Annotated in this window: 53 protein-coding genes, 1 tRNA gene and 2 pseudogenes; 38 read left to right on the forward strand and 18 right to left on the reverse strand. The window is 62.9% G+C overall.

The window, feature by feature from the left end; translation table 11 throughout:
• The 12 genes and pseudogenes from BN1136_RS19535 to galE form a co-directional block, all read left to right on the forward strand.
• Nucleotides 1-359 (forward strand): annotated as a pseudogene (locus tag BN1136_RS19535) (SDR family NAD(P)-dependent oxidoreductase); the annotation flags it as partial.
• A complete protein-coding gene (locus BN1136_RS00500; protein WP_043807899.1) occupies nucleotides 352-1,590 on the forward strand; it encodes an NAD(P)/FAD-dependent oxidoreductase in 1,239 nt (412 codons plus the stop codon). The pseudogene BN1136_RS19535 and the gene BN1136_RS00500, both read left to right, overlap by 8 nt.
• Nucleotides 1,587-2,363, forward strand: a complete 777-nt coding sequence (locus tag BN1136_RS00505) for a DUF1365 domain-containing protein (protein ID WP_043758538.1) — start codon at nucleotides 1,587-1,589, stop codon at nucleotides 2,361-2,363. Before BN1136_RS00500 ends, BN1136_RS00505 begins: the two co-directional genes overlap by 4 nt.
• On the forward strand, nucleotides 2,363-3,619 hold the full coding sequence (locus tag BN1136_RS00510; protein ID WP_043758540.1) for an SAM-dependent methyltransferase: 1,257 nt from the start codon (nucleotides 2,363-2,365) through the stop codon (nucleotides 3,617-3,619). Before BN1136_RS00505 ends, BN1136_RS00510 begins: the two co-directional genes overlap by 1 nt.
• A 2-nt stretch (nucleotides 3,620-3,621) precedes the next feature.
• On the forward strand, nucleotides 3,622-4,101 hold the full coding sequence (locus BN1136_RS00515) for a DUF2878 domain-containing protein (RefSeq protein ID WP_043758543.1): 480 nt from the start codon (nucleotides 3,622-3,624) through the stop codon (nucleotides 4,099-4,101).
• Nucleotides 4,098-4,316, forward strand: a complete 219-nt coding sequence (locus tag BN1136_RS00520) for a TIGR02450 family Trp-rich protein (protein ID WP_043758546.1) — start codon at nucleotides 4,098-4,100, stop codon at nucleotides 4,314-4,316. The genes BN1136_RS00515 and BN1136_RS00520 overlap by 4 nt, the downstream gene beginning before the upstream one ends.
• A complete protein-coding gene (locus BN1136_RS00525; protein ID WP_043758548.1) occupies nucleotides 4,273-4,836 on the forward strand; it encodes a chalcone isomerase family protein in 564 nt (187 codons plus the stop codon). Before BN1136_RS00520 ends, BN1136_RS00525 begins: the two co-directional genes overlap by 44 nt.
• Before the next feature lie 11 nt (nucleotides 4,837-4,847).
• Nucleotides 4,848-5,390 carry a DUF3833 domain-containing protein gene (locus BN1136_RS00530; protein ID WP_167332217.1) on the forward strand — a complete coding sequence of 181 codons (543 nt, stop codon included), beginning with the start codon at nucleotides 4,848-4,850 and terminating at the stop codon, nucleotides 5,388-5,390.
• A 130-nt stretch (nucleotides 5,391-5,520) separates the two neighbouring features.
• On the forward strand, nucleotides 5,521-5,988 hold the full coding sequence (locus tag BN1136_RS00535) for a Dps family protein (RefSeq protein ID WP_043758554.1): 468 nt from the start codon (nucleotides 5,521-5,523) through the stop codon (nucleotides 5,986-5,988).
• A gap of 229 nt (nucleotides 5,989-6,217) precedes the next feature.
• Nucleotides 6,218-7,867 (forward strand): hydroxylamine reductase, encoded by a 1,650-nt coding sequence (gene hcp, locus BN1136_RS00540; protein WP_043758595.1) that lies wholly within the window; start codon nucleotides 6,218-6,220, stop codon nucleotides 7,865-7,867.
• 101 nt (nucleotides 7,868-7,968) lie between these two features.
• A complete protein-coding gene (locus tag BN1136_RS00545; RefSeq protein ID WP_043758557.1) occupies nucleotides 7,969-8,976 on the forward strand; it encodes an FAD-binding oxidoreductase in 1,008 nt (335 codons plus the stop codon).
• 83 nt (nucleotides 8,977-9,059) lie between these two features.
• The gene (gene galE, locus BN1136_RS00550; protein ID WP_043758560.1) at nucleotides 9,060-10,073 is read left to right on the forward strand and encodes a UDP-glucose 4-epimerase GalE; all 1,014 of its coding nucleotides are present in this window, start codon (nucleotides 9,060-9,062) and stop codon (nucleotides 10,071-10,073) included.
• A gap of 99 nt (nucleotides 10,074-10,172) precedes the next feature.
• Here galE and BN1136_RS00555 read toward each other — a convergent pair whose 3' ends face one another.
• Entirely contained in the window at nucleotides 10,173-10,922 is a 750-nt protein-coding gene (locus tag BN1136_RS00555; protein ID WP_043758563.1) for a DsbA family protein, read from the reverse strand.
• Between the two features lie 200 nt (nucleotides 10,923-11,122).
• On the opposite strand from BN1136_RS00555, the gene BN1136_RS00560 reads away from it, so the two are divergent.
• Nucleotides 11,123-11,210: transfer RNA gene (locus tag BN1136_RS00560), tRNA-Ser, on the forward strand.
• Between the two features lie 231 nt (nucleotides 11,211-11,441).
• Here BN1136_RS00560 and BN1136_RS00565 read toward each other — a convergent pair.
• Together BN1136_RS00565 and BN1136_RS00570 are read right to left on the reverse strand one after the other, a co-directional pair.
• Nucleotides 11,442-14,570 (reverse strand): multidrug efflux RND transporter permease subunit, encoded by a 3,129-nt coding sequence (locus tag BN1136_RS00565; protein ID WP_043807900.1) that lies wholly within the window; start codon nucleotides 14,568-14,570, stop codon nucleotides 11,442-11,444.
• Nucleotides 14,571-14,584: 14 nt separating this feature from the next.
• Nucleotides 14,585-15,742 (reverse strand): efflux RND transporter periplasmic adaptor subunit, encoded by a 1,158-nt coding sequence (locus BN1136_RS00570; protein ID WP_043758567.1) that lies wholly within the window; start codon nucleotides 15,740-15,742, stop codon nucleotides 14,585-14,587.
• A 155-nt stretch (nucleotides 15,743-15,897) separates the two neighbouring features.
• Here BN1136_RS00570 and BN1136_RS00575 point away from each other — a divergent pair, with 155 nt between their 5' ends.
• From BN1136_RS00575 to arsB, 9 genes are all read left to right on the forward strand, one after another.
• Nucleotides 15,898-16,626, forward strand: coding sequence for a response regulator (locus tag BN1136_RS00575; protein ID WP_043758571.1), 729 nt, complete (start codon nucleotides 15,898-15,900; stop codon nucleotides 16,624-16,626).
• Nucleotides 16,623-17,702: an ATP-binding protein gene (locus BN1136_RS00580; RefSeq protein WP_043758574.1), complete on the forward strand. Its 1,080-nt coding sequence runs from the start codon at nucleotides 16,623-16,625 to the stop codon at nucleotides 17,700-17,702. The genes BN1136_RS00575 and BN1136_RS00580 overlap by 4 nt, the downstream gene beginning before the upstream one ends.
• Nucleotides 17,703-18,195: 493 nt before the next feature.
• Nucleotides 18,196-18,564: an ArsR/SmtB family transcription factor gene (locus BN1136_RS00590; RefSeq protein WP_043758581.1), complete on the forward strand. Its 369-nt coding sequence runs from the start codon at nucleotides 18,196-18,198 to the stop codon at nucleotides 18,562-18,564.
• A 4-nt stretch (nucleotides 18,565-18,568) separates the two neighbouring features.
• Entirely contained in the window at nucleotides 18,569-18,940 is a 372-nt protein-coding gene (gene arsD / locus BN1136_RS00595; RefSeq protein ID WP_043807902.1) for an arsenite efflux transporter metallochaperone ArsD, read from the forward strand.
• Between the two features lie 61 nt (nucleotides 18,941-19,001).
• Nucleotides 19,002-20,810 (forward strand): arsenical pump-driving ATPase, encoded by a 1,809-nt coding sequence (gene arsA / locus BN1136_RS00600; protein ID WP_081843629.1) that lies wholly within the window; start codon nucleotides 19,002-19,004, stop codon nucleotides 20,808-20,810.
• An 85-nt stretch (nucleotides 20,811-20,895) separates the two neighbouring features.
• Nucleotides 20,896-21,393: a phosphatase domain-containing protein gene (locus BN1136_RS00605; RefSeq protein ID WP_231557816.1), complete on the forward strand. Its 498-nt coding sequence runs from the start codon at nucleotides 20,896-20,898 to the stop codon at nucleotides 21,391-21,393.
• A 10-nt stretch (nucleotides 21,394-21,403) separates the two neighbouring features.
• Nucleotides 21,404-22,420 (forward strand): ArsJ-associated glyceraldehyde-3-phosphate dehydrogenase, encoded by a 1,017-nt coding sequence (locus BN1136_RS00610; RefSeq protein ID WP_043758605.1) that lies wholly within the window; start codon nucleotides 21,404-21,406, stop codon nucleotides 22,418-22,420.
• A gap of 7 nt (nucleotides 22,421-22,427) precedes the next feature.
• Nucleotides 22,428-23,669, forward strand: a complete 1,242-nt coding sequence (gene arsJ / locus BN1136_RS00615; protein WP_043758607.1) for an organoarsenical effux MFS transporter ArsJ — start codon at nucleotides 22,428-22,430, stop codon at nucleotides 23,667-23,669.
• Nucleotides 23,666-24,727 carry an ACR3 family arsenite efflux transporter gene (arsB, locus tag BN1136_RS00620; RefSeq protein WP_043758609.1) on the forward strand — a complete coding sequence of 354 codons (1,062 nt, stop codon included), beginning with the start codon at nucleotides 23,666-23,668 and terminating at the stop codon, nucleotides 24,725-24,727. Before arsJ ends, arsB begins: the two co-directional genes overlap by 4 nt.
• A gap of 76 nt (nucleotides 24,728-24,803) precedes the next feature.
• On the opposite strand, the gene BN1136_RS00625 is transcribed toward arsB, so the two are convergent.
• Complete coding sequence (locus tag BN1136_RS00625; protein WP_043758611.1) at nucleotides 24,804-25,379, reverse strand: DJ-1 family glyoxalase III; 576 nt, start codon at nucleotides 25,377-25,379, stop codon at nucleotides 24,804-24,806.
• A 35-nt stretch (nucleotides 25,380-25,414) separates the two neighbouring features.
• A complete protein-coding gene (locus tag BN1136_RS00630; protein WP_043758613.1) occupies nucleotides 25,415-26,362 on the reverse strand; it encodes a ketopantoate reductase family protein in 948 nt (315 codons plus the stop codon).
• A 213-nt stretch (nucleotides 26,363-26,575) separates the two neighbouring features.
• Here BN1136_RS00630 and BN1136_RS00635 point away from each other — a divergent pair, with 213 nt between their 5' ends.
• Entirely contained in the window at nucleotides 26,576-27,058 is a 483-nt protein-coding gene (locus tag BN1136_RS00635; RefSeq protein ID WP_010673357.1) for a YajQ family cyclic di-GMP-binding protein, read from the forward strand.
• A 102-nt stretch (nucleotides 27,059-27,160) separates the two neighbouring features.
• Here the strand turns inward: BN1136_RS00635 and BN1136_RS00640 are convergent, their stop codons facing one another.
• The 6 genes from BN1136_RS00640 to BN1136_RS00665 all read right to left on the reverse strand — a co-directional run bounded on the left by BN1136_RS00640 (nucleotide 27,161) and on the right by BN1136_RS00665 (nucleotide 32,350).
• Nucleotides 27,161-27,967, reverse strand: a complete 807-nt coding sequence (locus tag BN1136_RS00640) for a nucleoside-specific channel-forming Tsx family protein (RefSeq protein WP_043758617.1) — start codon at nucleotides 27,965-27,967, stop codon at nucleotides 27,161-27,163.
• Between the two features lie 156 nt (nucleotides 27,968-28,123).
• Entirely contained in the window at nucleotides 28,124-29,527 is a 1,404-nt protein-coding gene (locus BN1136_RS00645) for an AmpG family muropeptide MFS transporter (protein WP_043758619.1), read from the reverse strand.
• 84 nt (nucleotides 29,528-29,611) lie between these two features.
• A complete protein-coding gene (locus tag BN1136_RS00650) occupies nucleotides 29,612-29,941 on the reverse strand; it encodes a hypothetical protein (protein ID WP_043758621.1) in 330 nt (109 codons plus the stop codon).
• 112 nt (nucleotides 29,942-30,053) lie between these two features.
• Complete coding sequence (locus BN1136_RS00655; protein WP_043758624.1) at nucleotides 30,054-30,605, reverse strand: peptidylprolyl isomerase; 552 nt, start codon at nucleotides 30,603-30,605, stop codon at nucleotides 30,054-30,056.
• A 14-nt stretch (nucleotides 30,606-30,619) separates the two neighbouring features.
• Nucleotides 30,620-31,192 carry a YajG family lipoprotein gene (locus tag BN1136_RS00660; RefSeq protein WP_043758626.1) on the reverse strand — a complete coding sequence of 191 codons (573 nt, stop codon included), beginning with the start codon at nucleotides 31,190-31,192 and terminating at the stop codon, nucleotides 30,620-30,622.
• Between the two features lie 24 nt (nucleotides 31,193-31,216).
• Nucleotides 31,217-32,350 carry a methyltransferase gene (locus BN1136_RS00665; RefSeq protein ID WP_043758627.1) on the reverse strand — a complete coding sequence of 378 codons (1,134 nt, stop codon included), beginning with the start codon at nucleotides 32,348-32,350 and terminating at the stop codon, nucleotides 31,217-31,219.
• Between the two features lie 208 nt (nucleotides 32,351-32,558).
• Here BN1136_RS00665 and BN1136_RS00670 point away from each other — a divergent pair, with 208 nt between their 5' ends.
• The 9 genes from BN1136_RS00670 (at nucleotide 32,559) to nqrM (ending at nucleotide 40,396) form a co-directional block, all read left to right on the forward strand.
• The gene (locus BN1136_RS00670; protein ID WP_043758663.1) at nucleotides 32,559-32,867 is read left to right on the forward strand and encodes a BolA family protein; all 309 of its coding nucleotides are present in this window, start codon (nucleotides 32,559-32,561) and stop codon (nucleotides 32,865-32,867) included.
• 431 nt (nucleotides 32,868-33,298) lie between these two features.
• The gene (locus BN1136_RS00675; protein ID WP_043758629.1) at nucleotides 33,299-34,642 is read left to right on the forward strand and encodes a Na(+)-translocating NADH-quinone reductase subunit A; all 1,344 of its coding nucleotides are present in this window, start codon (nucleotides 33,299-33,301) and stop codon (nucleotides 34,640-34,642) included.
• 3 nt (nucleotides 34,643-34,645) lie between these two features.
• The gene (locus BN1136_RS00680; protein ID WP_043758631.1) at nucleotides 34,646-35,875 is read left to right on the forward strand and encodes an NADH:ubiquinone reductase (Na(+)-transporting) subunit B; all 1,230 of its coding nucleotides are present in this window, start codon (nucleotides 34,646-34,648) and stop codon (nucleotides 35,873-35,875) included.
• Complete coding sequence (locus BN1136_RS00685; RefSeq protein WP_043758633.1) at nucleotides 35,865-36,653, forward strand: Na(+)-translocating NADH-quinone reductase subunit C; 789 nt, start codon at nucleotides 35,865-35,867, stop codon at nucleotides 36,651-36,653. The genes BN1136_RS00680 and BN1136_RS00685 overlap by 11 nt, the downstream gene beginning before the upstream one ends.
• Nucleotides 36,646-37,278 (forward strand): NADH:ubiquinone reductase (Na(+)-transporting) subunit D, encoded by a 633-nt coding sequence (locus BN1136_RS00690; RefSeq protein ID WP_005303545.1) that lies wholly within the window; start codon nucleotides 36,646-36,648, stop codon nucleotides 37,276-37,278. The genes BN1136_RS00685 and BN1136_RS00690 overlap by 8 nt, the downstream gene beginning before the upstream one ends.
• 3 nt (nucleotides 37,279-37,281) lie before the next feature.
• Nucleotides 37,282-37,878, forward strand: a complete 597-nt coding sequence (gene nqrE / locus BN1136_RS00695; RefSeq protein WP_005303538.1) for an NADH:ubiquinone reductase (Na(+)-transporting) subunit E — start codon at nucleotides 37,282-37,284, stop codon at nucleotides 37,876-37,878.
• A gap of 17 nt (nucleotides 37,879-37,895) precedes the next feature.
• Complete coding sequence (gene nqrF, locus BN1136_RS00700) at nucleotides 37,896-39,119, forward strand: NADH:ubiquinone reductase (Na(+)-transporting) subunit F (RefSeq protein ID WP_005330715.1); 1,224 nt, start codon at nucleotides 37,896-37,898, stop codon at nucleotides 39,117-39,119.
• A 3-nt stretch (nucleotides 39,120-39,122) separates the two neighbouring features.
• Nucleotides 39,123-40,160, forward strand: coding sequence for an FAD:protein FMN transferase (locus BN1136_RS00705; RefSeq protein ID WP_043758640.1), 1,038 nt, complete (start codon nucleotides 39,123-39,125; stop codon nucleotides 40,158-40,160).
• 11 nt (nucleotides 40,161-40,171) lie between these two features.
• Entirely contained in the window at nucleotides 40,172-40,396 is a 225-nt protein-coding gene (gene nqrM, locus BN1136_RS00710; RefSeq protein ID WP_043758642.1) for a (Na+)-NQR maturation NqrM, read from the forward strand.
• A 74-nt stretch (nucleotides 40,397-40,470) separates the two neighbouring features.
• Here nqrM and BN1136_RS00715 read toward each other — a convergent pair whose 3' ends face one another.
• On the reverse strand, nucleotides 40,471-40,683 hold the full coding sequence (locus BN1136_RS00715) for a hypothetical protein (RefSeq protein WP_043758644.1): 213 nt from the start codon (nucleotides 40,681-40,683) through the stop codon (nucleotides 40,471-40,473).
• A 190-nt stretch (nucleotides 40,684-40,873) separates the two neighbouring features.
• Between BN1136_RS00715 and dinB the strand changes: the two genes are divergently transcribed.
• The 6 genes from dinB to rlmM all read left to right on the forward strand — a co-directional run bounded on the left by dinB (nucleotide 40,874) and on the right by rlmM (nucleotide 47,515).
• On the forward strand, nucleotides 40,874-41,926 hold the full coding sequence (gene dinB, locus BN1136_RS00720) for a DNA polymerase IV (protein WP_043758646.1): 1,053 nt from the start codon (nucleotides 40,874-40,876) through the stop codon (nucleotides 41,924-41,926).
• 67 nt (nucleotides 41,927-41,993) lie between these two features.
• Nucleotides 41,994-44,129 (forward strand): methyl-accepting chemotaxis protein, encoded by a 2,136-nt coding sequence (locus BN1136_RS00725; RefSeq protein ID WP_043807904.1) that lies wholly within the window; start codon nucleotides 41,994-41,996, stop codon nucleotides 44,127-44,129.
• Nucleotides 44,130-44,411: 282 nt separating this feature from the next.
• Nucleotides 44,412-45,332: a transcriptional regulator GcvA gene (locus BN1136_RS00730; RefSeq protein ID WP_029313926.1), complete on the forward strand. Its 921-nt coding sequence runs from the start codon at nucleotides 44,412-44,414 to the stop codon at nucleotides 45,330-45,332.
• 30 nt (nucleotides 45,333-45,362) lie between these two features.
• Nucleotides 45,363-45,998: an alpha/beta fold hydrolase gene (locus BN1136_RS00735; protein WP_043758653.1), complete on the forward strand. Its 636-nt coding sequence runs from the start codon at nucleotides 45,363-45,365 to the stop codon at nucleotides 45,996-45,998.
• A gap of 43 nt (nucleotides 45,999-46,041) precedes the next feature.
• Nucleotides 46,042-46,428 (forward strand): DUF423 domain-containing protein, encoded by a 387-nt coding sequence (locus BN1136_RS00740; RefSeq protein ID WP_043758655.1) that lies wholly within the window; start codon nucleotides 46,042-46,044, stop codon nucleotides 46,426-46,428.
• On the forward strand, nucleotides 46,421-47,515 hold the full coding sequence (gene rlmM / locus BN1136_RS00745; RefSeq protein ID WP_043807905.1) for a 23S rRNA (cytidine(2498)-2'-O)-methyltransferase RlmM: 1,095 nt from the start codon (nucleotides 46,421-46,423) through the stop codon (nucleotides 47,513-47,515). The genes BN1136_RS00740 and rlmM overlap by 8 nt, the downstream gene beginning before the upstream one ends.
• Nucleotides 47,516-47,581: 66 nt before the next feature.
• Here rlmM and BN1136_RS00750 read toward each other — a convergent pair whose 3' ends face one another.
• The 6 genes and pseudogenes from BN1136_RS00750 to BN1136_RS00775 form a co-directional block, all read right to left on the reverse strand.
• Nucleotides 47,582-48,025 carry a hypothetical protein gene (locus BN1136_RS00750; protein ID WP_043807907.1) on the reverse strand — a complete coding sequence of 148 codons (444 nt, stop codon included), beginning with the start codon at nucleotides 48,023-48,025 and terminating at the stop codon, nucleotides 47,582-47,584.
• Between the two features lie 119 nt (nucleotides 48,026-48,144).
• Complete coding sequence (locus BN1136_RS00755) at nucleotides 48,145-49,152, reverse strand: isocitrate dehydrogenase (protein ID WP_043758670.1); 1,008 nt, start codon at nucleotides 49,150-49,152, stop codon at nucleotides 48,145-48,147.
• A gap of 143 nt (nucleotides 49,153-49,295) precedes the next feature.
• Nucleotides 49,296-50,105, reverse strand: coding sequence for a flap endonuclease Xni (gene xni, locus BN1136_RS00760; RefSeq protein WP_043758671.1), 810 nt, complete (start codon nucleotides 50,103-50,105; stop codon nucleotides 49,296-49,298).
• Nucleotides 50,106-50,229: 124 nt separating this feature from the next.
• The gene (gene ppnN, locus BN1136_RS00765) at nucleotides 50,230-51,585 is read right to left on the reverse strand and encodes a nucleotide 5'-monophosphate nucleosidase PpnN (RefSeq protein ID WP_043758673.1); all 1,356 of its coding nucleotides are present in this window, start codon (nucleotides 51,583-51,585) and stop codon (nucleotides 50,230-50,232) included.
• 156 nt (nucleotides 51,586-51,741) lie between these two features.
• Nucleotides 51,742-53,343, reverse strand: coding sequence for a GGDEF domain-containing protein (locus tag BN1136_RS00770; protein ID WP_043807909.1), 1,602 nt, complete (start codon nucleotides 53,341-53,343; stop codon nucleotides 51,742-51,744).
• 85 nt (nucleotides 53,344-53,428) lie between these two features.
• Nucleotides 53,429-53,846 (reverse strand): annotated as a pseudogene (locus tag BN1136_RS00775) (hypothetical protein); the annotation flags it as partial.

Raw genomic sequence — 53,846 nt, forward strand, 5'->3', positions numbered from 1 at the left:
GCGCCCTGTTCGCCCGGGTCATCGAAACCAACCTCATCGCCACCGGCAACGCCCTGGCCGTCTTTTTGCCGCGGTTGGGGCAGGGGGCACGCCTGGCCATCGTCAGCTCTTCGGTGAGCTGGCTGCCCCTGCCAAGGGCGGAAGCCTATGGTGCCTCCAAGGCCGCCCTCGACTATCTGGCGGATACCTTGCGCCTGGATCTGGCCAGCAAGGGCATAGGGGTGACCCTGATCCGCCCGGGCTTCGTGCAGACGCCGCTCACCGACAAGAATGATTTTCCCATGCCCTGTCTGGTGACGGTGGAAGAGGCTTCCCGCACCATCATGGCGGGGCTGGCAGGGGGGCGCCACCATATCCACTNNTATTTCCGGTCTCACCGCCGGTTTTCTGCTCCACAAGCTGCACGATGTCACCCTGTTCGAGGCAGCAGCGACCCTGGGAGGCCACACCGCCACCGTCGAGGTGGAGCAGGGTGGGAGAGGTTACGCCATCGACACCGGCTTCATCGTCTTCAACGACCGCACCTACCCCAACTTCCTCAAATTGCTGGCACGGATCGGGGTGGGGCGCCAACCCGCCGAGATGAGCTTTTCGGTCAATAGCCCCGAGGGACTGGAGTACAACGGCCACAACCTGGACACCCTGTTTGCCCAGCGCAGCAACCTGCTGAGTCCGCGTTTCTATCGCTTCGTCGCCGAGATCCTGCGCTTCAACCGGGAGGCGCGGGCCTGGCTGGCCGATGGGCCGCATCAGGGGGCTGGCCTCGCGCTGACCCTGGGGGACTTTCTGCAGGCGGGGGAGTTCAGCGACTACTTCGCCCGTCACTACATCCTGCCCATGGGGGCGGCCATCTGGTCGTCCACCCTGGCGGACATGCGCGCCTTCCCCTTGAGTTTCTTCCTGCGCTTTTTCGCCAACCACGGCTTGCTCGAGGTGGCGAACCGGCCCCAGTGGTATGTGATCCCCGGCGGTTCGCGGGAATACATAGGCCCGCTCACGGCCGGTTGGCAGTCACAGATCCGCCTCGCCTGTCCGGTGCAGGGGATCCGGCGCCAGACGGACGGGGTGCTGCTCCAGAGCAGCCATGGGGAGGAGCGGTTTGACGAGGTGATCCTCGCCTGCCACAGCGATCAGGCGCTGATCCTGCTGACGGATGCGAGCGACGGTGAGAGGGCCATTCTCGGCGCCATGCCCTATCAGGCCAACGATGTCTGGCTGCACACCGATGCCTCCTGCCTGCCGGTGCGCCGCAAGGCGTGGGCGAGCTGGAATTACCGGCTCGGCGAGGATGACGGGGCGCGGCCCCTGGTGAGCTACAACATGAACATCCTGCAGGGGGTGAGTTCGCCAGAGCCCTTCTGCGTCAGCCTCAATCCCCATGGGTGGGTGGACGAGCGCAAGGTGCTGCGCCGTTTCGTCTATCATCATCCGGTATTCAATCAGGCCTCCATCACCGCCCAGCAGCAACGGGGGGAGATCTGCGGCCGACAGCACACCCACTTCTGCGGTGCTTACTGGTACAACGGGTTTCACGAGGACGGGGTGCGCAGCGCCCTGGACGTGGCCAGACGCTTCGGGGCCGAGCTATGAGCGGCGCCGCAGTCTTGACGCAAGGGGGCGAGGAAATGGGGGAGGGGGTCAGCGCCATCTGGCAGGGCTCGGTGCGCCATCGCCGCTTCGCCCCCAGGGCTCACGCTTTTTCATACAGCCTCTTCATGCTGGGGCTGGATCTGGACGAACTGCCCGGGCTTGAGCAGGGTCGCTGGTTTGCCGTGGAACGGACGGGGCTGCTTTCGTTTCGCCGCGAGGACTACCTGAGAGGCAGCGAGGGGCCCCTCAAGCAGGCGGTCTGGGACAAGGTGGCCGAACTGGGTGGCGAGGCCGAGCCCGGGGGGCGGGTGCTGCTGCTTGGCAACGTGCGCTGCCTCGGGTTTTATTTCAGCCCGGTCAACTTCTACTTCTGCGATCGGGCGGGAGAGACCCGCTACCTGCTGGCGGAGGTGTCCAATACCCCCTGGAACCAGCGTCACTACTACCTGCTGGATCTGGCGGCACTCGTCCCCCACGACAAGGATTTTCACGTTTCCCCCTTCATGGGGCTGGCCATGCGCTACCACTGGCGCATCCGGCCGCCGAAGGAGGAGGCATTGATCCATATCGAGAGTCACCCCGTATCCGGTGAGGCGAAGCTGTTTGACGCCACCCTGGCCCTGCGCCGGGCACCGCTGTCGCGCCAGGGGCTGGCGGCGCTGCTGGCCCGCTGGCCCTGGATGACCATGAAGGTGCTGCTCGGGATCTACTGGCAGGCCCTGCGTCTTTTCATCAAACGAACGCCCATTTTCACCCATCCGGAGAGCCGCTAATGGAACTTGTGCAATCAACCCTCTCTGCCTCTTTCATCGACAAGGTGGCCAGGCAATTGCTGCTCAGGCTGCTTGGGCGCCTCGAACATGGCCAATTGCTGCTGCGCGATGGCGGCGAGCGTCAGAGCTTCGGCGCAGTAGGCAGCGATCTGCACGCCGAGGTGGTGGTGCAGGATCCCGCGTTTTATCGTCGCCTGCTGCTGGGAGGCAGCATCGCCGCCGGGGAAACCTGGGTGGAGGGGCTCTGGACCAGCCCGGATCCGGTCGCGCTGGTGCGGCTGCTGGCCCGCAACCTGGCGCTGCTCGACAACCTGGAGCGGCGCCTCGGCTGGCTCAGCTTCCCCTTCAACAAGGTGCGTCACTGGCTTAACCGCAATACCCTGACCGGGTCGAGATCCAACATCGCCGCCCACTACGATCTCGGCAACGCCCTCTATCAGGGCTTTCTCGACAGCCACATGCAGTATTCGAGCGCCATCTACCCGAGTGCCGATGCCACTCTGGAGGAGGGGCAGCAGGCCAAGCTGCGCACCATCTGCGAGCGGCTCGAACTGGGGCCGGACGATCACCTGCTGGAGATAGGTACCGGCTGGGGCGGGCTTGCCGTCTATGCCGCCCGTCACCATGGTTGCCGGGTCACCACCACCACCATCTCCCGGGCCCAGCACGACTATGCCAAGGCGTGGATCGAGCGGGAGGGGCTGGGGGATCGCATCACCCTGCTGCTGGAAGACTACCGCAAGCTGGAAGGCACCTATGACAAGCTCGTCTCCATCGAGATGATCGAGGCGGTGGGGCACGCCTTTCTGCCCGACTACTTCCGCCAGCTGTCGCGCCTGCTCAAACCCGGTGGCCGCCTGCTGATCCAGGCCATCACCATCGCCGATCAGCGCCACGCCCAGTATCTGCGCGGGGTGGACTTCATCCAGCGCTACATCTTCCCGGGGGGTTGCCTGCCTTGCGTCTCCCAGATGGCGGGGTTGCTGGCGCGGGAGACCGACATGCAGCTGGTGCGGCTGCACGATCACGGCCATCACTATGCCCGCACCCTGGCCCACTGGTGCGAGCGCTTCCTGGCGCTGGCCCCCGAGCTGCCGAGGCTCGGCTACAGCCAGGATTTCATCCGGCTGTGGCACTTCTACTTCGCCTATTGCGAAGGGGGCTTCTGGGAGCGGGCCATCAGCCTGGTACAACTGGAGGCGGCCAAGCCGGGGCCCCATGGCTGGGCGGGGGACCTGCCAGTAAGCGGTCGCTGACCATGTGGCAGTGGGCCCACCTGCTGGGGTTCAACCTTTACTGGTTGCTGGCGGTGAAATGGCAGCAACCGGGCCTGCTGCTGGGGATGTTGCTGCTCCATTTTCTCTTCTCCCCCCGCCGCCGGCAGGACTGGCGGCTCATTCCCGTTGCCCTGGCTGGCTGTCTGCTCGACATCCTGCTCTGGGGGCTCGGCCTGTTTCACTTCCCGTCCGGTTTCCCGCTCTGGCTGGTGCTGCTCTGGTGCGGTTTCGCCCTGACCCTCTCCCACGGCCTGCGCTGGCTTCGCCCCCTGCCGCGCTGGCAGCAGGGGCTGTTCGGCATGGTGGGGGGCGCCTCTTCCTATATGGCGGGGGCCGCCATGGGGGCAGTAAACTTACCCTGGGGCATCTGGATCAGCACTGCACTGCTGGCAGTGATCTGGATGTGGTGGTTACCCGTACTCCTGTGGGTAACGGTCAAGCTGGAGGGTGAGACGAGATGAACACCTTTTCGACCGACGCCTTGTTGTTTTCCAAGTGGACCAGGGATGGCCAGTGCGAGCTGGCCGAGCGTTTCTATCTGGTGGTGGCCTGTCAGCGCGATGCCCGTGGGCAGCTGGCGAGCGTGGTGATGCAGGATATCAACACCCTGCAGGAACAGGAGATGGATTGGCATGAACTGGAGGATCCCGCCCGTTGGCACATGGGGTGGAACTAGCCTGCTGCTGGCAGTGTTGACTCTGCCCCTGTTGGCAACCGCCCAGGGCTCTGCCCCCCCATGGCAGGGCTCTGCCCCCCCATGGCAGGGACTGCGCACCGTGGGGCAGGGGGAGATGCGCTGGCTCTGGTTCAAGCTCTATGACGCCACCCTCTACAGTGAGAGCGGCCGTTATCAGCCGGGGCGCTACCCGCAGGCTCTCAGCCTCACTTACGCCAGGGCCATCGAGCGCCAGGATCTGCTGGAGGCCACCGCCGCCGAGTGGCAGCGGCTCGGCCTTGGCAGCGAGAGTGAGCGCCAACGCTGGCTGGCAAGACTGGCCACTCTCTGGCCGGATGTCGCCCCCGGCGACAAGCTGGTTTTCTATGTGGACGCGCAAGGGAGAGGTCATTTCTGGTTGCGTGAACGGCTGCTCGGCACCCTCGATGATCCCGCTTTCGCCCCCGCGTTTCTTGCCATCTGGCTGACCGATGACAGCCGGGATCCCGCCCTGACACGCCGCCTGCGCGGCCAATCCTGATGGAGCCCTCCATGTCATTGAAGCATACCTGTCGTCTGTTGATGCTGTTGCCGCTGCTCTGGCTCTGTGGTTGTGGCGCCAGTCTCGAGGATTATCGCGGGCAGCAGCCGGGCTGGGATCTCGCCCGTTTCTTTGACGGCAAGCTGGTGGCCCACGGCCTGGTGACGGACCGCCGCGGCGAAGTGACCAGTCGCTTTCGGGTCGAGATGCAGGGGCGCTGGCGAGAGGGCAAGGGGGAGCTGTTCGAGCAGTTCTACTTCGATGATGGTCGCCGGCAGACCCGCACCTGGTTCTTGCACAAGGGGGCGGATGGCAACTGGCGCGGCACGGCTTCTGACGTGGTGGGGGAGGCCGTGGGCAAGAGCGCCGGTTTTGCTCTCAACTGGCGCTATCAACTCGATCTGGCGTTGCCGGACGGCGAGGTGGTGCGGGTGAGCTTCGACGACTGGATGTACCTGCTGGATGAAGATCGCCTGATCAACCGCGCCGCGATCAGCAAGTTCGGCATTCACCTCGGCGAGGTGATCCTCTATATCGAGCGGCTTGAGCGATGACGGGGTGTCTTTTTCTCGTGGTCGATAGTCAGTCACTATTGATCAGCAAGGGAGGGACGATTGTCCTTTGAGTCTATGCGGGGATATGCTGACCTCATTCCCGATAATGCTTACCACCTGGAGGTGAATCATGAAGAGCCCCATTGGTCTTGATACCGTTCAATCACAAGCCCTGGCCGCCGAGCTGAACAGGCTGCTGGCAAGCTACCAGATCCTCTACATGAACGTCCGTGGCTTCCACTGGAACATCCGCGGCCACCAGTTCTTCGAACTGCACCTGAAGTTCGAGGAGATCTACAACGATCTGTTGCTCAAAGTCGATGCTTTAGCGGAGCGTATCCTCACCCTGGACGGGGTGCCGTTGCACAGCTTCAGCGACTACCTGAACATCTCTGCCATCCCCGAGCAGAAAGGGCTGCACGACGGCCGTGCCTGTATCGAATCCCTGCTGGAAAGCTTCCGCGAATTGCTGGTGGCCCAGCGCCGCATCCTGGGTCAGGCCGCCGAAGCCGGTGACGAGGGGACGGCGTCCATCCTCTCCGACTATGTACAGCAGCAGGAGAAACTGGTCTGGATGCTGCGAGCCTACCTGGCCTGATGCTTTGAAAGAGGGGGCGGTGCCTTGATCCGGCCCGTTTCTCCACTACCCGATCCCTGAGTTGTCTCTCCATTTATCCACCCGCTTGCCGCCCTTTGGGCGGCTTTTTTGTTTTTGATCTGCATCAATGAAATATTAATTGGTAAATTGAATGCCTATTAAGTTTCGGGCCGGAGGAATAGAATCGCCACAAAACAGACAACTGAAATGTCCAATTAGGAGAGGCATGATGTTTTGTGTGCAATGTGAACAGACGATTCGTACCCCCGCAGGCAACGGCTGCGCCTATGCACAGGGCATGTGCGGCAAGACGGCCGAAACCTCGGATCTGCAGGATGTGCTGATCTATACCTTGCAGGGCCTCAGCGCCTGGGCGCTGGCCGCCCGCGAGCACGGCATCATCGACGGCGAGATAGACGCCTTCGTGCCCAAGGCCTTCTTCGCCACCCTCACCAACGTCAACTTCGACTCCGCCCGCATCGTGGGCTACGTCAACCAGACCCTGGCCTATCGCCAGCAGCTGGCTGCCCAGCTGGCCCCGCTGGCCGTGAATGTTGGCGAGCTGCCCGCCGCGGCCCGCTTCGAGCCGGGTAGCGAGCTGCTGGAGCAGCTGGCCCAGGCGCCCCAGACCGCGGTCAACCGCGGCAAGAACGAGGTCAACGAGGATATCATGGGGCTGCGCCTGCTCTGCCTCTATGGCCTCAAGGGGGCTGCCGCCTACATGGAGCACGCCCGGGTGCTGGATCAGCAAGACAGCGAGGTAGCCGCCGAATTCCACCGCATCATGAGCTGGCTTGGTACTGACCCCTGCGATCTGGATCCTCTGTTCAAGTGCGCCATGGACATCGGCCTGCTGAACTTCAAGATCATGGAGATGCTGGATCTTGGTGAAACCACCGCCTTCGGCCATCCGGAACCGACCCAGGTGCGCGTCACCCCGGTGCCGGGCAAGTGCATTCTGGTTTCCGGTCACGACATGGTGGATCTCAAGCTCATCCTGGAGCAGACCGCTGGCACTGGCATCAATGTCTACACCCACGGCGAGATGCTGCCGGCCCTGGCCTACCCCTTCTTCAAGCAGTACCCGCACCTGGTGGGCAACTACGGCTCCGCCTGGCAGAACCAGCAAAAAGAGTTCGCGAACTTCCCGGGCGCCGTGGTGATGACCTCCAACTGCATCATCGACCCCAATGTGGGCAACTACAGTGATCGCATCTTCACCCGCTCCATCGTCGGCTGGCCTGGGGTCACCCATCTGGAAGGGGAGGACTTCTCCGCGGTCATTGCCAAGGCCCAGGCGCTGGACGGCTTCAAACACGTTGAGCTCGAGCACTTCATCACCATCGGTTTTGCCCGCAACGCCCTGATGCAGGCTGCCCCGGCGGTGATCGACAAGGTCAAGGCAGGGGAGATCAGCCACTTCTTCCTGGTGGGTGGCTGTGACGGCGACCGTGCCGAGCGCGCCTACTACACCGAGTTTGCCAAGGCGGTGCCCCAGGACAGCCTGCTGCTCACCCTGGGCTGCGGCAAGTACAAGTTCAACAAGCTCGATTTTGGCGACATCGGCGGCATTCCCCGTCTGCTGGACGTGGGTCAGTGCAACGATGCCTACTCCGCCATCCAGCTGGCGCTGGCGCTCAGCGAGGCGTTCGAGTGCGGCGTCAACGATCTGCCCCTGACCCTGGTGCTCTCCTGGTTCGAGCAGAAAGCCATCGTCATTCTGCTCACCCTGCTGGCGCTCGGTGTGAAGGATATCCGCACCGGCCCGACGGCTCCGGCCTTCCTCACCCCTGCCCTGCTCAAGGTGCTGGAGGAGCAGTTCGGTCTCAAGGGCACCACGACGGCAGAGGCGGATCTCGCCGAGATCCTGGCGGCCTGACTCGAGACACAGCCTGACACGCTCAGCATGTTGTAAGCCTTTGGCGAGCCTGATGGCTCGCCTTTTTTCGACGCCATTCTTTCAACAAGAGGAGCCTTGCGATGACTTCCACCTCTTTCACCCTGCGCTGCGTTGGCCGCCTGGCGGATACTCACGACGTGGCGAGCTGGCGGTTTGTTCCGCAGGAAGGCACCCTGCCTCCCGTGCTGGCCGGCCAGTGTGTCACTTTGCACACCGAGATTGACGGTCAGCCCCACTGCCGCGCCTACACCCTCTCCTCCAGCCCGCAGGACCCCTTCTGGCAGGTCACCATCAAGGATGTGGGGCTGGTCTCCCACCATCTGCACCAGAGTCTGCAGGTCGGGGACGAGATCCGGGTGGACGGCCCCTTCGGCGACTTTCACCTGACCGCCTTGCCCTGCGAGCGGCCGCTGCTGCTGAGCGCCGGCTCCGGCATCACCCCCATGTGGGCCATGCTGCGGGACGAGCTCGCCAGGCGGCCCGAGGCGGATATCCGCTTTATCCACAGCGCCAGATCCCCCGAGGACGTGATCTTCGCAGATGAGCTGGCCGCGCTGGCCGCGGCCCATGCCGGCGTCCGGCATGCCCTGATACTGGAAGAGGCGCCGGCCGATCACCCCTGGGCAGGCAGGCTCACGCCGGAGATGCTCAAGGAATTGGCACCGGATCTCTTGAGCCGCCATGTTTATCTGTGCGGCCCGGCCCCTTACATGGACGCGGTCAGCGCTATGCTGGCAGCGCTCGGCCTGCCGGCGGCGCAGTTGCACCAGGAGTCCTTCGGTCTGCCTGCTGCGACATCGGGAACGGTGCCAGTGGACACCGGCAGCGACCACTTCTGGCTGACCCTGAAAAAGAGCGGCAAGCAGGTGAAGATACTGCCGGGCCAGACCCTGCTGGCGGCGCTGGAGGGGGCGGGGGAGTCCATGATGGCGGCCTGCCGCGCCGGGGTATGCGGCGCCTGCCGCTGCACCACCACGGGGGAGATCGAACGCCAGAGTGTGATGACCTTGAGCGCGCAGGATCTGGAGAGCGGGGTGGCCCTGGCCTGCTCCTGCACCGCCAGGGGGGATGTCAGCCTCGACTATTGAGGGAGTCATGGGTATCTCCTGCTTTTCCCGCCGTGGCCGGGCGAGTAAACTCGCTCCAGTTGCAACAGAAAACGGGATAGACAATGACAATTCTGGTCACCGGGGGCGCCGGTTATATCGGCTCCCACACCCTGGTTGAGCTATTGAACGCCGGGCAGCAGGTCGTGGTACTGGACAACCTCTCCAACTCCTCGCCGGAGTCCCTCAAGCGGGTCGAGCGGATCACCGGCAAGGCGGTCACCTTCGTGGAGGGAGACATTCTGGACAGGGCCTGCCTGCAGCGTCTGTTTGCCGAGCACAAGGTCGAGTCGGTCATTCACTTCGCCGGCCTGAAGGCGGTGGGGGAGTCGGGCCAGATCCCGCTCACCTACTACCAGAACAACGTGACCGGCACCCTGGTGCTGTGCGAGGAGATGGCCAGGGCGGGTGTCTTCCGGCTGGTGTTCAGCTCCTCCGCCACCGTCTATGGAGACCCCGCGTCTGTGCCCCTGCGAGAAGACTTCCCCACCAGTGCCACCAACCCCTATGGCCGCTCCAAGCTGATGGTCGAAGAGATCCTGCGGGATCTCTCCAAATCCGATCCCCGCTGGGCCATCGTGCTGCTGCGCTACTTCAACCCGGTCGGTGCCCACGAGAGCGGCCTCATCGGGGAAGATCCCAACGGCATCCCCAACAACCTGCTGCCCTATATCAGCCAGGTCGGTGTCGGCAAGCTCAAGGAACTGGGGGTCTTTGGCAATGACTACCCGACGCCGGACGGCACCGGCGTGCGCGACTACATCCACGTCGTGGATCTCGCCATCGGTCACCTCAAGGCGCTGGCCCGCATCAAGAGCGATACCGGCGTCTTCACCTACAACCTCGGCACCGGTCAGGGTTATTCGGTGCTGGAGATGGTCAAGGCGTTCGAGGCAGCAAGTGGCCGTGCCATTCCCTACCAGATCAAGCCCCGTCGCCCGGGGGACATCGCCGAGTGCTGGGCCGAACCCACCCTGGCCCGTGACGAGCTGGGCTGGCAGGCCGAGCGGGGCCTCGAACAGATGATGGTGGACACCTGGCGTTGGCAAAGCCAGAACCCCAACGGCTACCAGGTCTGAATCCCCGTCCCTCGCCCCCCGCTTGATGGGGGACCCCAGGGCACCACGGAAACAAAACGCCCCGGCCATGCCGGGGCGTTTTCTATGGAGAGCGCGGGCTTACTGGATGCGCTTGCCTGCCCGCACGTCCTTGACGATCTCCTTGAGACTCGCCAGATCCCGGGGGGCTCCTCGCAGGATCTGATCGCCGATGATGAAGGCCGGGGTGCCCGAGATGGCCAGGGCTTCGGCCAACGCCCGGTTGGTACCGAGGTTCTGATCGATGCTGCCATCCTTGAACTTGGCCTCGACCTTGCTCCAGTCGATGCCGACCGCCTGCGCCACCTGCTTCACCTGGGACTCATCGGCCAGCGGTCCCTGATGGGCATACAGCTTGTCGTGGAAGGCCTGATACTTGTCCGGCTGACCCAGCTGCACCGCCAGGGCGACGCGAGCGGCATAGTAGGAGGTCTCGCTCAGGATGGGGAACTGTTTGTAGACGTAGCGAATGTCCTTGTCTTCGGCGAGCAGCTGCTGGACGAGGGGGTGGGCGCGCTTGCAGTAGCCGCAGTTGTAGTCGAAAAACTCGACCACGGTCAGGCTGCCCTTGGGGTTGCCGCTCTCGGGATCCTTGTTGGTGAAGAGCTGCTTGGCGTGGGCCTCGATCAGCGTCTTGTCATTCTCGGCCTGCTGGCTCTCCTGCTTGGCGCGCAGGGCATTGGACATCTCGACCAGGATTTCCGGATTCTTGACCAGATAGTCGCGCACGATCTGCTCGACATCGCTCTTGGTCAGCTCACTCGCCTGCACCGGGGCGGCAAGCAGGGTCGCGCCGCTCAGGGCGGCGAACAGGGCACGTTTGATTCTCATAAGTCCATCTTGTCTGGGGGGAATTGTAGTGGTGACTATAGTGGGTGACTCTATTTTCAAGTCAAGCCATCCGTCTGAAAAACCCCCTTCTGGCGTGAGTTGGCCGGTTTTGTGCGCCATTTAGCCCAATAAATGGGCAAACAAACAGGGTGGGGATTTACAAGGGCGGGGGGCATGGGTAATATGCGTCGCACTGCTGCGGAGGGGTGGCAGAGCGGCTGAATGCACCGGTCTTGAAAACCGGCGATGGGCGACCATCCGTGGGTTCAAATCCCACCCCCTCCGCCACACATCAGAGCCCACCTCATTGATTGAGGTGGGCTTTTTCGTATTCGCGAGTCACATGCAGGTGTCATTGAGTGACAACCTGAGCGGGGCTCTCCCACCCGCCTGTTCCTTCAATGGCCGCCACCACAGCACCCGTGATGACACTGGAAGTGCCCGTCATACCGAGGGCTGAGAGCCACTCCCTGCAGCCCCCTGCCGGCATTGCCGAGCGCCAGACATCAGGGGGCAACATCATGACGCTCCCCGCTGCGTGGCTCGTCTGGCCCGCCAGACCTGCAGGCGCTCCTGCGCCCCGATGATGAAGACAAAGAAGACCGGCACGAAGAAGATGGCCAGCAGGGTGCCGCTGATCATGCCGCCGAACACGCCGGTGCCGATGGCATGCTGGGTCTCCGCACTGGCACCGCTGGCGAGCATCAGCGGCACCACGCCGAGGGTGAAGGCGAGCGACGTCATCAAGATGGGGCGCAGACGCAGGCGTGCGGCGGTCACCGCGGCATCAAGCAGCGTGCGACCCTCGGTGTGCAACTGGCGCGCAAACTCCACGATGAGGATGGCGTTCTTGGCCGACAGCCCGATGATGGTGACCATGCCCACCTTGAAGAAGACGTCGTTGGGCATGCCGCGCAGCATCACCGCCGCCACGGCACCGAGCAGGCCCAGGGGGATCACCAGCATCACGGAGAGCGGGATGGACCAGCTCTCGTAGAGCGCGGCCAGCACCAGGAAGACCACCAGCGCTGAGAGCAGCATCAGCAGGGGGGCCTGGGCCGCCGACTGGCGCTCCTGCAGCGACTGCCCCGTCCAGGCCAGGGCAAAGCCTGGCGGCAGCTGTGCCACCAGACGCTCCATCTGTGCCATGGCGGCGCCGCTGGAAACCCCGGGGGCGGCGCTCCCGGAGAGGCGCACGGCGGGGAAGCCCTCGAAGCGCATCATCTGCTGCGGCGACTGGCGCCAGGTCGGCGTCACCACCTCCCGCAGGGGCACCATGCCGCCGCTGGCATTGCGCACCCGCAGGCCGAGTACGTCATCGAGCTGCATGCGCGCCTTGGCATCGGCCTGCAGGATGACCTGTTGCATGTGCCCGCCGTTGGGGAAGTCGTTGATGTAGAGCGACCCCATCGCCGCCGACAGGGTGCTGCTCACGCTGGTGAACGAGAGTCCCATGGCCTCGGCTTTCTGCCGGTTGATCTCGAGATGAATGCTCTCGCCGGGGGGCAGGCTGTCCGGATAGACATCGCTCACCACCTCGCTTTGGGCGGCCAGTGCCAGCAGCTGCGCCTGGGCGGCCAGCAGCGCGGCTTCCCCCTGGTTGGCCCTGTCCTGCAGGAAGAGCGTGAAACCCGAAGAGGTGCCCAGTTCGTCGATGGCGGGCGGCAGCAGGCTCATCACTGTGCCTTCCTTGCTGTTGGCCATGGCGGCTTGTGCCAGCTCTGCCTCTTCGGCAGCCGTGGCACCATGACGCTGGTCCCAGTCTTTGAGCATGGTGAAGGCCATGGCCGCATTGGGGCCGGCGCCGGAGAAGCTGAAGCCCTGCACCACCAGGTTGGTGTCCAGCGCCTCGCGAGAGGCCACATGGGCCTCGAACTCCTTGATGACGGCCAGGGTGCGCTCGCTGGTGGCGCCGGTCGGCAACTGGATGGAGGTCATGAAGTAGCCCTGATCCTCGTCCGGCAGGAAAGAGGAGGGTAGCTGGGCGGCGGCGATGGCCAGCACGGCGCAGAGGGCGATGAAGGCCGCCATCATGCGTCCGCTGCGCCCGGCCAGCCGGGTGACCCGAACGCCGTAGCCCACCGTGAGTCGCTCGACGCCCCGGTTGAAGGCACCGAAGAAGCCGCGCTTCTCATGGTGATCCGGGCTGACCGGACGCAGCAAGGTGGCGCAGAGCGCCGGCGTCAGGGTCAGGGCGAGGAAGGCGGAAATCAGGATCGAGACCGCCATCGACAGGGTGAACTGCTGGTAGATGACCCCCACGGAGCCGCTGCCGAAGGCCATGGGGATGAACACCGCCGTGAGCACCAGGGTGATGCCGATCACTGCCCCGGTGATTTCCTTCATGGCCCGCGATGTCGCCTCCCTGGGCGAGAGCCCCCGGGTGGCCATCAGGCGCTCGACATTCTCCACCACCACGATGGCGTCGTCGACGATGATGCCGATGGCCAGCACCATGCCGAACATGGTCAGGGAGTTGATGGAAAAGCCGGCGAGCAGCATCACCGCGAAGGTGCCAAGCAGCGCTATGGGGGCGACGATGGCCGGGATCAGGGTGTAGCGCAGGTTCTGGAGGAAGAGAAACATCACCAGGAACACCAGCACCATGGCTTCCAGCAGGGTGTGGATCACCTTGTCGATGGAGACCTTGACGAAGGGGGCCGAGTCGAACGGGATCGAGTAGGCCATGCCCGCCGGCAGGGTGGGGGCGAGCTGGGCAAGGCGTGTGCGCACCGCATCGGCGGTGCGCACGGCGTTGGCACCCGGAGAGAGCTGGATGGCGGCGCTGGTGGCGGCCACCCCGTTCTCCCGGTTGGCAAAGGCGTAGGATTGCGCCCCCAGCTCGACCCGGGCGACATCACCCAGCACCAGCTTGGCGCCATCGGCACCTGCCCGCAGTACGATGGCGGCGAACGCCTCTGGGGTCGTCAGCTGCCCTTGAACCGTAAGGGGCACCGTCACACGCTGCCCCGGCAGGGCGGGTTCATCGCCGAGGCGTCCCGGTGCAATCTGCACGTTTTGCTGCTCGATGGCCTGCGCCACCTCGCTGATGGTCAACCCGTAGGCGGCGAGCTTGCCCGGATCCACCCAGATGCGCATGGCCTGTTCGGCGCCGAACAACTGTACCCGTCCCACCCCCTCGATGCGGCGCAGCTCCTGGACGATATTGCGCGCCATGTAGTCGTTCAGCGCTATTTCATCGAAGCGACCATCCGGCGAGGTCATGCCGACCATCATCAGAAAGCCGGACGAGGCGGACTCCACCTGCAGGCCGGTTTGCCGTACCGCCTGTGGCAGCCGGGGTTCGACTGCCTTGATGCGGTTTTGCACGTCCATCTGGGCCAGCTCCGGATCGGTGCCCGGCTTGAAGGTGGCGGTGATCTGCGCGCTGCCCGAGGCGTCCACCGACGACTCGAAGTAGAGCAGGCTCTTGACCCCCGACAGCTCGCGCTCGATCAGGCTCACCACCGCATCGTTCAGGGTCTGCGGCGTGGCGCCCGGATAGGTGGCATAGAGGGTCACCGACACCGGCGCCACCGAGGGATAGCGGGAGATGGGCAACTTGGGGATGGCGATGACCCCCGCCAGCACGATGAACAGAGCGATCACCCAGGCAAACACCGGGCGATGAATGAAAAACTGCGGCATGTAATGTCTCCGATTCAGCGGGTGTGGGTGCCGGCTTGCTGGCCGGCAACAAGGGGTTGCCAGGGGTGGGCAATGACTTGCGCCCCCGGTGTCAGGCGGTCGATTCCCTCGATCACCACCCGTTGTCCGGCGCTGAGCCCGGATGCGATGCGGTACTGGCGCTCCACCAGCTCACCGGTTGTGACAGCTATCTGTTGTGCCTGCCCATTGGCATCCAGCACCCACACGCTGGTCTGTCCCGATGTGCGCACCACGGCTTGCTGGGGCACGCTCAGGGCGTTGGCATAGCGGGCACGGGGAATACGTGCCTGTACATAGAGGCCGGGCAAGAGCCGCCGCTCCGGGTTATCCACCAGTACCCGCAACAGCACGTCACCGGTCCCGGCATCCACCTCGATGCCGGAGAAGAGGATGTGCCCCTGCATGCCGAGCGGCTTGCCGTCGCTGCCGAGGATCTCCACCGTCAGTTCAGGTGCCGTCGAACCAGCCTGCTGGCGCAGGGCGTCCAGTACCGAGGCAGGTTGACGCACATCGACGTAGACCTGATCGATCTGCTGGATCCTGGCCATGGGGGTGGCATCGGTGGGGGACACCAGGGCCCCTTCGCTCACCAGCGCCTGATCGATGCGCCCGGCGATGGGGGCCTCCACGCTGGCAAATTGCAGGTTCAGCTGGTGCCGGGCCAGGGTCGCCCTGGCCTGAGCCACGTCGGCGGCAGCCTGATCCCGCTGGGAGACGGCGTCGTCATAGGTCTGGCGGCTGATGGCCTCGGTGCGCAGCAGCGGCACCAGGCGGTCAATCTGGATGCGCGCGCGGGCCAGCACGGCCTCGGCTCGCTGCAATGCCGCGGCGGCGCTGTCGACATCCGCCTTGAAGGGGGCCGGGTTTATCTGGAACAGCACTGTGCCTGCGCCGATTTCGGCGCCTTGCTCGAACAGGCGGCGCTGCACGATGCCGCTTATCTGGGCGCGAATTTCGGCGCTGCGCACCGCGGCCACCCTGGCGGGCAGATCCTCGCTGATGACCAGGTCCTGTCCTGCCAGCGTCATCACCGACACCTGAGGAAGGGCCGGCGCGTCTTGCGCTTGCGACGCCCCATCGCAACCCGCCAACCCGAATACGGCAATGACGGCAAGCAGGGCGCCCGCATACCGCTGTCTGACAAACATCATACTCACCTCGTTAAACCGTCTCCCCGGCATGGTGTTGCCGCGAGAGCACATCGAGCGGGCATTATGGAGAGGGGCTATTGCGAATGATTCGAGGCTTTGTGGAGAATCCATGGAGGCGGTGATAAAGTTCAAACCCACCATTTTCGAGGCCGACCATGTCGTATCTTCCTGCTTCCGCCGGCCCGGCGGCCCAGTCACTGGTACTGATTGCAGAGGATGAAGCCGAGATCGCCGAGATCCTCGCCGCTTACCTGCAACGCCACGGCTTGCGTACCCTGCATGCCGCCGATGGCCGCGCAGCCCTGGCCATGCACCAGACATGCAAACCCGATCTCCTGCTGCTGGATGTGCAGATGCCGCAGCTCGACGGCTGGCAGGTGCTCAGCGAGATCCGGGCCCGTGGCGACACGCCGGTGATCATGCTGACCGCCCTGGATCAGGACCTCGACAAGCTGATGGGGCTGCGCATGGGGGCGGATGACTATGTGGTCAAACCCTTCAATCCGGCTGAAGTGGTGGCCCGGGTACAGGCGGTGCTCAGACGCAGCCAGGCTGCAAAACAGGCCACGGCCCGGGTGCTGCGGGTCGGCCCCTTCGAGATCGATCTGGAGAGTCACGAGGCCAGCCTTTGCCGCGATGAGGGGCAACTGGTGCTGGATCTGACCCTGACCGAGTTCAAGTTGCTCGCCTCCCTGATGCGGGCGCCGAAACGGGTGTTCAGCCGCGCCGAACTGCTGACCCACTGCCTGCCGGAGGGGGATACCCAGGAGCGTACGGTGGACAGCCACATCAGCAAGCTGCGCAAGAAGCTCGAGGCGCACGGCATCCAGGGGGTGCCCGCCAGTGTCTGGGGCGTCGGCTATCGCTTCGGGGGCGATGCATGACATCGGCCCCCGGCCTGCGCAGGCAGATCATCCGCTCCCTGGGGCTGATGGCGCTCGGCATCATCTCCCTCGCGGTGATCGGCACCTATGTGTTCTACGCCATTGCCGTGACCTATGTGCCTGGCAGCATCTCCGAGAGCTGGATACCCTCCAGGGTCGAGATGATCTGGATTGGCTCGACCATTCTGATTGCATTGGGGGTGGCGCTGTACGTGGCGGTGCGCCTCTCTCGGCGCATCCTGACCCCGCTCAATTCGGTGGCGAACAGCCTGCGCGAGGTGGCAGAGGGCAAACTCGATGCGCGCGTGCCGCTGGATGAGCAGGCGATCGGGGAGACGGCGCAACTGGTGCGGGACTTCAACACCATGGCCGAACGGCTGCAGAGCATGACCCGGGAGCGGGAGTTCTGGAATGCCGCCATCGCCCACGAATTGCGCACCCCGGTGACCATCTTGCGCGGCCGCTTGCAGGGGCTGGCCGAAGGGGTATTTCCGCCAGAGCGTGAGCTCTTTGAAGGCTTGCTGCGTCAGGTGGAGGGATTGACCCACCTGATCGAAGACTTGCGGGTGCTTAGTCTCAACGACAGCGGCCACCTGGAGTTGCAACGAGAGGAGAGCAGGCTGGCCGACGAGCTTGCCGTGGTGCTCGAGGCGTTTGCCGCCTCTCTGGCCGCGAGCGGCTTCACCCTCAAGGGGGAGCTCGATGCCGAACTCCTTGTTTGTTGCGATGCACTTCGCATCCGTCAGGCCCTGATGGCGCTGCTGGAGAATGCCCAGAAGCATGGGGTGCCCGGCCTGCTGACCGTGCGTCTGTATCGCTCGGGCAACCTGTGCGTCCTGAGCGTGGAAGACGAGGGGCCCGGCATCAGCGAGGAGGTCGCCGCCCATATCTTCGAGGCGTTTCGCCGAGGAGATCCGTCACGTTCGCGCAAGAGCGGCGGCAGCGGGCTCGGACTCGCCGTGGTCAAGGCCATTGCCGAGGCCCACGGCGGCAGCGTCACCTGCCAACCCGGTGAGCGGGGCGGCACCACCTTCCTGCTTTCCTGGCCCCTCCAGCTACCTGGCGGCAGGCCATGACTCCGGTCGCCGCATCGGTTGAACGGGGACGGGCCGATGCGGGACGCACGAGCTGCGTGGATGGATAGTGTATCTGGCTTGCCTGGATGGACTGCTATCTCACTGATCCCTCATTGTTTTTTCTTTGCGCTTCGATTGCCCCGTCCTCTGCACCAGTATCTTCCCTCTCCCACAGGGGGCGCTGCCTGCCTCAGACCAGGGCGGCAAACACACCCTGAGTCAGGTAGCCCGGATGACCACTCCCCCATCGACTCTGAGTCATCACATCGCTGCGCAGGTTTGCGTCGGGCTGATCACGCAGAATCGGGAAGGCCGCACGCTCCTGTGCGTCTCTCAATACGATGTGCTTGAGCAGGTCATCGCGTTTTTCCGCGAGGAGTGCTGTGTGCGTGACAAGAAGGGGTGAGGGCATGGGGGATGGGCCGCTGTCATCTTGATCATTTCAATAATACTTGTATAGTTGAATCATAGCGTGAGTGAAGGGGGAAGCTGCATGAACAAAGAGATCGCCACCAAGGTATTCGAGTCCCTCTCATCCGGCATTCGCCTCGATGTGTGGCGTCTGCTGGTCAAGGCCGGGCTGGAGGGGCAGGTGGCCGGGCAGCTGGCCAGCGAGCTCGACATCGCCCCCAATACCCTCTCGTTCCACCTGAAGGCCATGCTGCACGCCGGGCTGCTGTCGGTGGAGCAGGAGGGGCGCTTCCTGCGCTATCGCGCGAACATTCCCCTGATGCTGGACCTCATCGGTTATCTCACCGAGGAGTGTTGTGCCGGGCATCCGGAAGCCTGCGGGGTGATGAGGGCCGAGTCCGGCTGCTCGCCCCATGTACTGCCTGCGCAGCCATGCTGCAACAAGGAGTAATGCCATGTCCGTCATCCAGATATTCGATCCGGCACTGTGCTGCGCCAGCGGCGTGTGCGGTGCCGAGGTAGATCAGAGCTTGGTGAGTGTTGCCGCCGACCTGGCCTGGGCCAGGGAGCAGGGCGCCGCCATCGAGCGCTTCAACCTGGCCCAGCAGCCTATGGAGTTTGCCGAGACGCCGGCGGTAAGCGCCTTCCTGACACATGCGGGAGAAGAGGGGCTGCCTCTGGTGCTGGTGGATGGCCAGGTGGTGCTCACCGGCCGCTACCCCAGCCGGGCGGAGCTGGCTCGCTACGTCGGCCTGCCCGCGCCGCAGGGCGCCATCAAGGGGATCGTCAAGAGCGGATGCTGCACCGGCAGCAGCGGTTGCTGTTAAGGGGGAGTGCCGCGCAGGCATTCCGGATGGTCGTTGTGTCGTTTGTCGTGAGGAGTCCATGATGTCCCCGTTGATGCATTACTCGTTTCTGACGGATGCCCCCCCGTTTCTCTTCTTCACCGGCAAGGGTGGGGTGGGCAAGACCTCCCTCGCCTGTGCGACAGCTGTAGCCCTGTGTGACAGCGGCAAGCGGGTGCTGCTGGTGAGCACGGATCCGGCCTCCAACATCGGCCAGGTGTTCGATGCCGAGATCGGCAACCGGATCACCCGGCTTCCTCTCGTCGACGGCTTGTCGGCCCTGGAGATCGACCCGCAAGCCGCCGCCAGGGCCTACCGGGAGCGGATCGTCGGCCCGGTGCGCGGCAAACTGCCCCAGAGCGTGGTGCGCAGCATAGAGGAGCAGCTCTCCGGTGCCTGCACCACGGAGATCGCCGCCTTTGACGAGTTCACCGCCCTGCTGACCGACGATCACCTGGTGGGGCAGTACGATCACATCGTCTTCGACACGGCCCCCACGGGGCACACCATCCGCCTGCTGCAACTGCCGGGGGCCTGGAGCGAGTTTCTGGAGCAGGGCAAGGGGGATGCCTCCTGCCTGGGGCCGCTGGCGGGGCTGGAGAAGCAGCGCAGCCAGTACGCACACGCCGTCGCGGCCCTGTCGGACGGGCAGAAGACCCGGCTGATCCTGGTGGCCCGGGCGCAGGCCTCCACCCTGCGGGAGGTGGCGCGTACCCACGACGAGCTGGCGGCCATCGGCCTTGCCAACCAGCAGCTGGTCATCAATGGCATCTTCCCGCAAGAGGAGCGAGTGGATGATCCCCTGGCCACCGCCGTCTGGCAGCGAGAGCAGCAGGCCATGGCACAGATGCCGGCGCTGCTGACCGGGCTGCCGCAAGACAGGGTACCGCTGCTCGCGACCAACCTGGTCGGGGTGGAGAGCCTGCGCCAGCTGCTCGGTGGCGTGCCCGAGAGCAGGCCCGAAGAGGGGGATGACGCCGTCGGGGCCGCGCCGTCCCGGCACCCGGGATTGCAGCAACTGGTGGATGAGCTGGCCGCCGACGGCCACGGGCTCATCATGCTGATGGGCAAGGGGGGCGTCGGCAAGACCACCCTGGCGGCCGCGGTGGCGGTGGAGCTCGCGAGTCGTGGGCTGCCCGTGCACCTCACCACCTCCGATCCCGCCGCCCATCTGGGGGAAACCCTGGCAGACGCGCTGCCCAGCCTGGCGGTGAGCCGCATCGACCCCCGCGCCGAGACCGAGCGTTACCGTGCCCAGGTGCTGGCCACCAAGGGGGCGAGCCTGGATGCCCAGGGCCGGGCCCTGCTGGAGGAGGATCTGCGCTCCCCCTGCACCGAAGAGATCGCCGTGTTTCAGGCCTTCTCGCGGATCATTCGCGAGGCCGGCAGACGTTTCGTTGTGATGGACACGGCACCGACCGGCCATACCCTGCTGCTGCTCGATGCGACCGGGGCCTACCACAGGGAGATCGCCCGGCAGATGGGCAGCAAGGGGATGCACTTCACCACCCCCATGATGCAGCTGCAAGACCCGAAACAGACCAAGGTGATGATCGTCACCCTGCCCGAACCCACCCCGGTGCAGGAGGCGGCCAACCTGCAGGCGGACCTGCGCCGTGCCGGCATCGAGCCCTGGGCCTGGGTCGTGAACCACATGCTCTCCCCGGTCGGCGTGCGCTCCCCCATGCTGCGCCGGCGTGCCCGTCACCAGCAGCCATATATCGCGGCGGTGAAGGGGGAACATGCCCGGCGCTATGCCGTGGTGCCCCTGCTGGCGGTCGAGCCGGTCGGGGCCCGGGAGCTGCACGCCTTATGCCATCCCGTCCACCCGGAGGAGATGGTTGTCGGGTGACGCCCAGGGGCCTGTCGGGGCCCTTGCGCACCCACCGTTTTTCATCAATATGACGTTTCAACGAGCCACGGAGTCGCCGTTTATCATGCACCCTTTCGACACACTGAACCTGGATAATGGCGCCCGCCTTATCTTCACCCCCTGCCCTGGCACCAAGGAGGCTTCCTTGCAAGCCTCCCTCAAGACCCTGCAAGCCGCCGGGGCTGATGCGGTAGTCACCCTGATGCCGAGTGCCGAGCTGGCACAGTTCCAGGCCGATGCCATGCCCGCCGAGTGCGCTGCCCTGGGGCTGGCCTGGTTCCATCTGCCGGTGGAGGACGACTGCGCCCCCGAGGCGCCCTTCAGTCAGGCCTTTGCCAGTCACAAGGCAGATCTGCTGGCGCGGCTCGCCGCAGGCCAGACCCTGGCGATCCATTGCCGCGGCGGCTCGGGCCGTACCGGGCTGATGGCGGCCATCCTGCTGCTGGAAGCGGGCTATGCCCCCGCCGTGGTCAAGGGGATGGTGCAGGGGCTGCGTCCCAAGGCGCTGACCCTGACCCCGCATGTGAACTACCTCAACAGTCACTATTCATTCGCCGGTTAAGGAAAACAGCATGACTATCAAAGTTGGTATCAACGGTTTTGGCCGCATGGGCCGTCTCTCATTTCGCGCCGCCTTCGACTGGGCGGATGTGGAGTTTGTGCGCATCAATGACCCGGCTGGCGATGCCGCCTCGCTGGCCCACCTCATCACCTTCGATTCGGTCCATGGCCGCTGGCATCATGAAGCCAGCAGCGAGGGGGACGAGATGGTGATCGGTAACCATCGCATCCTCTGCACTCGCAACAAAGAGATCGGTCAGACTGACTGGTCTGATTGTGATGTGGTGATCGAGGCTTCCGGCAAGATGAAGACCAAGGCCCTGCTTGACGCCTATCTGGCGCAGGGGGTGAAGCGGGTCGTGGTCACGGCACCGGTCAAGGAGGAGGGGGTCCTCAACGTCGTCATGGGGGTCAACCATCACCTCTACGACAAGGCCCTGCACCCCATAGTGACCGCGGCCTCCTGCACCACCAACTGCCTGGCACCCGTGGTCAAGGTGATCCACGAGCAGCTCGGCATCAGGCACGGCTCCATGACCACCATCCACGACATCACCAACACCCAGACCATCCTGGATGCCCCCCACGCCGACCTGCGCCGTGCCAGGGCCTGCTGCCTGAGCCTGATCCCCACCACCACGGGGTCCGCCACCGCCATCACCCACATTTTCCCCGAGCTCAAGGGCAAGTTGAACGGCCATGCGGTGCGGGTGCCCCTCGCCAACGCCTCCCTCACCGACTGCGTGTTCGAGGTGAGCCGCCCGACCACGGAGGCCGAGGTCAACGGCCTGCTCAAGGGGGCGGCCATGAACGAGCTCAAGGGGATCATGGGTTATGAAGAGCGTCCCCTGGTCTCGGTGGATTACCGGACGGATCCGCGTTCCTGCACCATAGACGCCCTCTCCACCATGGTGATCAATGAGACACAGGTGAAGATCTACGCCTGGTATGACAACGAGTGGGGCTATGCCAACCGCACCGCCGAGCTGATGCGCATGGTGGGGCAGATGGACAAGGCGCAAGGATAATCCGGCCATGGCAGCGACCCGTCTCTCCCCCGAGATCCGCCAGTATCTGCTGGTGACCGGCAACTACTGGGCCTTCACCCTGACCGATGGCGCCCTGCGCATGCTGGTGGTGCTCTACTTCCACGGCCTGGGTTACAGCCCGCTGGCCATCGCGACCCTGTTTCTCTTCTACGAGATCTTCGGGGTCGTGACCAATCTGGTGGGGGGCTGGCTTGGGGCTCGCCTCGGGCTCAACCGCACCATGAACATCGGGCTGGCCTTGCAGGTGATGGCGCTCGCCATGTTGCTGGTGCCGTCGGTTTGGCTGACGGTTCCCTGGGTTATGGCGGCCCAGGCACTCTCGGGGATCGCCAAGGATCTCAACAAGATGAGTGCCAAGAGCTCCATCAAGTTGCTGGTGCCGGGGGAGGCACAGGGGCAGCTCTACCAGTGGGTAGCGCTCCTGACGGGCTCGAAGAATGCCCTGAAGGGGATGGGCTTCTTCCTCGGGGGGGCCCTGCTGACCCTGCTCGGGTTCCAGGGGGCCGTGCTGGCCATGGCCCTGGCCCTGGCGCTGGTGTGGTGCGTCAGCATGCTCACCCTGACGCGGGATCTCGGCAAGGCCAGGAACAAGCCCAAGTTCAGGGAGATCTTCTCCAAGAGCCGCGCCATCAATTATCTGTCGGCGGCCCGTCTGTTCCTGTTCGGCGCCCGGGACGTCTGGTTCGTGGTGGCGCTGCCCGTCTACCTCGCCTCCAGCTTTGGCTGGGATCACTGGTCTGTGGGGGGCTTCCTCGCGCTCTGGATCATCGCCTATGGCGTGGTGCAGACCCAGGCGCCGCGCTTTACCGGCAAGCGGACGGGGCGGGTGCCCGACGGCAAGGCGGCCATGGGCTGGGCGTTATTGCTGGCCCTGATCCCGGCCCTGATTGCCCTGGCGCTCCACCACGGGGTGCATCCTGCCTTCACGCTGGTGGGAGGGCTGATGGTGTTCGGCGCCCTGTTCGCCATCAACTCCTCCCTGCACAGCTATCTCATCGTCAGCTACGCCGGCGCTGACGGGGTATCGCTCGATGTGGGCTTCTACTACATGGCCAATGCCCTGGGGCGCCTGCTCGGCACCCTGCTCTCCGGGCTGGTGTTCCAGCTGTATGGCCTAGAAGCCTGCCTCTGGATCTCCACCCTCTTCATCCTGCTGGCGGCGCTGATCTCCCTCGGTCTGCCCCGCCATCAGCCCCCCGTTTCATCCCTTCACGGAGACGCCCGATGAATACCGCCCCCTGCGGCGACCTGCCCGTCAGCAAAAAAATGAGTTTTCTCGATCGCAACCTTACCCTCTGGATCTTCGTCGCCATGGCCCTGGGGGTGGGGATTGGCTACCTCTTCCCCCAGGTCGCCCGGTGGAACGAGTCCATGTCGGTCGGCACCACCAACATACCGCTCGCCATCGGCCTCATCCTGATGATGTACCCGCCGCTCGCCAAGGTGGACTACGGCACCATGGGCGCCATGACCCGGGATCGCCGCGCCATCACCCTGTCGCTGGTGATGAACTGGCTGGTGGGGCCCATCCTGATGTTCGTGATTGCCCTGGTGTTCCTCCATGACGAGCCGGGCTACATGGTGGGCCTCATCCTGATCGGTCTCGCCCGCTGCATCGCCATGGTGCTGGTGTGGAACGATCTCGGCGGCGGCAGCAAGGAGTACGGGGCCGGCCTGGTGGCGCTCAACAGCGCCTTCCAGATCCTCACCTACAGCTTCATGGCCTGGCTCTTCATCACAGTCCTGCCGCCCCTGTTCGGCCTGCAGGGCTTCGCGGTGGAGATCACCATGCTGGACATCGCGAAGAGCGTGTTCATCTATCTGGGGATCCCCTTCCTCGCGGGCTTCCTGAGCCGCAAATACCTGGTCAGGGCGAAGGGGGAGCAGTGGTATCGCGAGCGCTTCATCCCGGCCATCTCCCCCATCACCCTGATCGCCCTGCTGGCCACCATAGTGCTGATGTTCAGCCTCAAGGGGGAGATGATCGTCGAGCTGCCGATGGACGTGCTGCGGGTGGCACTGCCGCTGGTGGTCTACTTCGTGCTGATGTTCTTTGCCAGTTTCCTGATCGGCAAGCGGCTCGGCATCCCTTACGACAAGAACGCCTCCATCGCCTTTACCGCCACCGGCAACAACTTCGAGCTGGCCATCGCGGTCGCCATCGCCGTATTCGGCCTGAGTTCGGATCAGGCCTTCGCCGGTGTCATCGGCCCGCTGGTGGAGGTGCCGGTGCTGATCGCCCTGGTCAATGTCGCCCTGCGCATGAAGCGTCAGTACGGCAGTTGAGGGACAAGGTTGATAGCAGAGCCCCCTTGCCACTGGCAAGGGGGCTCTGTCATTTTCAGAGGAGTGCCCGATGTGGTTATGGCGCTATCGAAGGGGGGAGAACCATGGGGCCGGCGACTGCGCGGGCGGCCTCGTCACCTCGCAGTACCCGTACTATCTCGAGAGCGAACTCGATGGCGGTACCCGGGCCCTGACTGGTGATCAGGCGATGAGCTTCATCGGTCACCACCCGTGCCGTGCTCAGCTGCGCCGCGGGCAGGCGGGCCTGAAACCCCGGATGGCAGGTGGCTGCAGCCTCCCCCAGCAAGCCGTGATGGTGCAGCACCACGGCGGGGGCGGCGCAGATGGCGGCGCGCCAGCGGCCGAGCTGGGCTTGCTCCCGCAGCAGGTCGATGGCGAGAGGGGTGTCGCGGATCACTTCGCTGCCGGGCAGACCGCCCGGCACGACCATGGCCTCGAAGTCGCGGTGGGTCAGCTCATCGAGATGGCAATCTGCGACCAGTTGTACCCCCCGGGAGGCGCGGATCTGGCGCGCTCCGGTGGGGCAGCAGGAGGCCAGCACTACCTCGATGCCCCCGCGCACCAGAGTATCGACGATGGCGACCGTCTCGATCTCCTCCGACCCGGGGGCCACCAATACCAGTACGTTCATGACTCGCTCCTCGACCACAGGCCGACCGGCCGGGGTCACTGTTTCTCTTTGATGGCCTGATAGAGGCCCTGGTTGACCGGCACCGCGATGCCGTGCGCCGCGGCCCTGCCGAGCAGGAAGCCGGTGATGGCCTCGATCTCGGTCTCACGGCCCTGCTCCATGTCCTGATACATGGAAGAGTAATTGTCGGCGGTGAGCTCCACCACCATCATGACGCGGCGCAGCAGCTCGTCGCTGGCGGTCGGCTGGCCTTCGGCCTGCATCACATCCGCCACCTCCACGCAGATCTGCTGCAGGACGTCGGCAAAACGCGGGCCCGTCAGTTCGCCATTGCGGAGTTTGTAGAGGGCGGTGAGCGGGTTGATGGCGCAGTTCACGGCGAGCTTCTGCCATTGGCGGGTCAGGATCTGCTCATCCCAGCCGGCCTGGCCGAGGGCACTGGCGAGCTCGTCCGCCAGATAGGCGTGCGCCTTGGCCGCCTCATTGACAGGACCGAGCCAGGTTTCGCCCTTGCCGGTGTGGCGGAACACGAAGTGGCCGCTCTGCATGGCGCCGTGGCTGGTGACGCCGGCGATCACCGGGTTGTGGGGGAAGAGCGTGACCACCTGTTCGGCGATGCCCATGCCGTTGTGCAGCAACACTATGGGTACTCCTGCTGCCAGCTGACCCACCAGGGGGGCCAGGGCCGATACCACCTGCCCTGCCTTGGTCATCACCAGCAGGCGCTTGATGCTGCCTGGATTGTCGAGGAAGCCGCGCTCGATGGCAAGGAGCTGGGTGTGACCGTCGAGGGAGGTGAAGTCGATACCGGGGTGCAGGGTGGCGCGATGCCGTTCGCGCAGCAGGACGCGGGTCGGCTGGCCGCTCTGGGTCAGCAGGGAGGCAAAGACGCCGCCCAGGGCACCGCAGCCCAGCAGGGTCCACTCGGGAGAGACAGGGTGACGGCGTGTTTTCAGGTTGTTGTCGCGTAATCCGCTTGGCATGGAGAGGCTCGATCAAGGTAAGGGCTGCAATCCGGTCAACCGCCTACCGGGATAAGGGAAGAGGTCGCTTGGTGGACACTAACGGGTCTCACCATTCCTGTGCGCAGGGGATTCTAGCAGAGCAATCCCATCGAAATCAGCAAATTTGCCCGTTTTCTGGTAGATTTGCCCACCGATAAGTACAACCTGAAGTACAGCATGAGGAGCCCGGCTATGCCGTCATTCGATATTGTCTCTGAAGTCAAAATGAACGAGGTGTTGAACGCCGTCGATAACGCCAATCGTGAACTGGCGACCCGTTTCGATTTTCGTGGCGTGGAAGCCAGCTTCGAATTGAACAAGGAAGAGGTGAAGCTGGAGGCCGATGCGGATTTCCAGCTCAAGCAGATGGTCGAGATCCTGCGCGGCGCCCTGCTCAAGCGCCAGATCGAGAACAGCTCCATGGACGTGGGTGACAGCGTTCACTCCGGCAAGCGTTTCCACCTGACCGTGAAGTTCAAGCAGGGGATCGACAAGGAAGTCGCCAAGAAGCTGGTGAAGCTGATCAAGGATTCCAAGATCAAGGTGCAGGCCGCCATCCAGGGCGACGAGGTGCGGGTTACCGGCAAGAAGCGCGACGATCTGCAGGAGACCATGGCTCTGGTGCGTGGCGCCGAACTGGGCCAGCCGATGCAGTTCCAGAACTTCCGCGACTGATCCGGGCGGGGAGGGCGAGTCTCTCCCCTTGTTCCTGCATCAGGCCATAAAAAAACCGGAGCCATGGCTCCGGTTTTTTGTGTCCGTCGACGACAGGTTCGATTAGAACTTGTAGGTCACGGAGAAGTAGTGGCCGAAACCAGTGGTCTTCAGACCGTAGGAACCGTTCTGGATGCCGTAGATGTCGTTGAAGTACTTCAGACCGTAACCGACGGCGTAGCGGTCGGAGTGCCAGTACAGGCCGTTGAACATGGCGGTACCGTCGGTGGAAGTGTCCTTGGCATCAAACAGGTGATCCAGGTAACCCTGATAGGCTACGAAGCTGCCGTTGGAGAAGGTGTAGAAAGGCTTGAACCAGTTCATGGAGAACTGATAGCCGTTCCAGCCCTGCTCGCCACCGCCTTCGTTGACGTGACGTGCATACAGGTTCATGCCAACTTTGCCGAACCAGGGCACTTGTACGTCGGCACCCAGACCGGTCATGGCTTCAAACAGACCATCCGGACCACCTACGTTGACCAGGTTGGCGATGTAGACTTCCTGGATCGGACCGAAGGAGAGATCTTTGCCGGTCATGGCATCGATGGAGATACGCGGTGCGAACTTGATGAACAGGTTGTCTTGGTTGTGCTTGTCGTCGTGACGGTTCTGGAAGATGTCGAAGACGTCGACGTAACCGTACAGATCGAAGATACCGGAACGGCCACCAAACTCCATTTCGAAGTAGGTATCGTTGTAACCACCTTCAGACTCGCTGTAGGGCAGCTGGTCGATGGTGTGCATCACGTTGAACTGGAACCACTTGTAGTCGTTCTTGTGGATGTCGCCGCTGTAATCGGCAGCAAAGGCCGGAGTGGCGGAGGCAGCCAGCAGACCGGCAGCGATCAGAGTCTTGGTAAATTTGGCCATTTTATTGGTCTCTTGTGCGTTAGTTGAGGTTTTCCGTAGCCTGCCCACAAGGAGCGGGAGGGATTCTAGCCAAATAAATTCAACGGATAAACAAGCACCAGGGAACTTTGTCAGGATTTGTGAATCTAATCACCCCCAAAAATTAGCAAACGCTTGCTATTTGCTCGTTTGTGGTGACAAACCACTGTTTCGTTTGGCAACGATGATGATCAGAATCATCACCGGCACGCCGAGCAGACTGGTGCCGATGAAGAAGCGGCTGTAGCCGACAAGCTCGACCACCTGACCGGAAAACCCCGCCAGCAACTTGGGCAGCAACAGCATGATGGAGCTGAACAGCGCGTACTGGGTGGCCGAGAAGGCGACGTTGGTCAGGCTCGACAGGTAGGTCACAAACGCAGCCGTGGCGATGCCGGCACTGAGGTTGTCCAGGGAGATGATAATCGTCAGCAACTCCAGGTTGTGGCCCACCTCGTTGAGCAGGGCGAACAGCAGGTTGGTGCTGGCGGTCAGCACGGCGCCGAGAAAGAGGATGCGCAGGGTGCCAAAGCGCATCACCAGCACGCCCCCGAGCGCGGCCCCCACCAGCGTCATGATGACACCGTACACCTTGGTGATGGTGGCCACCTCCGTCTTGCTGAATTGCAGGTCCACGTAGAAGCTGTTGGACATCACCCCCATCACCACGTCCGAGATGCGATAACAGGCGATGAGCCCGAGGATCAGCAGGGCCGAGGTCCCGTAGCGGCGGAAGAAGTCGGCAAACGGGCACCAGATGGCCTCGTAGGTCCAGGCACCGAGCCCGGCCAGGGAGGATGACCAGCCCCGCGCTATCAGCTGCGCCTTGCGCTCCGCTTGCTGTTCATTCTGGGCGGCAATGTCGATGACGGGCTCGTGACAGAATAGGGTAGTGATGACGCCGAGGGACATCAGGCCCCCCATCAAGAGATAGGTGAGCTGCCAGCCGCGGTAGTCATAGCCGCTGTTGCTGCCGAGCCAGGCGGCCAGCGCCAGCGCCCCCGCTCCGGCCATGATCATGGCGAGTCGGTACCCTGTCATGTAGGAGGCGGCCATGGCCGCCTGCAACCGCTCTGGCGCCGACTCGATACGGTAGGCGTCGATGACGATGTCCTGGGTGGCGGAGGCGAAAGCCACCAGCAGGGCGAACAGGGCGAGCTGGGCGAGCTGGGTCTTGGGGTCGCAATAGGCCATGCCGACCAGGGAGAGGGCGATCAACACCTGGGAGAGCAGCATCCAGCTGCGCCGCCGTCCCAGCAGCCGGGAGAGCAGGGGCAGGGGCAGTCGATCCACCAGGGGTGACCACAGCCATTTGAAGCCATATGCCAGCGCCACCCAGCTCATGTAGCCGATGTCGGTCAGGCTGACATCCGCCTCGCGCAACCAGAACGAGAGGGTGCCGAAGACCAGCAGCAACGGCAGACCGGAGGAAAACCCCATGGCAAACAGGATGAGCACCCGCGCTTCGAGATAGACGGCGAGGGCATCTCGCCAGCGGGTGGCGCGACCTGGGGTGTGGCTGGGCGGGCGGAGGTTGTTCAACTGCCTGACTCCTCGGAGAAAAGGGGGTCATTTTGTCAGGTTCGGGAGGCATAGCCAAGGCAAGCCGAGGGGGACCGGCAGGATTCAGGGGCGTGAACCGATGCAGTGACCCGGGCAGGGGCCCTCGGCGGCGAGGAAGTTGGCGCAGGCCATCAGCTGCAGGCGCAGCCAGGTGTCGCTGACGAGTTGCTGCTCATCCCACAGATGCAGGCTGTGCAGCAGGTGCCAGAACACCCCTTCTCGCTCGTTGGCGGGGGTCTTGTCCATGGGGATGACGGGGAGGGCCTGCCAGTGGGAAAGCAGTTGCCAGCTCAAGTCTTCCAGCTGGTGATAGGGGATTTCCCGTGCCAGGAAATGACGAACCGCCTGGGCCAGCGGGCCGGCGTGTTGGGCTATGTAATCGTGACAGGTCACCGGCTCCTCCTCGCTCTGCTTTCGTGTCCCGCAATCATCGGGCAAGGGCAGAGTATAGAAAAGGAGGGCGGTGACCCGTTCAGGGGGGCGGCGGAATGTGATCCGGCCCGCGTTATTTGTCCGCCAGCAACACCACCTTCTTCAGGATGATGGGGCTGGTGGGGACGTCGTTGGCGCGCAGGATGGAGCTGTAGCCGGTCTGTACCTGAGCCAGCTTGTCCAGCACCTCCATGCCCTTCACGACCTGGCCGAACACGGTGTAACCGGCGCCGGCATTGGCGTTGAGGTTGTCGTTGTCCACCAGGTTGAAATAGAACTGGCGGGTGGCGCTGTCCACCGCCTGGGTGCGTGCCATGGCGATGGTACCGCGCTTGTTGGGCAGGCCGCCCCGGGATTCATTGACCACGGGATCGAAGCTCGGCAGTGGCTGGAACTGCTGGTTGTAGCCTCCACCCTGCACCACGAAGTTCTGGATCACCCGGTGGAACAGGCTGCCGTCATAGCTGCCGTCCGCCACGTAGCGCAGGAAGTTCTTCACCGTCTGGGGCGCCTGCTTGGATGCCAGCTCCACGACGATGGTGCCATGATTGGTCTCCATCTGGACTTTGGGGCCGGCGAAGGCAAGGGGGGCGATCAGGGTGGCCAGTAGCCAGAGTTTCTTCATCGGTATCTCCTCGCTCAGCTCGGTTGGCCTTTGAGATAGCCGCGCAGTGCGGTATCCGCCATGATCTGTTGCAGCACGCTACCCAGCTGCTGGTTCAGGGTCGACTCGAGGTCGGCCATGCTCGGCTCACCCGGCTCTTCCTTGCTGGAAGACATGTTGAACTGCTTGGTCAGCTTGCTGCCCTGGAAGTCGGCGATCACCTGCAGGCTGACGCGGGACTTGGTGACATAGGTAAAGGTCTTCTCTTCCACGGTGACGGCGGCAGTGGTGATGGCCAGCGTCAGGTTGGTGGTGCCGCTGTTTCCTACTTCCAGGCCCTGGCTGCGCAGACCCTCGGCGAGCTTCTCCGCCAGCAGGTTGTTGAGGGGCTGGCTGCTGTTGACCAGCACAGGGGCCTTCTCTTTCTTCTTGATGGAGAAGACATAGGCGGCTTCACGATTGTCCACCCCTTCCATGGTGATGCGGTTGCCAGAGTAGTACTGCTGGTTGGAGGGGATGACCTGCGGGTTGATCAGTGCGCTCTCCGGCCAGTGAGTGGCACAACCACCCAGCACCAGGGCTGCCAGCAGCAAGAGTGACTTTTTCATCATGGGTTTCCTTTAGCTTTGTCTTTAGCGTTTGATGGCTTTCAAAATAACGAATTTGCTGTTCGACGCAACGACTTGTGCGTTGCCAAACAGGCGCTTGAGTTTGTTGTGATAGTCCAGATGACGGTTGCCTACTATCCAGAGTTCCCCCCCTTGAGGCAATACCCGGTGCGCATCACTGAACATCTGCCAGGCGATGTGATCGGTGATCGCCTGCAGCTGGTGGAAGGGGGGATTGCAGAGGATTCTGTCCGCTGCTCCGGCGGGCACGTCGTCGAGACAGTTGTTGACCAGGAAGTGGGCCCGGGGCAGGGCATCCGGCAGGTTGTGCTCGACGTTGAGGCGGGCCGAGGCCACCGCCATGTGGGATTCGTCGATGAAGGTCACCTCCACCTCGCTGTCCCGCGCCAGCAGGGAGAGCCCCAGCACGCCGTTGCCGCAGCCCAGATCGATCACCTTGCGCGCGCTGTGGATCGGCAGGTTGTCCAGCATGAAGCGGGCACCGATATCCAGGCTGGTGCGCGAAAACACGTTGGCGTGGTTGTGGATCTGCATGGTGGTGCCTTCCAGCGGCCAGACGGTCGGGAAGGGGTTGGCCAGCGTGGGCCGTTCGGCCGCGGGCGTGCAGTGAATGAGGCGTGCCTTTTTCCAGGCGAGCGAGGTGCGGGTCTCCCCCAGATACTTCTCGAACAGCTTGAGGGTGGAGGTGTGTATGTCCTTGGCCTTGCCGGCGGCCAGCACCCGGGTGGCCGGTGTGACCACCTGGCGCAGGGCCAGCAGCTGCTGTTCCAGCAGCGCCTGATACTTGGAGACCTTGATCACCACCAGGGCGGGCGCGTCTGGCAGGGGGGCCAGGGCATCCTGCAGGGTGACAGTCCCGCTGTCCAGGCCGTTCTCCGCCAGGTTGGCCAGGGTGGCCCGTTCGCTGATGTGGGAGTCGGTGACGCAGACGGGAGAGTGGTCGTAGAGGTAGGCCGCCAGGGCGCCGAAGCCGTCGTTCATGATGATGACGGGGCCGTCCTGCTCGAGGGGATGCTCGGCCAACTGGTTGATCAGATACTCGTCCGCCGCGTCCCAGGCCTGCAAGGGATCCTGGCTCTGCCGCGGGTAACGGTACAGGGTCAGGCGGCAGTGGGCCATGTCGAGCAGGGTTTGCATAATAAAGAAGTCCAAGGTGTTGCTGAATGGATGACGACCGCCCGCGCCATGTTGTCCGGCGGGCAGGAAAGTGGCGCTATTCTAGCGGCGGCGGAGAAATTCACCAGCCCGCAGCGAAGAGGCTGGCCATTTCCCGTCCCCCTGATGCATCCGGTACGCAACCCTGGCTACAATGGCGGGACATTCGAGAGGAGTCTTCACCGTGAGCATGCAACAACAGATAGAGGCCAAGCTGGCCGCCGCCCTCGCCCCCACCCATCTGGAGGTGATCAACGAAAGCTACATGCACAGGGTGGCCCCGGGCTCCGAGAGCCACTTCAAGGTCGTGGTGGTGAGCCAGGCGTTCGAGGGCCAGCGCCTGCTGGGCCGTCATCGTCAGGTCAACGGGGTGCTGGCGGAAGAGCTGGCGGGGGCCATCCATGCGCTGGCGCTGCATACCTATACAGAAGCCGAGTGGCAGGCCCGGGAAGAGGCCCCCAAGACGCCGGGGTGTGTCAGCAAATCCCCCTTCGCCTGAGCCCGCCACCGGGCGGTTGTGCGCGAGGCTAACGATTTTGTCACGAGCATGCCGCCCTCTTGCCAGGCTGTTTTCGTGGGGTCGAAGGCGTAGTTGGATTATTTTTTCTAATCCATGCTCGCGGCAAGTTTGATTACCCATATTTAGGTATTAAAACAAAAAATCCTTTAAAACCACGGTATGCAAGGGCGTGGGCGAAATATTCAGTGAGGGTTAATTTTGTGATAGGACGGGGATTTTCCCCATTTGGCGTGGCGGCAAACTTGCCTAAGGTGGTAAACTCAGGCGCTTTTGAATGATCCTGTATGTTGCTGATTTGTTTATTTCTTCGACAGTTATTCGCGATGTTGACGGGCTCATTCAACAACTCGTCGTGATGTATTTCTCGGCGCTAACCAACCTGTCTTCCCTTAACGGTAGTGCAAGTGAGTATGATTACAATTAAAAGAGGACTGGACATCCCCGTGCTGGGTGCTCCGGAGCAAGTAATCTACGATGGCCCGGCCATCACCCGTGTTGCTACACTCGGCGAAGAGTTCGTGGGGATGCGTCCTACTATGTTTGTCAAAGTAGGTGATCGCGTCATTAAAGGTCAGGAGCTCTTCGAAGATAAGAAGAATCCCGGCGTTAAATTCACGGCCCCCGCCACCGGTGTGGTATCTGAGATCAACCGTGGTGCCAAGCGCATTCTGCAATCCGTTGTCATCGACATCGATGGGTCCGACGAGCAGGTGACCTTCGAGCACTTTGCCTCCGCCGAGCTGGCCAAGCTCGAGCGCAGCAAGGTGCAGGAGATCCTGGTCGCATCAGGCCAATGGACCGCACTGCGCACCCGCCCGTTCAGCAAGGTGCCGGCCGTGGGTTCCACCCCGCGCGCCATCTTCGTCACCGCCATGGACACCAACCCGCTGGCCGCCAGTGCGGAGCTGATCATCAAGGAACAGGCCCAGGCCTTCCTCGACGGTCTGGCCGTGCTGACCCGCCTGACCGATGGCAATGTCTACGTCTGCAAGGGCGAAGGCAGCCTGCCGCACGCCTCCCTGGCCCAGGTCAAGGAAGAGGTGTTTGTCGGTCCGCATCCTGCCGGTCTGCCGGGCACCCACATCCACTTCCTGGATCCGGTCGGTGCCAACAAGGTGCAGTGGCACATCAACTACCAGGACGTGATCGCCTACGGCAAGCTGTTCACCACCGGTCAGATCTTCACCGACAAGGTGATCTCCCTGGCCGGCCCGAACGTGATCAAGCCGCGGCTGCTGCGCACCCGCATGGGCGCCTGCCTCAGCCAGTTGACCAACAACGAGCTGCGCGCGGACGAGAACCGCATCATCTCCGGTTCCCTGCTGAGCGGTGCCAAGGCTGACGGTGTTCACGACTACCTGGGTCGCTTCCACAATCAGGTGAGCGTGCTGGGCGAAGGTCGCGAGAAAGAGTTCATGGGCTGGGTCAAACCCAGTGCCAACAAGTTCTCCATCACCCGTACCACCCTCTCTCATCTGATGAAGGGCAAACTCATCAACTTCACTACCACCACCAACGGTAGTGACCGCTCCATGGTGCCTATCGGCAACTATGAGCGCGTGATGCCGCTCGACATCCTGCCGACCCTGCTGCTGCGGGATCTGATCTCCGGCGACACCGACAGCGCGCAGGCGCTCGGCTGCCTGGAGCTGGATGAGGAAGATTTGGCGCTCTGTACCTTCGTCTGCCCCGGCAAGACAGAGTACGGCCCCGTCTTGCGTGAGTGCCTGACCAAGATCGAACTGGAAGGTTAAGCGATGAGTTTCAAGCAACTTCTTGAAAATATGGAACATCACTTCGAGCCGGGTGGCAAGTACGCCAAGTACTATGCCCTGTTCGAAGCGGCGTACACCCTGTTTTATACCCCGGGTTCCGTGACCCGCAATGCTGCCCACGTCCGTGACGCCATCGATCTGAAGCGCATGATGATCATGGTATGGCTGGCCGTGTTCCCGGCCATGTTCTGGGGCATGTACAACGTCGGCAACCAGTCCATCGCCGCCATCGCCCACCTGGGCAGCGCGGCCGGTGCCGATTCGTGGCAATACGCCCTGGCCACCCTGCTGGGTGCCTCCCTGGATCCGGCCGTGGCCGGTGTCGGCAGCAAGATGCTGATCGGTGCGGCGCACTTCTTCCCGATCTACATCACCGTCTTCATCGTCGGTGGTTTCTGGGAAGTGCTGTTCGCCATGGTGCGCAAGCACGAGATCAACGAAGGCTTCTTCGTGACCTCCATCCTGTTCGCCCTGATCGTGCCGCCCGAGCTGCCCCTGTGGCAAGCTGCCCTGGGTATCACCTTCGGCGTGGTGCTGGCCAAGGAAGTGTTCGGTGGTACCGGCAAGAACTTCCTGAACCCGGCGCTGGCGGGTCGTGCTTTCCTGTTCTTCGCCTACCCGGGTCAGATCTCCGGTGATGCGGTCTGGGTTGCCGTCGACGGCTTCTCAGGCGCAACCGCGCTGAGCCAGTGGGCACAGGGCGGCCAGATGGCGCTGATCAACGGTGCCACCGGTGAAGCCATCAGCTGGATGGACGCCTTCCTCGGCAACCTGCCGGGCTCCATCGGCGAAGTCTCCACCCTGATGATCCTCATCGGTGCGGCCATGATCGTCTACATGCGTATCGCCTCCTGGCGCATCATCGCCGGCGTGATGGTGGGCATGGTTGCGACTTCCCTGCTGTTCAACGTCATCGGTTCCGACACCAACCCCATGTTCAACATGCCGTGGCACTGGCACCTGGTGCTGGGTGGCTTCGCCTTCGGTATGGCCTTCATGGCAACCGATCCGGTCTCCGCTGCCTTCACCAACAAGGGCAAGTGGTGGTATGGCGCCCTCATCGGCGTGATGGTCGTGCTGATCCGGGTCGTGAACCCCGCTTTCCCGGAAGGCATGATGCTGGCCATTCTGTTTGCCAACCTGTTTGCCCCCTTGTTTGACCATTTCGTGGCGCAGGCGAACATCAAGCGGAGGATCGCACGTGGCGTTTAATAAAGACTCTACTACCGGCACCCTCGCCGTAGTGACCGGTCTGTGTCTGGTCTGCTCCATCGTGGTCTCCGTGGCCGCCGTGGGTCTGCGTCCGGCCCAGCTGGAAAACAAGGCGCTGGACAAGCAAAGCAACATCCTGTCCGTCGCCGGCGTCGACGTCAGCACCGTGGCCAAGCGTGACCTGGCCAAGCTGTATGGCGACAAGATTGAAGCGCGTCTGGTGGATCTGGCCACCGGTGAGTTCGTTGACGGCGACGCCGACAACTTCGACACCAAGGTCGCCGCCAAGGATCCTGCCCAGAACATTCGTCTGGCTCAGGCCGACGACAAGGCAGGCCTGCGCCAGATCTCCAAGCTGGTCCCCGTGTTCTTCGCGAAAGATGCCGAGGGCAAGGTCGACAACATCATCCTGCCGATCTACGGCCAGGGTCTGTGGTCCACCATGTACGCCTTCGTGGCGGTCGCGGCCGACGGCCAGACCATCAAGGGCATCACCTACTACGATCACGGTGAAACCCCGGGTCTGGGTGGCGAGATCGAGAACCCGGCCTGGCGCGAGCTGTTCGTCGGCAAGAAGCTGTTCGACCAGAGCGGTCAGCCTGCGCTGCGGGTGATCAAGGGTCATGCTCCGGCTGGCTCCGAGCATGAAATCGACGGCCTGTCTGGCGCAACCCTGACCGGTAATGGTGTACAGCACACCTTCGACTTCTGGATGGGCCCCAAGGGCTTCGGTCCCTTCCTGGCCAAGGTACGTGCAGGAGAAATCAACAATGGCTGACAAGAGCGAAATGAAGAAGTTGCTGTTGACGCCTGTGCTCGGCAACAACCCCATCGCACTGCAGGTGCTGGGTGTCTGTTCCGCGCTGGCCGTTACCAGCCAGATGAAGACGGCGTTCGTGATGACGCTGGCCGTTACCGCGGTCACCGCCTTCTCCAACCTGTTCATCTCCCTGATCCGCAACCAGATCCCGAACAGCGTGCGGATCATCGCCCAGATGGCGGTGATTGCCTCGCTGGTTATCGTGGTTGACCAGGTGCTCAAGGCGTATGCCTACGACATCTCCAAGCAGCTGTCGGTGTTCGTCGGCCTCATCATCACCAACTGTATCGTGATGGGCCGTGCCGAAGCCTACGCCATGAAGAGTGCCCCGCTGCCCTCCTTCCTGGACGGTATCGGCAATGGTCTGGGTTATGGCGCCGTGCTGCTGACCGTGGCCACCGTGCGTGAAATCCTGGGCTCCGGCACCTGGTTCGGCATCGAGCTGCTGCCGCTGGTGAACAATGGTGGCTGGTATGTGCCGAACGGCCTGCTGCTGCTGCCGCCGAGTGCGTTCTTCATCATTGGTCTGATCATCTGGGGCGTGCGCACCAAGGATCCCAAGCAGGTGGAGGCGAAGGATTAAGGTATGGAACACTATATCAGTCTGTTGATTCGCTCGATCTTCATCGAGAACCTGGCGCTCTCCTTCTTCCTGGGGATGTGTACCTTCCTGGCGGTGTCCAAGAAGGTCAAGACCGCCATGGGCCTGGGGATTGCCGTTATCGTGGTTCAGACCGTGGCCGTCCCGGCCAACAACCTGATCTACAACTACGTGCTCAAAGACGGTGCCCTGGTCTCCGGCCTGGATCTTAGCTTCCTGAGCTTCATCACCTTCATCGGGGTGATTGCGGCCCTGGTGCAGATCCTGGAGATGGCGCTGGACAAGTACTTCCCGGCCCTCTACAACGCCCTCGGTATCTTCCTGCCGCTCATCACCGTGAACTGCGCCATCTTCGGTGGCGTCTCCTTCATGGTGCAGCGTGACTACAACTTCGTTGAGTCCGTGGTGTATGGCGTGGGTTCGGGTGCAGGCTGGATGCTGGCCATCGTTGCGATGGCAGGGATCCGCGAGAAGATGAAGTACTCCGATGTTCCGGAAGGCCTGCGCGGCCTCGGCATCACCTTCATCACCGCGGGTCTGATGGCGCTGGGCTTCATGTCCTTCTCTGGTATTTCCCTGTAATCGGAAAGGAAATATAGATGGAAATTATTCTGGGTGTGGTCATGTTCACCGTGATCCTGCTGGCCTTGGTGGCAGTCATTCTGTTCGCCAAGTCCAAGCTGGTGACCGCCGGTGACGTGACAATCAGCATCAACGGCGACCCGGCCAAGGCTGTGACCAGCCCGGCGGGTGGCAAGCTGCTCGGCGTGCTCGCCGGCAGCGGTATCTTCGTCTCCTCCGCCTGCGGCGGCGGCGGCTCCTGTGGTCAGTGCAAGGTGCGCGTGAAAGCCGGCGGCGGCGACATCCTGCCGACCGAACTGGATCACATCAGCAAGGGCGAAGCCCGTCACGGCGAGCGTCTGGCTTGCCAGGTAACCGTCCGTTCCGACATGGACATCGAGCTGCCGGAAGAGATCTTCGGCGTGAAGAAGTGGGACTGTACCGTCATTTCCAATGACAACAAGGCCACCTTCATCAAGGAGCTCAAGCTGCAGATCCCCGATGGCGAGAGCGTGCCGTTCCGCGCCGGTGGTTATATCCAGATCGAAGCCCCTGCCCACCACGTGCAGTACAAGAACTTCGATATTCCCGAGGAGTATCGCGGTGACTGGGATCGCTTCAAGATCTTCGAGCTGGAGTCCAAGGTCAACGAGCCGATCATCCGTGCCTACTCCATGGCGAACTATCCGGAAGAGTTCGGCATCATCATGCTGAACGTGCGGATCGCGACCCCGCCGCCCAGCAACTGGACTGCCCCTCCCGGCCAGATGTCTTCCTACATCTTCAGCCTGAAGGCGGGTGACAAGGTGACCATCTCCGGTCCGTTCGGCGAGTTCTTCGCCAAGGACACGGACGCCGAAATGGTGTTCATCGGCGGTGGTGCGGGCATGGCGCCGATGCGCTCCCACATCTTCGACCAGCTGCGCCGTCTGAAGACCAAGCGCAAGATGAGCTTCTGGTACGGTGCCCGTTCCAAGCGCGAGATGTTCTATGTCGAAGACTTCGACATGCTGGCCGCCGAGAACGACAACTTCCAGTGGCACGTCGCCCTGTCCGATCCGCAACCGGAAGACAACTGGGATGGCTACACCGGCTTCATCCACAACGTGCTGTTCGAGAACTACCTCAAGAACCACGAGGCGCCGGAAGATTGCGAGTTCTACATGTGCGGGCCTCCCGTGATGAACGCCGCCGTCATCAACATGCTGAAAAACCTCGGCGTTGAAGACGAGAACATCCTGCTGGATGACTTCGGTGGTTAATCCATGCACAGCGTTGTAAAGACCTGGCTAGCCTTCGGGCTAGCCTTTTTCTTGACTGGGTGCGGTCAGGAAACGGTCCAATCCAAGCCGGAGATCCACATCACCGGCAGCACCATGGGTACCTACTACTCCATCAAGGTGGCGGATGACGCCGTCCAGGATGGGGCCAAGCTGCAGGCCGAAGTCGATGTGCTGCTGGAGCGGGTCAACGATCAGATGTCGACCTACAGGCCCGACTCCGAGCTGTCGCGTTTCAACCAGCACAAGGATTCGACCCCTGTGGTGGTCTCCCGCGATACCGCGCGAGTGGTGACCGAGGCCATTCACATTGGCCGCGAGAGCCGGGGGGCGCTGGACGTCACCGTCGGTCCCCTGGTCAATCTGTGGGGCTTTGGGCCGGACGCAAAACCGACCAAGGTACCGAGCGACGAGCTGATCGCCCAGACCCGGCAGAAAACGGGCCTTGGCAATCTGCATGTGATAACCTCTGTCGACGCCGATACCCTGCAAAAGGACATCCCGGATCTCTACGTGGATCTCTCCGCCATTGCCAAGGGGTTCGGAGTGGACAAGGTGGCCGAGTACCTGGAGTCCCAGGGGGCCCGCAACTATCTGGTGGAGATCGGCGGCGAGCTGCGGATCAACGGCGTCAACGGCAAGGGGCATCCCTGGCGCGTGGCCATCGAGAAGCCCACCGCCAATGCCGGCACTGTGCAGGAAGTGATAGTCCCGGGTGACAACGGCGTGGCCACCTCGGGGGACTATCGCAACTACTACGAGCTGGATGGCAAGCGCTTCTCCCACACCATGGATCCGCTGACGGGCAAGCCCATCACCCACCGCCTGGTGTCGGTGACCGTCATCCACCCCTCCTGCATGACCGCAGACGGGCTGGCGACCGTGTTCATGGTCATGGGCACGGAGAAGAGCCTGGCCTATGCCAAGGAGCGGGGATTGGCTATCTTCACCATCACCAAGACGGACGACGGTTTTGAAGAGGCGTATTCGGATGCCTTCAAACCTTATCTGGTCAAGAAGTAAGGGGTAACGACATGCAGATCTTTCTGATCACCTTCGGGGTGTTTCTGATGGTCGTGGTGGCCATGGCCATCGGCTACATCTTCCAGCGCAAATCCATCTCCGGATCCTGCGGGGGCCTCGGCACCATAGGCATCGAAAAGGAGTGCGATTGCCCTGAGCCTTGCGACAACCGCAAGAAGAAGATGGCCAAGGAAGAGGCCCGTCGCAAGATGCTGGTGGATAACCGCATCATCTGACGGCACGCATCTGCCCCGGCAGGAACATCCCGTGCAAGCGAGCCGACCTCAGGTCGGCTCGCTTTTTATGGCGTTCAGTAATCGTATTGACCGCACGCCTTCTTCTTGAACTCCGCCTTCCTCTTCGCCAGCTCCTCCCTGGTGCCCAGTTCATCTCCCTGCCTGATGGCGGTTTCCAGTATCTCGATGCGCTCGTACAACCAGCTGCACTCGGCCGTCGGGTGATCCTTGGCCATGGTCGCCAGCGGCAACAGCAGCAGGCAGAGCCCCGCCCGGATGATGCTCATGCTCTCCTCCTTGAGTCTCGTGTGGATGTGGCCCTGAGAGTCTATGCCGCTGCGTCCGCTCGCAGACTGGTAGAAATGACAGGGCTGGGGTAGCATGAACCAACAAACTGGTTATCCATACAGTGGTGTCGCCGGCAGGCCGCCCCGCCCGTGGCCATATGGCCGGCATCGACACGACAACAGACCCGACATGCGAAAGATCATTCACATCGACATGGACTGCTTCTTCGCCGCGGTGGAGATGCGGGACAACCCGGCCCTGCGGGACGTGCCGCTCGCCATCGGCGGCGCCGCCGATCGGCGCGGCGTCATCTCGACCTGCAACTATGTGGCGCGCCGTTTCGGGGTGCGATCCGCCATGCCGAGCGCCTTGGCCAGGAAGCTCTGCCCCCCGCTGGTGCTGATCCCCGGGCGGATGGCCGTCTACAAGGAGACTTCCCGCCAGCTGCAAGCCATCTTCCGGCGCTACACCGAGCAGGTGGAGCCGCTCTCCCTCGATGAGGCCTACCTCGATGTGACGATGAGCCCCCACTGCGGCGGCAGCGCCACCCTGATGGCGACGGAGATCCGCGCCGCGATCAACGCCGAACTGGGGTTGACCGCCTCGGCCGGGGTGGCCCCGAACAAGTTCCTGGCCAAGCTCGCCTCGGAGCAGCGCAAGCCGGACGGCCTGTTCGTGATACGGCCCCGGGAGGTGGACGAGTTCGTGCGCCAGCTCCCCCTCGGCAAGCTGCCCGGGGTCGGTCGCAAGACGGCGGATCGACTGGAGTCCCTCGGGCTCTACTCCTGCGAGGATGCGCGCCAGCTCGGCAACGAGGAGCTGATCGCCCGTTTCGGCAAGCTCGGGGAGATGCTGGCCGGCCGCATCTGGGGCCACGACGAGCAGCCGGTGCAGGCACAGCGGGTGCGCAAGACCATAGGCGTGGAGACCACGCTCGCCAGCGACGTGCTGGACGAGGCGACCTGCTGGGAGGTACTGAGCCGGCTCATCCCCGAGCTGGAGCTGCGCTTTGCCAAGGCCTGCCCGGCGGAGATGCTGATGGGGCAGGGGATCAAGCTCAAGTTTGCCGACTTTCATCAGACCACCGTCTACCGCAAGGGCAGCTATCAGGCCGTCCGCTTCCACGATCTGTTGCACGAGGGGTTGCAACGGGCTCAAGGAAAACCCATCCGTCTGCTGGGTCTGGTGGTCGGTCTGCCCGGGACCGGGGAAATTAATCAACTGAGCCTGGATCTGAGTTGATTTAGTTAAGTTTTTGTATCCAAAACCGATACAGTGTTCACCTCCGTAAACGATAGGAAATCGTGGCATGAGTTCTCTTTCCGTTCAGGGGCGGATCACCCTGATTGCCGGTTGCTGCCTCCTGGCCAGTGCCGCCGCACTGGTTGCCTCCTCTCTCTTCAACGCAGCCCGCATGCAGGAGCAGGTGCTCACCTCCACCACCCTTGAGGGACAACACGCGGCAGAAAACTGGATGCAGGCCATAGGCGCCACCCAGGCGGCCAGGGTGACCAGCTACCTCGACGAGGCCTACTTCAGGGCCAGCCTCTTGGCGGAGAGCATACTGTTCCAGCGCAAGAACGCGGCAGACAACTTCGTTCACTCCGAGGCGCTGCGCAATGCGGTGAACCAGCAGCTGCAGGATGCGGCAGAGTCGTCGACCAACCTGCTCGGCGTCTATGCGGTGTTCGAGCCGAACCAGCTCGACGGGGAGGATGACAACTACCAGGGATCGACGGCGCTCGGGGCCAACGACAAGGGGCGTTTCTCCAGCTATTGGGCCAGGGTCGATGGCAAGGTGACCCTGGAGGTGATGGACGAGGCGATGCTGGCCGACGACAAGCCATCCGAGCACGGCAGCCCGAACAACGAGTGGTACGGTTGCAGCGTGCGCAGCAAGGCGCTCTGCCTGCTGGAACCCTATGTGGATGATGTGGGCAACCAGCAGGTGCTGATGACGTCGGTGACCGTCCCCATGCTGGAGGAGGGGAACCTGCTCGGCATGGTCGGGGTGGACATCTCTCTCGCCACGTTGCAGAGCCTGGTGGAGGAGATGGACAAGACGCTCTATCAGGGGCAGGGCAAGGTACTCCTGCTCAGCAGCGAGGGGCGGGTGGCCGGCGTGCAGGGCTTCAAGGTCGAGCTCGGTAACCTGCTGGAGCAGCAGAACCTGGCGCAGGATCTCAAAGGCTGGCTCGCCAGGGGGGAGGTGGCGACTCGCTGGAGCCCGGACGGTGCCCTGCTGCAGACGTTCGTGCCGGTGAGCATGCGCGGCACTGAGCGCAAGTGGGGCATCTACGTCGAGTTGCCCCGCGCCGTGGTGCTGGCGTCGGCCCTGCAACTGCAAGGGGAGCTTGAGGATCAGTCCCAGCGCAGCGTGGCCACCCAGCTCCTGATTGGTGGGGGGATCTCGGCCTTCGCCCTGCTCTGCATCTGGCTGATGGCGCAGCGCATCGTTGCACCGATCCGCACCGTGGTCGCCCGCCTCAAGGACATCGCCAGCGGCGAGGGGGATCTGACCCAGCGCATCGTGCTGCAACGGGATGACGAGATAGGCGAGCTCGCCAAGTGGTTCAACAACTTCCTGGACAAGCTGCAATCCACCATCAGCCAGGTGATCGACACCGTGTCCGGCACCCGGGCCAGTGCCGTCCTGGCGGCCCAGGGGGCTGAGCGAACCAGCGCCGGCATGCAGTCCCAGTATCAGGAAGTGGACCTGGTGGCGACGGCGTTCGAGGAGCTGAGCGCCACCGCCCTGCAGGTGGCCGGCAACGCCAATTCGGCGGTGAGTGCGGCCAACGAGGCGGACATGGCAGCACAGGAGGGGAAGGCCGTGGTGGCGCAGACGCAGGAGGCCATGTCGAAACTGATGACGGTGATCAGCGACGCAAAACCTGTGGTGGAACACCTGGCCGCCAACAGCGACAACATCAACGACATCCTGGTGGTGATCCAGGGGATCGCCGAGCAGACCAATCTGCTGGCACTCAACGCCGCCATCGAGGCGGCGCGGGCGGGTGAGCAGGGACGCGGCTTCGCCGTGGTGGCGGACGAGGTGCGCAACCTGGCGGGCCGCACCCAGAACGCCATCGTCGAGATCCAGAGCCTCATCGGTCAGCTGCAGTCGGGGACGGAGGCGGTGGTGAAGGCGATCCTGACCGGCCACAGCCAGGCGGATGTGACCCTCACCAAGGTGGAGCAGTCAGTCAGCGTGCTGGAGCAGATCATCCAGGCGGTCGGCACCATTCACCAGATGAACGAGCAGATTGCGAGGGCCGCGCAGGAGCAGAGCGGGGTGGCGGACGAGATCAACCGCAACGTCAGCAATATCCGCGACGTGAGCCACACCATCAGGGCGGAGGCGGCCACCTCCGCCGACAACGGACGGGAGCTGTCGCAGCTGGCGGACAAACAGCAGCAGCTGGTGGGGCAGTTCCGGGTGTAGACATAAGAAAAAAGGCGCCATCCAAGGGGAGGCGCCAAACACATTCAGATGACAGACTGGGTTAAATCGCACTGATTTAGCCCTTCTTCCCGCAGAGGAAGAAACACAACACCACAATCTTTGTCGACTCACTCACAAAAACCACATGTAAACCAACATGGAAGAAAAGGTGTGAGCCATATGACAACGAATTGCAGGGCGAATTATGTTTATTCACTGGTCGACCCGCAACCGACAATTTATAATGCGCCCCATTAGAAAAATTCATCGTCGGCCGATTCCATGTCTCGTCGTTTACCCCCGCTCAATGCCCTGAAAGCGTTTGAAGCCGCGGCTCGTCACTTGAGCTTTACCCGTGCAGCAGAAGAGCTGTTCGTGACCCAGGCCGCCATCAGCCACCAGATCAAGGCGCTGGAAGAGTACCTCGGCATCAAGCTGTTTCGCCGCAAGAACCGCTCCCTGCTGCTGACCGAGGAGGGGCAGAGCTACTTCCTCGACATCAAGGACATCTTCGCCTCCATCTCGGAGGCGACCGACAAGCTGCTGGCCCGCAGCGCCAAGGGGGCGCTCACCGTCTCCCTGCAGCCGAGTTTCGCCATCCAGTGGCTGGTGCCCAGGCTGGTGAAATTCAGCGAGCGCCACCCCGATATCGACGTGCGGATCAAGGCGGTGGACATGGACGAGGGGTCGCTGACCGACGACGTGGACGTGGCCATCTACTACGGCCGTGGCAACTGGCCGGGCCTGCGCTCGGACAAGCTGCACACCGAATACCTGATCCCGGTTTGCTCGCCCTTGCTGCTGACGGGCCCCAAGCCGCTGCGCACCCCGGACGATCTGACCCGCCACACCCTGTTGCACGACACCTCCCGACGCGACTGGAAGGCCTGGTTCCGCCAGCTCGACATCGATGCCCCCAATGTCAACCAGGGGCCCATCTTCAGCCACTCCACCATGGTGATCCAGGCGGCGATCCACGGTCAGGGGGTGGCGCTGGGTCACAGCGTGCTGGCCCAGCCCGAGATCGAGGCCGGGCGCCTCATCTGCCCATTCGAGCAGGTGCTGGTGAGCAAGAACGCCTTCTATCTGGTGTGCCAGGAGCAGCAGTCCGATCAGGGCAAGATAGTGGCCTTCCGCGACTGGATGCTGGAGCTGGTGGAGCAGGAGGAGGCCCGCCGCCGGGCCCGTCTCGCGGATGCCTGACGGGCAACGCCATTGTCGAGGGAGAATTGGATGAGTGACCTGACAAGAGAGGGGGCGAGCGACGCCCCCGTTCGCATTCTGCTGGCCCACGGCGCGGGAGCGGGCATGGAGCACGCCTTTCTCGCCGAGCTGTCGCGCCTGCTGGCGGGGCCGGACATCGAGGTAGTGCGTTTCAATTTCCCCTACATGAGCAAGCGGGCACAGGATGGCAAGCGCCGTCCGCCGGACCGGCAGCCCGTGCTGCTCGCGCACTGGCGCGAGATGGTGCGGGAGTTTGCCCATCCCAGGCTGTTTCTGGCGGGCAAATCCATGGGGGGGCGGATGGCGGCCGAGCTGTTTCAGGACGGGGACGGCGAGATGAATGCTGCAGGATTGATCGTTCTCGGGTATCCTTTCCACCCCCCGGCCAAGCCCGAGCGCTGGCGAGGGGAGGTGCTCAAGCAGATCACGACGCCCACCCTGCTGCTGCAGGGGGAGCGCGATACCTTCGGTTCTCGCGCCGAACTGGCCGATTTCCCCTTCTCACCCGCCGTATCGGTCCACTGGCTGACCGATGGGGATCATGGCTTCAAGCCGAGGAAGGCGAGCGGCCTGAGTGAGCAGGAAAACCTGCGTCTGGCCGCAGAGCGGATCAAGGGCTTTGTCGCGGCGACGGGCCACTCCTGATGCAAGCTGGCGAGTCGCGGTGAGAAGAGAGCAAGGAGAGAGGATGCAGATCCATCGACATTGGCTGGTGCTGGCGGGCTTCTTCGGCCTGACGGCCACCATGCTGGGGGCCTATGGCGCCCACGGACTGGCGGCGACCGGTATCGCCCCCGCGCTGCTGGCGGCGTTCAATACCGCCGTGCAGTATCAGTTTTTCCACGCCCTGGCCCTGTTGGTGCTGGGGTGGTGCGGCGTGCGCAGCAAGGTGATTACCTTCGCGGGCACTGCCTTTGTGCTGGGGATCCTGGGGTTCTCCGGCAGTATTTATGCCATGGTGCTGCTTGGCAGCAAGGGGCTGGGGCTTATCACCCCGGCCGGTGGCCTCTGTTTTATGTTGGGATGGGCAGCCCTGATCTGGGCTGGCTGTCGTCTTGGAGGAAAAAATGAATAATCTGCTGCTTTATTGCCGCCCGGGTTTTGAGAAAGAGGCGGCGGCAGAGATCACCGAGCGCGCCAGCAACATGCAGTGCTACGGTTTTGCCCGGGTCAAGGACGACAGCGGTTATGTGCTCTTCGAACTGTATGACGAGGAGCAGGCCGACCTGCTCGCTCGCAAGCTGCCGTTCCGGGAGCTCATCTTCATCCGCCAGATGCTGGTGGTGACCTGCGAGCTGAAGGATCTCGATCTCTCGGATCGCGTCACTCCCATTCTGGAGGCGGCCCGGGACTACGCCATCTGCGGCGATCTGCGGGTGGAGACGGCCGATACCAACGAGGCGAAGGAGCTCTCCGCCTTCTGTCGCAAGTTCACCGTGCCGCTGCGTCAGGCGCTGCGCAGTAACGAGATCCTGACCAAGAAGGAGACGCCGCATCGCCCGGTGTTCCACGCCTTCTTCCTGGCCAATGATCATGTGATGCTGGGTTACTCCTACTCCTTCAACAACTCCGCGTTCCACATGGGGATCCCGCGTCTGCGCTTCCCGGCGGACGCCCCGAGCCGCTCCAGCCTCAAGCTGGAAGAGGCCTTCTATGTCTTCGTGCCGCGGGAAGAGTGGGACTTGCGCCTCTGCTCCGGCCTGAAGGCGGTGGATCTCGGGGCTTGCCCCGGCGGCTGGACCTATCAGCTGGTGCGCCGCGGCATGATGGTGACCGCCGTGGACAACGGTATGATGGCCCAGTCCCTGATGGATACCGGCCAGGTCAAGCACATCCGTGACGACGGCTTCGTCTGGCGGCCGAGCAAGAAGAACACCTACTGGCTGGTGTGCGACATGGTGGACAAGCCGGCTCGGGTGACCCACATGATCGCCGACTGGTTCCGGGAGAACGACTGCCAGGAGGCCATGTTCAACCTCAAGCTGCCGATGAAGAAGCGTTACGCCGAGGCGGTGCACAACATCGAGGTGCTGCGGGAGATGCTCAGGGAGATCGACAACAGCTTCGTGATCCAGGCCAAGCAGCTCTACCATGACCGCGAAGAGATCACGGTGCACGTCTTCAACAAGTACTGGGTCTCCAAGCTGACGCCCAAGGCCTGATGTTGCGAATGTGCTCCTGAACAAAAAAACCGGACGGCAACGTCCGGTTTTTTGTGGGCGATGCCCTCAGAAGCGGTAGTCAAAGCGCATCATGGACTCGTCATCGGTGATCTTGACCTCGATCTGGAGGGGAATGGTCTTGTCGGTGGGATTGAACTGCATCTTGACGCCATCGCCCCGCAACTTGACCGAGGTATTGATGCCACCGGCATTGAACTTGATCCTGGGTCTTTGCTTCTCGAAGGAGAGGCTGACGCTCTTCTCGGCGGTCAGGTTCAACTTCTGGTAGGCGCTGATCTGCTTGCCGCCATTGCTGTCGGTGATGATGTCCACGCCCAGGGAGAGCGGCTTGGGCGTCTTGAGCAGATCGTTGGTATCCAGGGTGGACTGCCAGGTCTGCTTGGCCGGTTGTTCATGCTGGGGTGGCGGTGTCAGCCAGGCGTTCTCGATGGGCCTGTCTAATGCCAGGGTACTGCTGCTGACGATCAGCAAGATGAAAGTAGCACGCATAGTGGATCTCCTTATCCCTCCTAAGAACATAGTATTCATCTGGCGAGGGAGGAAGGCGGATCCGGCATAAAACAAAGGGAGCCGAAGCTCCCTTTTTAAATCAATTGGTTAGACCTGTTTTACAGACGTTCTATGATGGCCAGGGTAAATTCGCTGGTGGACGCGGAGCCCCCTAGATCCCGGGTCACCCGATCACCGGATTCGATGGTCGCGCGGACCGCCTCGCGAATGCGCTCGGCCTTGTCCTGCATGCCCAGGTACTCCAGCATCTGGATGGAGGCGAGGATCACCGAGGTGGGGTTGGCGATGTTCTTGCCGGCGATGTCCGGTGCAGAGCCGTGCACCGCTTCGAAGATGGCGGCGCCATCCCCGATGTTGGCACCCGGGGCCATGCCCAGACCGCCTACCAGGCCGGCGCACAGATCCGAGAGGATGTCGCCGAACAGGTTGGTGGTGACCATCACATCGAAGCGCTCCGGGTACATCACCAGATTCATGCAGGCGGCGTCGACGATCATCTCTTCGCTCTGGATGTCCGGGTAGCGGGCCGCGATCTCGCGAGCCACTTCCAGGAACAGGCCTGAGGTGGATTTGAGGATGTTGGCCTTGTGGATGATGGTGACCTTCTTGCGTCCCTCCTGGCGGGCCAGCTCGAAGGCGAAGGTGACGATGCGTGCAGCCCCTTCCCGGGTGATGATGCTCATCGCCTCGGCGCTCTGGTTGTCGTCGCTGCGCTTTTGTCCGGCACCGGAGTACATCCCTTCGGTGTTCTCGCGCACCGTGATGATGTCGATGTTCTCGTAGCGGCTCTTGGTGCCCTTGAAGGAAAGCACGGGGCGCACGTTGGCGTAGAGGTTGAACTTCTTGCGCAGGGATACGTTGATGGAGGTGAAGCCGCCGCCGACCGGGGTGGTGAGCGGGCCCTTCAGGCTGACCTTGTTCTTCTCAATCAGGTCCAGCGTGGCCTGGGGCAGCAGCTCGCCGTGCTTCTCCAGCGCCACCAGACCGGCGTCGGCATATTCGTATTCGAAATCACAACCGGCGTGGGTCAGGATCTGGATGGCGGATTCGATGATGCTGGGGCCTATGCCGTCGCCCGGGATGACGGTAATTTTTCTTTTTGACATGAGACGTATCCACTTCTAGGGAACAGAGGGAGAGGATTCGGCGGATTTATACCATTTTTGCATCACTTCCTCCATGTTTCTTTACATATATCCCATTTATGTCAACAGGTACGGCCTCCCACTGTGCCATGGCGTGCTGGGGATCACGCCTGTGCACCGGCGTCGGGCGGATAGCGGATCTCCTTGAGGTTGAACCCAAGAGGAATGTCACGCTGCAGTTGCACCAGCCGCCGGGCCAGCAGGGCCTCTTCCTTGTGCTGGCGCAACCTGAGCAGGGGCCTGGCGGCATCCTCCTGCTCGCAGGCGGTCAGCATGGCGGCCAGGTCCCCGTATTGCAGCAACAGCTGGGTGGCAGTCTTGGGGCCTATGCCCGGCACGCCCCTGATGTTGGAACCGCCGATGCCGGTCAGGGCCCAGAAGTCCACGAGCTGCGCCGGGGCGACGCCGTACTGCTGCTGCACGAAGGCGGCGTCCAGCCAGCGCTTGTTGAAGTAGTCGCGGATCCGGATCTGCGGGCAGATGAGCTGGCAGAAGCCCTTGTCGGTGGAGATGATGGTCGCCCTGCCCCCATGCTGGGCAAGGCCGCTGGCCAGGGTGGCGACAAGATCGTCCGCCTCGTCGGTCTGGGAGAGCAGGGCATCGACGCCACACTCCCAGAAGGCATCCTGCAGATCGGCCAGCCCCTCTCTCAGCTCGTCCGGCATGGGCGTACGCCCCTCCTTGTAGGCCGGATAGACCTCCTTGCGCCAGCTGTGCACATCGCAGCCATTCTCTCCGTCAAAGACTGCGATGGCGTGGGTCGGCTCGCTGCTGGCCAGCAGCTTTCTGGTGGTGTTGATGAGGTTGGCGCGGGTGGCGATCAGAGCCTGGGCCGGAGTCAGCCCTTGCTGGTTCTGCACCGCGTGCAGGCGGCGGATGAGGTTGAGGGCATCGATGATGAGCAGGTGTGGCATGGGGCATTCTCGGGCGTCGGGGGGGCTCATTGTAACAAGGGATGGATGCCATGCTAACCCTGCTGGGAGGAAGGGGCGGACATGAAAAAGGGGCCTTGCGGCCCCTTCTTCATCCGGTGACGTCTCACTTCACGATTTCGTAGCAGGGGATGTACTGGCTGCCCGGCAGCTTCATGCGCTGCTGCTTGACGAAGCTCTCCAGCAACCTGTCCATCAGGTGCATCAGCTCCTTGTCGCCGTGCAGTTTGAAGGGGCCCTTCTTCTCGATGGCCCGGATGCCCCCTTCCTTGACGTTGCCGGCGACGATGCCGGAGAAGGCGCGGCGCAGGTTGGCCGCCAGCAACTGGGGCGGCTGGTTACGGTGCAGATCCAGGCTGGCCATGCTGGCGTGATCCGGCTCGAACGGCAGCTGGAACTCCGGTTCGATGCGCAGGGACCAGTTGAAGGAGTAGGCATCCCCCACCGACTTGCGGTATTCGCGGATCTTCGGCATCGCTTCCTTCATCACGCGGGCCACCTCGGGGGCATCGCCGATGATGATGCGGTAGAGGCTGGTGGCCGCTTCCCCCAGGGTCGCCTTGACGAAGTCATCGATGGCACGGAAGTAGTCCGCGCTCTCCTTCGGGCCGGTCAGCACGATGGGGATGGGTTGGCGATCGTTGGCCGGGTGCATCATGATGCCGAGCAGATAAAGCAGCTCCTCGGCGGTGCCGACCCCACCCGGGAAGATGATGATGCCGTGGCCCAGGCGCACGAAGGCTTCCAGCCGCTTCTCGATGTCAGGCAGGATGACCAGTTCATTGACGATGGGGTTCGGCGGCTCGGCAGCGATGATGGAGGGTTCGGTGAGGCCGATGTAGCGGCCATTGCGCACCCGCTGCTTGGCGTGGCCGACGGCAGCCCCCTTCATGGGGCCCTCCATGGCGCCCGGACCGCAGCCGGTACAGATGTTCAGCTCGCGCAGCCCCAGCTCGCTCCCCACCGCCCGGGTGTACTGGTATTCCACCTCGTTGATGGAGTGGCCGCCCCAGCAGACCACCAGGTTGGGGTCGGCGCCGGGCAGGATTGCCTTGGCGTTGCGCAGGATGGCGAACACCACGTTGGAGATGTGGGTGGAGCTGGTCAGGTTGACCAGGCGGTTTGATTCCAGCTGGGTCGACACATAGAGGATGTCCCGCAGCACGGAGAAGAGGTGCTCCTGGATGCCGCGGATGATCTCGCCGTCGACGAAGGCATGCTCGGGGGCGTTGAACAGCTCTAGCTTGACCCCGCGCTCGCGCCGGATCACGTGAATATCGAAGGACTTGAAGCGCTCCAGTATCTCTTTGGAGCTGTCGGTGTGGCTGCCGGAGTTGAGCACCGCCAGCGAGCAGTTGCGAAACAGTTGATAGATATCGCTGGAGGCGGTCTGCTTGAGGCGATCCACCTCGAGCTGGGACAGCAGGTCCATGCTGCCCACTGGATTGATATGTGTAATCATAATTCCCCTTTCACTCGCTTGTTATCGTTGTGCTTTCCCTGGGGAGAAAACGGGATGCCTGGGCATCCCTCTTTTCGATAGTAGAGGCAAGGGGGTGGGCAGGGGAATAGGGGACAAGTGCGTTTGCCGGTTTTTTAGCCTCAGTTAAGCCCGGATTCAGGCGAGATTGACCTGATCCCGACCCGAGTGCTTGGAGCTGTAGAGCGCCTTGTCGGCACGCTCGAATGCGTCCGTGGTATGGTCGCCGGTGCGAAACAGGGTGGCACCGATGGAGATGGTGATCTCGACCCTGGCATCGCGGAAGCGGAACGGAATGCTCTTGACGGTCTGGCGCAGGTTCTCCAGGGGCTTCTGGTACTTGTCCGGATTGATGTTCGGCAGCAACACCACGAACTCCTCCCCCCCGAAGCGGGCGATGAAGTCGGTATCCCGCAGGGCGTTCTGCAGCGCCTTGGCGACCACCTTCAATGCCTTGTCGCCGGCCATGTGGCCATAGTTGTCGTTGATGTTCTTGAAGTGGTCGATGTCGATGATGGCCAGGCACAGCGGGGTGCCGTAGCGCAGCCATCGCTTGTATTCGAGCTCGAGCCGCTCGTCGAGGGCCGCCCGGTTGTGCACCTGGGTCAGGCTGTCGAGGAACAGCTTGTGCTTTTGAATGGTGAGCCGCTTCTTGTATTCGGCCGTCTCTTCCTTCATGAGGCGCAACTTGGCCTCCATGTTGGAGAGGTGGGTGAGCAGGTGGCGCTCGCGGTGGCTCATCTCGTCGCGCTCCTGCTGCAGGCGACGGATGGTGTTCAGGTGGCCGGAGATGGCTCCCTTGAGCGTCTGTGGCGAGTCGTGCTCGGCCATGGTGCGATCGATGGCGGTGAGCTCCCGCTCCAGCGCCTGACCGCTCAGGTGGGAGGCATTTTGCAGCGCACGGCCCTCGTCCAGGGACTCGGTAAAGTTGAAGTGGACCGCGGAGAGGCTCTCGTTCAGGGTGCTGAGAAACGCCTGGGAGGCTTTGCGCTCCTCCCGGGTGCCTTCGATGATGAGTTCGATGATCTGCAGGCAGACCTCGGCCAGCAGGGCAGGGCTGATCCCCCCGAGCAACTGGCGGCGAATGTCGGCCAGGCTCTCGCCCACGGCCCCGGCGAAATCCAGCTCGGTGATGAGGCGCTGCAATTCATCGGAGATCTGGGCATGGGCCTTGATGTCGAAGGAGTCGGCAGGCGCCGGGCTGGAGAGCTCGGTGGTCATCTCCGGGGACGGCGGGATCAGCGGCTGGCGCGGCAGCAGCTGGATCTTGATGGCCTGCTGGTAGAACTCCAGCAGCCGGATCACCTTCTTCTGGTGATCGCCGATGCCATAACACTCGGGACTGGCGAGAAACTCCTTGAGGGAGCGCCGGGTCTCTTCCGGAAACCCCTTGATGGCCTTGAGCTGCTTGCTGCCCAGATCGATGGCGGTCCGGGTCAGGCTGATGGACTCTTCCATGGTATGGCTGTGCTGCTGCAACAGCTTTTCGATGGTGGCGAGTTCGGCATCTATGGTGGTGAGCGGGGGATTGCCATCCAGCTTCTGCTTGAGCTTGGCGAGGCGGTTGTCCAGCTCGCGATCGTGGCCACGGCAGGCCTGCATCAGCTTGGCGATGAACTGGATGCTCCGGGCGCGCTCGGCGTCGGAGAACGTGGCCATGCCATCGAGCTCCTGCTGTTTCTGCTGGAGGGATTCCCTGAGTCTTGCCAGTTGTCCTGTTACGGCAGCCATATCATTCATTGTTCAGGTCGCCCTGTCGTCATTATCGTTTTTGTGTCGTCCAGCAACAGTAAGCCAATGAAAGACCCCGTTGAGTACCTTGTTGTCACGGATTGTCCGGCGCTTTCGTCCGTGAAAGGGCAAGCCAGTTAACCCATTGCTTTTCATGAGAAGAATTTACTTTTACCAGTCCCTTGTCAATTGCCATCAAGCAGCATTGCCACACATCTCCATTAAAAAATGCGGCCTGCTGGCAATCGATGGCGGCCAGCTCCAGCCAGACACTTTGCTGGTATTTTTCGCTGAGCTGCATGGCCCCCGACAGCGCCAGGTAGCAGAGGTCGAACAGGCCGTGGTGATCGAGGGCGGTGGCGGCCTTGGGCAGGAAAGGATGGCTGACGATGCCGAGGCTGATGCGCCTGTCCAGCGGGTGCTCGCAGGGGAAGGCGGCCAGGGTCTCCAGCAGCTCCTGTGCCAGCTGGTGCAGTTGGGTCACGTGGCGCTGGGGCACCACATAGAGGAGG

It is taken from the genome of Aeromonas taiwanensis (assembly GCF_000820165.1).
GTDB lineage: Bacteria > Pseudomonadota > Gammaproteobacteria > Enterobacterales > Aeromonadaceae > Aeromonas > Aeromonas taiwanensis.

Bases quoted from the DNA above. Each gene is read 5' to 3' on its own strand.
- BN1136_RS00505 (WP_043758538.1), top strand. From the start codon at position 1,587: ATGAGCGGCGCCGCAGTCTTGACGCAAGGGGGCGAGGAAATGGGGGAG.
- BN1136_RS00510 (WP_043758540.1), top strand. From the start codon at position 2,363: ATGGAACTTGTGCAATCAACCCTCTCTGCCTCTTTCATCGACAAGGTG.
- BN1136_RS00515 (WP_043758543.1), top strand. From the start codon at position 3,622: ATGTGGCAGTGGGCCCACCTGCTGGGGTTCAACCTTTACTGGTTGCTG.
- BN1136_RS00520 (WP_043758546.1), top strand. From the start codon at position 4,098: ATGAACACCTTTTCGACCGACGCCTTGTTGTTTTCCAAGTGGACCAGG.
- BN1136_RS00525 (WP_043758548.1), top strand. From the start codon at position 4,273: ATGAACTGGAGGATCCCGCCCGTTGGCACATGGGGTGGAACTAGCCTG.
- BN1136_RS00530 (WP_167332217.1), top strand. From the start codon at position 4,848: ATGTCATTGAAGCATACCTGTCGTCTGTTGATGCTGTTGCCGCTGCTC.
- BN1136_RS00535 (WP_043758554.1), top strand. From the start codon at position 5,521: ATGAAGAGCCCCATTGGTCTTGATACCGTTCAATCACAAGCCCTGGCC.
- hcp (WP_043758595.1), top strand. From the start codon at position 6,218: ATGTTTTGTGTGCAATGTGAACAGACGATTCGTACCCCCGCAGGCAAC.
- BN1136_RS00545 (WP_043758557.1), top strand. From the start codon at position 7,969: ATGACTTCCACCTCTTTCACCCTGCGCTGCGTTGGCCGCCTGGCGGAT.
- galE (WP_043758560.1), top strand. From the start codon at position 9,060: ATGACAATTCTGGTCACCGGGGGCGCCGGTTATATCGGCTCCCACACC.
- BN1136_RS00555 (WP_043758563.1), bottom strand. From the start codon at position 10,922: ATGAGAATCAAACGTGCCCTGTTCGCCGCCCTGAGCGGCGCGACCCTG.
- BN1136_RS00565 (WP_043807900.1), bottom strand. From the start codon at position 14,570: ATGCCGCAGTTTTTCATTCATCGCCCGGTGTTTGCCTGGGTGATCGCT.
- BN1136_RS00570 (WP_043758567.1), bottom strand. From the start codon at position 15,742: ATGATGTTTGTCAGACAGCGGTATGCGGGCGCCCTGCTTGCCGTCATT.
- BN1136_RS00575 (WP_043758571.1), top strand. From the start codon at position 15,898: ATGTCGTATCTTCCTGCTTCCGCCGGCCCGGCGGCCCAGTCACTGGTA.
- BN1136_RS00580 (WP_043758574.1), top strand. From the start codon at position 16,623: ATGACATCGGCCCCCGGCCTGCGCAGGCAGATCATCCGCTCCCTGGGG.
- BN1136_RS00590 (WP_043758581.1), top strand. From the start codon at position 18,196: ATGAACAAAGAGATCGCCACCAAGGTATTCGAGTCCCTCTCATCCGGC.
- arsD (WP_043807902.1), top strand. From the start codon at position 18,569: ATGTCCGTCATCCAGATATTCGATCCGGCACTGTGCTGCGCCAGCGGC.
- arsA (WP_081843629.1), top strand. From the start codon at position 19,002: ATGTCCCCGTTGATGCATTACTCGTTTCTGACGGATGCCCCCCCGTTT.
- BN1136_RS00605 (WP_231557816.1), top strand. From the start codon at position 20,896: ATGCACCCTTTCGACACACTGAACCTGGATAATGGCGCCCGCCTTATC.
- BN1136_RS00610 (WP_043758605.1), top strand. From the start codon at position 21,404: ATGACTATCAAAGTTGGTATCAACGGTTTTGGCCGCATGGGCCGTCTC.
- arsJ (WP_043758607.1), top strand. From the start codon at position 22,428: ATGGCAGCGACCCGTCTCTCCCCCGAGATCCGCCAGTATCTGCTGGTG.
- arsB (WP_043758609.1), top strand. From the start codon at position 23,666: ATGAATACCGCCCCCTGCGGCGACCTGCCCGTCAGCAAAAAAATGAGT.
- BN1136_RS00625 (WP_043758611.1), bottom strand. From the start codon at position 25,379: ATGAACGTACTGGTATTGGTGGCCCCCGGGTCGGAGGAGATCGAGACG.
- BN1136_RS00630 (WP_043758613.1), bottom strand. From the start codon at position 26,362: ATGCCAAGCGGATTACGCGACAACAACCTGAAAACACGCCGTCACCCT.
- BN1136_RS00635 (WP_010673357.1), top strand. From the start codon at position 26,576: ATGCCGTCATTCGATATTGTCTCTGAAGTCAAAATGAACGAGGTGTTG.
- BN1136_RS00640 (WP_043758617.1), bottom strand. From the start codon at position 27,967: ATGGCCAAATTTACCAAGACTCTGATCGCTGCCGGTCTGCTGGCTGCC.
- BN1136_RS00655 (WP_043758624.1), bottom strand. From the start codon at position 30,605: ATGAAGAAACTCTGGCTACTGGCCACCCTGATCGCCCCCCTTGCCTTC.
- BN1136_RS00660 (WP_043758626.1), bottom strand. From the start codon at position 31,192: ATGAAAAAGTCACTCTTGCTGCTGGCAGCCCTGGTGCTGGGTGGTTGT.
- BN1136_RS00665 (WP_043758627.1), bottom strand. From the start codon at position 32,350: ATGCAAACCCTGCTCGACATGGCCCACTGCCGCCTGACCCTGTACCGT.
- BN1136_RS00670 (WP_043758663.1), top strand. From the start codon at position 32,559: ATGCAACAACAGATAGAGGCCAAGCTGGCCGCCGCCCTCGCCCCCACC.
- BN1136_RS00675 (WP_043758629.1), top strand. From the start codon at position 33,299: ATGATTACAATTAAAAGAGGACTGGACATCCCCGTGCTGGGTGCTCCG.
- BN1136_RS00680 (WP_043758631.1), top strand. From the start codon at position 34,646: ATGAGTTTCAAGCAACTTCTTGAAAATATGGAACATCACTTCGAGCCG.
- BN1136_RS00690 (WP_005303545.1), top strand. From the start codon at position 36,646: ATGGCTGACAAGAGCGAAATGAAGAAGTTGCTGTTGACGCCTGTGCTC.
- nqrE (WP_005303538.1), top strand. From the start codon at position 37,282: ATGGAACACTATATCAGTCTGTTGATTCGCTCGATCTTCATCGAGAAC.
- nqrF (WP_005330715.1), top strand. From the start codon at position 37,896: ATGGAAATTATTCTGGGTGTGGTCATGTTCACCGTGATCCTGCTGGCC.
- BN1136_RS00705 (WP_043758640.1), top strand. From the start codon at position 39,123: ATGCACAGCGTTGTAAAGACCTGGCTAGCCTTCGGGCTAGCCTTTTTC.
- nqrM (WP_043758642.1), top strand. From the start codon at position 40,172: ATGCAGATCTTTCTGATCACCTTCGGGGTGTTTCTGATGGTCGTGGTG.
- BN1136_RS00715 (WP_043758644.1), bottom strand. From the start codon at position 40,683: ATGAGCATCATCCGGGCGGGGCTCTGCCTGCTGCTGTTGCCGCTGGCG.
- dinB (WP_043758646.1), top strand. From the start codon at position 40,874: ATGCGAAAGATCATTCACATCGACATGGACTGCTTCTTCGCCGCGGTG.
- BN1136_RS00725 (WP_043807904.1), top strand. From the start codon at position 41,994: ATGAGTTCTCTTTCCGTTCAGGGGCGGATCACCCTGATTGCCGGTTGC.
- BN1136_RS00730 (WP_029313926.1), top strand. From the start codon at position 44,412: ATGTCTCGTCGTTTACCCCCGCTCAATGCCCTGAAAGCGTTTGAAGCC.
- BN1136_RS00735 (WP_043758653.1), top strand. From the start codon at position 45,363: ATGAGTGACCTGACAAGAGAGGGGGCGAGCGACGCCCCCGTTCGCATT.
- BN1136_RS00740 (WP_043758655.1), top strand. From the start codon at position 46,042: ATGCAGATCCATCGACATTGGCTGGTGCTGGCGGGCTTCTTCGGCCTG.
- rlmM (WP_043807905.1), top strand. From the start codon at position 46,421: ATGAATAATCTGCTGCTTTATTGCCGCCCGGGTTTTGAGAAAGAGGCG.
- BN1136_RS00750 (WP_043807907.1), bottom strand. From the start codon at position 48,025: ATGCGTGCTACTTTCATCTTGCTGATCGTCAGCAGCAGTACCCTGGCA.
- BN1136_RS00755 (WP_043758670.1), bottom strand. From the start codon at position 49,152: ATGTCAAAAAGAAAAATTACCGTCATCCCGGGCGACGGCATAGGCCCC.
- xni (WP_043758671.1), bottom strand. From the start codon at position 50,105: ATGCCACACCTGCTCATCATCGATGCCCTCAACCTCATCCGCCGCCTG.
- ppnN (WP_043758673.1), bottom strand. From the start codon at position 51,585: ATGATTACACATATCAATCCAGTGGGCAGCATGGACCTGCTGTCCCAG.
- BN1136_RS00770 (WP_043807909.1), bottom strand. From the start codon at position 53,343: ATGAATGATATGGCTGCCGTAACAGGACAACTGGCAAGACTCAGGGAA.